Origin of the sequence: Thiospirochaeta perfilievii, assembly GCF_008329945.1 — a bacterium.
Classification (GTDB): domain Bacteria; phylum Spirochaetota; class Spirochaetia; order DSM-2461; family DSM-2461; genus Thiospirochaeta; species Thiospirochaeta perfilievii.
Genome location: NZ_CP035807.1, coordinates 230,686 through 288,356 on the forward strand (window position 1 = coordinate 230,686; position 57,671 = coordinate 288,356).

A 57,671-nucleotide genomic window follows, 5' to 3' on the forward strand; every position below is an offset into this window, starting at 1 on the left:
ACTTCATTTATATATTATCTCCCTGAATACAAATCTAAGGAGAAATAAGATGAATAGTTTAAACTCAGTATTATTAGAAGGGTTCCTTATTGGCGATCCAATTGAAGGAAGAACAGAGCAAGATGAAATGGAATGTACTTTCAATATTTCATCAGAACGATACTACAAAAAAGATGAAGAAATAGTAAAAGAAATGACAACTGTGAGTGTTAAAGTCTACTCGATTTTAGCAGATAGCTGTGCTAGGCATCTACAAAAAGGTAGAGGTGTAAGAGTGGTTGGTAGGCTTAAGCAAGTTTTTGATGAAGATGAGAGCAAAACATCTCAGGTATTAATCCAAGCAGAACACGTTGAGTTTAAACCCATTGTGGTTGCAGGATAAGGTTTATTGAAAAGCACCATAAAAAAATAGTTCATCTGTATGGGTGGATTATTTTTTATAATATCTGAAATATTATTAACAGTGTTGCTCAATTTATTGAATATTGAAAATAAGTTTTAACCCAAAATCAACTTCATGCATTGTTCTTGGTGGTAGAGTACTAACTTTTTCTATTAGCCTTCTTTTGTCTATTGTTGAGATTTGGGAAATATTAATTACTCCATTCTTAGGTAATCCAGATTCTTCAGGTTCTAAAAATATATTTCCAGGTGCATCTGCAAGATTAAGATTTGTAGTTACAGAAGATACTATTATTGTTTGAATATTACTTCTATTAAATGAATCATCTTGTATTATGACAACAGGTCTTTTAAATCCTGGTTCGCTTCCAAATGGAATTCCCAAGTCAGCCCACCAAACTTCACCACGAATCATATTCAGTTGCCTTTCTTAATGATTCAAGCCCTAATTCATTTGTATCTTCAATGTTATTTTCCTTAGAGAATAAGCAATTTAGCTTTTCTGTAATTCGATCTTTACTATGATGCTCAATAAATTCTTTTATTGCTAATACGTATAACTGGCTTCTGGCTAATCCAAGCTCTTTTGCAGTTATCTCAGCATCATTGTAAACGTTATCAGGTATTGAAATTGCAGTTTTCATATTTTAAGTATAACAATAGTATAACAATAAATCAATGTTCAACTAATCATAGCAGATAATTTAATGGATAAAGAGTAAAATTTGTTTAAGAAGACCAACTGTTATTTAACCTCTTAAACTATAGATAAATTTCCTGCTTAATTATTGTATAGACCGTCTGCATATAGCAGCTAAAAACTACAAAAAGACTCATTTAAATTGCTTTATAACTCCCTGAAACCTAGATAAAAGATATTTTACTTCTGTATTACTGATTTAAAACGAGCATACCAAATGGCCTGCCCAAGAACTATTCCGGATATATCCCGGTACAACTAAATTAATATACTAATACCTGAAAGAATCTTCTAAAATATAAAAATCTCTTACCCCATTAAACTATCTCTGTTTTTACTGTTAAGTAGTTTTCATAGTCCTCTAAATAGTCTTTTGCATCATAAAATTGATGAAAATAAGGGTTTAATTTCTAGTTTAGAACGATTTATTAGGTATTAGCTGGTATGTATCTCTTCTAGTCTTACAGCCCTTTTATAAAGTGTCATTAACTTTACTCTGAATCTAATGATATTTTAGCAATAGCAATATCTTCATACAGATCCATGGATTTTTGTATGTACTGATTATATACAAGTGTTTTGTAAGCCCAGTTGGGACTGTATAGCTTTAATGATTTAATTTTATTGGTAATGCTGTATAATTCTACAAGTAAGCTAGTGAGTTTTTCAGAGCCTAATTTTTTCTGGTATTCAAATTTAAGGATAATATCAAATGAACTGTTAATAGAAAACATAGAATGTATTAAGTGGAAATCTTCATGTCGTTTCATTTCATTTATTATTGTGCTGATATAGGTAAAGTTACTCATAGCTATAAAATTACAAACAATATCCAAGTTAAACGATCTTTCACACTCTTCAATCACCCTATACAAATAAATTTTATTTCTACCAGTAAAGAATTGGTAAGAAGCTTCAAACCTGGTAAATAAAGTTCTATCAATAAGATGTTTTTCTTGCATTGCTCTGTCTAATTCTAAATATACCATACAAGTCCTCTTTATTATGTGTTGACAGTTTTTTGTTCTAATAAGCCAATAAATTAATTAAACAGAGTTATTGGCTATTATCAGCTTTAAAAGGATTTAAATATGGTTTTCTTGCATCTAATCAGGAAATGATATTATACCCAGATAAAAAGCTTAATATGGGTTAATTATCCGCTATAAAAGTTAATATAATCGGTTACCGAAGATAAATTAGAGTAATTACCATAGACATAATATTTTATAGTGTAAAGTTGTTAAATACCAGTTAATTACAAGGAGAACACCAACTAAGTTTATGTATGATGTTAAATTATCAGTATTAAGTTTATTAAAACTAATACCAGGTAGTGTTACCCTACCCAGTGATTAAATTTGATTTATAAAACTATTTCTTGATATGTAAAAATACGATGTACTAAATAAGGATTATGAAATGAGTAAAGTCACCTTTAGAGTTTTCACGATTGTATATTATCATAGGTAAAAATGGATAGTTTGAATGATGATTTTGAAATAGGATGATAATTATGGTTTTTAGACCATAAAAGATTGTAGTTCTTTTAAGTACTCGGGTTATAGGGATAGTACTCGTTAAATCTATTGTTATGGAGCTTTGTACAATGTTTTTAGAGAGAGAAAAGAATGATATTGGTGATTATGGAATTAAGTATTAGTTTTTGTATAATGTGACCTTGGTATTGGATTAGAAGTTTAGGTCCATCTTTTCTAAAGGCAGTAGATGAGTAAGGAATATGTTAGTTATAGCTTTATTACTGGTCTTGATTACTGGTTAATAGAAAATACCTAAGCAGTGAACTGAAATAGATTCACTGCTTAGGTATTTATAATGATTTACTACTAGGTTGATAATTACATCTATTGCTGGTAGATAACATTGACTGATAAGAGAGTTGTTCAATAAGAGTTACTGGGATATTGAACAACTCTCTTATCAGTCAATATACTTCGTATAGGACTAACCACTGTTAGTTATATAAACTGTTGTCCTAACAGTGGTTAGTCCTGTTTCTACGTTATATTAATAAAAGAATATATTTATAGGCTCTTTACATTTTAGGCTGACTCTTAATATTTATAAGTTCCTGTGTGGACATGGAATTCTGATTACATTCTAGTAAAATATTATAAAGAAATGGATGCAGGAATTTACAAATTTCAGCATTAATTGGCCACAAAGAATGAGGCTTTAAAACCTCTTTTGTATAGTTGATAAGTAATGGTCTTATATGACTGCAAAATCCGACAGGAAGCTTGTCCAGGTCATTAATATGAATTTCTTTAATGTATTTCCTTTTTAATCTAAATTCAAACCTAGTGATTCTAATAGGACTGCCAATACGATCGCCTCTATCATAAATACAAATAAATGAATCCTGCTGGTCAGCTTTTTCTCCATTTTTTCGATAAGTAACATTATAATCTGTAGAATATATTGAATTCGGTTTATCCTTATAAAATTGTACATGTTTTAAACTACCATTAAAATTATCAATATAGTAAGGGAATTTAGGATGATAAGTATCAAAAGCTAATTCTACAAGCTTTAATTCTGAGTAAACCAAGATTTCATCATATGGTATTGACCTTGAGAAAAGAGGATATTTATCATACATATTTTCATTTATAGCATTAAAAATACTGTTAATAATGCTTATATCATATTTAATTGTAGTATCATGAAAATGGACTCTTTTATGTAAACCGCTTATAAATGTGATTTTATCGTGTGTCTCATAATATTTTATATTATCCCAATTAATCCATTCATTGGGAACCTTTAAAACAATTTGGTCTATAATACAAGGTTTTCTGGCTTCGATAATAAAATTTTTTCTACAAACTTCCCTTTCTTCATGTGTCATTTAAATCTTCCTTCTTACACCATTCGTAGCCAGTGAAACCACCAGTCTAAATATTAAAAACATTCAGGAAGACATTATCACTCCTGAATGTTTTTTATAATTATTTTGCAAAATTTTTTCTAATATTTGACAAATATTAGAAAATATTTACAAAAATCTCAAACATTTTGAATAAGTTTTATACTTATTCCACTCTCAGTATTCTTAGTAATAGTAAGGTCATAGTTTTCTAACATATTCTTACTTATTCCTACAGAAAATTTGTTTTCGACAATTTTCTGAGTTAACAACACAATAAACTCCTTATACTCATCATTAACTATCAGATTGTGATGGTAAAGTTTACTAAATAATTTTATATAGACTTCTAAAATATTCAAATCATTTATTTTATCATTTTTAAAAATTTGAAGTTGTAAATTATATGAATCTTCAAATTTACGTCGTTTTGTAAAACTCAAATTTTTGTAGCATTTATAAATGGACAAACAGCCCACCCTTACTTTATCCAGTTCTTCATTTTCAGCCATAACTAGAATTTTTTTTAAATATGAGAATTTCGATGAATTTAATTGTAGCTTCTCCTTTAGTTGGATCTGCTGAATTTTAGGTAAATTTATTATATTTTTACCATTTTTCTCAAAAAACTTATCTAAATATAAAATAATCTGTTGATCTGTCACTATTTCTCCTTTTTTAACATCAAAAAATACATCTACCCCTTACTGAGTAAGGGCTAGATGCACCATTTAGTAATATTTATTCATCAAATGTATATTTAGACTTAATTTCGCCACTAAATGAAGTGAGTCCATGGGTTAAGAAATCAACACCTTTAATCATTATGCCTGAATAACATGCTTCTTTTGTGTAAGAAATAGTGGTTTTATGAACAAATTCATGTTGTTCAGCTATTTCACTGAAACGTTTAAAAAACTTCATTTGAGTTACTTCTTCTTCGTACTTTAATAATCTCAAATATTCTAAAAAATAAAGATAAAGATCACGAGATTTCCATTTATAGAAAGAAGATTGAATAGAACTAACGATAATTTTATCCTTCCAAAACATTGAAATAGGATCTTTTTGTTGAAGTAAATATTTAGCAAAATCTTGCTTAAATTCATTATGAATTGGCATTTTTTTCTCAAAATAATTTTTGGCATATTTCATAGAATACGATAGTATAAAAGTAAAGATCTGATTAGCCGTAGTTTCTTCTTTTAATTTATTTAAAAAATTCAGATCTTGTTTGTCATTAGGAATAGGATTCATAAACTCCATAACTACAAATCTACTCAATTGACTATCATCCGTAGTATTTGACACTTTTGGCAAATAATTTGAAGAAACTACTATTTTACATTTTGGATGATAATAAATATTGTCTGAATGAGATTTCTTAAAAGATGCACCATCATTCCCTGTAAGTATTTTAAATATAGATGCGTCTAATACATCATGTGGGTCTGGTTCTGAAGAAATTAATAGTCTTTTTTTTCTTTGATCAACAAGTTCAGGTCTAACATTAGGATCACCAGTTCTTTTATACATCAAACCTTTTATGGGTAATATTCCATAATAGCTACCAAGAAGATATCCTAAAAATTCAAGAAATGTGGATTTAGATGTATTAGATTTTCCTAATAAGAAAAAGATATACTTCTGATATGTACAACCTGTGAATAAGTAGCCTAATATTTCCAAAAAGTTTTCTACTTTTGAATCTATATCTAATTCACTATTACCCCATACTGTAATATTTTGTTCTGTTATTTGATTTTTAATCCAATTTATAAATATTTCAGGTCTTTCATTATATCCGGGAATGAAATTGGCAGTTGTAATATTAAAAAAATAATCTTCCTTGGTTTGTTTTCTTATTTCACCAGTTATATAACAATAGATGCCATTTTTAGTATTAAGTTTAAACGGATCATTATCAAATAATTCCTCTTTGATTTCTTTTAAATTCAAAATATACTCTTTAACAACACTACTTAGCACTTGATGTTTAAAGTTTAACGATGTGGTAAATTGTTTAAAAAGCCCTTTCGAAAATTGGTTTGCAATACCTGATTTTAGAGCTAGATCAATTATTATACTGCATTCATTTTTTAATCTAGTCAGGTTTGCATCTAATACATAATGCTCACTAGTAAAATAAGCATATACACTACGCATTTCAGTTTCTTTTACAAGAACATAATATATCTTAGCTCTCAAAGAATCAGTTATAAAATCTACAAACTCCAGTGCTGTCATAATGTAAACTCCACACTAATAATCTTTCCAGATCCTTTTAGTAATTTATTTAAAGAGGTAATAACAATCATTAGTTTACCTCTTTTATAGATCTTGAGATTTGATTTATTGTATGAGTGGAGACTCTATTTTTTATAATAAAATCATCTAAATCGCTTTTTAAGAATAAGAGTTTACCAGTATGTTTTAATTTTGGAATTATCCCTTGACTGGAATATTTATAGATACAATGTATACTTAAGTTTCCTAAGTATTTTGCGGCTTCTTTTGCGTTTAATATATTATCTGTCATACATGACTCCTTGATGTCTTCAATATTTTTGCATTAACCTCAAGCCATTTCATTTGGGATATATTATCTTTTTGATATACCTTACAAATTGAATGAATTTTGAGATAATTGCTAAAAGAAGTAAACTTCTTTTAAATTATTGAATTACATCAAGATACCATCTTACATTCACTTACATATGAAACACTAAAACCTTAGTAGAAGTGTACGTTCACCAACTTGTCATTTCTTTGACTATGATGTTCGCCTAGATATAATGATACAATTAAAGAAACAATAAGTTATAATCCATAAACTTAAAGTTATTTTTTCTTAGTATACAATACTAAATATGGTGCTTTATTGTTTTCCTCCTTAAAAAGCTACCAGGATATTTTTTAATGGATTGAAAAAGAAAATTTGTTTTCTTATATTTTCTAGTTCACTATCTTTTTTTCAGTTACATAAACAGAAAATAATCGTTAATTAACGATTATAGAATAGCACGTTAAGTACTATAGAATGACCAATAAAGGACATTGCTTAATATAAAAAAAAAATAAAAGATTGTCTACTAAAATTTAAAATTTACAAATATACATCAATAATATCCTTGGATGCTTCTCTTAGAAGAAATTGCATACTCATGAGATAAATGTTATTTCATTTAGATTTATTATAGACTTTCTTGATTTAATATATTGTTGTCTCTACAAAACTATTAGAAAATTATATGTGCAAATTTATTAAACTACAAATTTGTTAAAGATTTTTTTTATTTCTGAACACTAAACCTATTCTAATTAGGACAACAGGTAATTTTTTTAGCTACTTTCATGAACAAAGAAAATATTTACACCTAGAAACTCACTGGAGAGATAGGAGATTAAAGCAAAAATTATATTTCAATTATAAGATCATCAATATATCCATTAGAATTCTCATGGGGATATCCACAGGGGTTACATAAAATTCTTGTTTTCCCTACATAACAATCAATGGCATCATGGACATGACCATGAACCCAAAGATTAGGTTCTTTATTAATAATTAAATCTTCTAGGTTTGAAGCAAATCCTGTTGATAGAAGGCTATCTTTAAATCTTGTGGCTATTGAATGAATAGTAGGAGCATGATGTGTTATTACAATATTTTTATCAGTTTTACTCTCTGTTAAACTCTTATTAAGCCATTTTTTTGTTTGATGATGTATCTGTCTTGTTATATCTGCTCTTAATTTAGAGGAGTTTGTATCTAACCTTATACAGTGGTAGTCATTCATACATCTCTCACACTCAAATTGGGCAATGCTTGAATTATTAAAAAGTTCAAAATCTGTCCATAGAGTTGCACAGTGAAAGGTAATATTATTAATTGTAATACTCTCATTCTCTAATACGTGTATATTAGATTCTTTTGCTATTTCCTTACATTTATCTAGAAGACTCGGAAAATAATTGTTATAATATTCATGATTACCCATTACGTATATTACAGGAATATTAGTTACTTTATTCTTAATCCATTCGACACCTTTAGTTCCTGAGTAAATATCTCCTGCAAGGATTAATAGATCACAATTTGAGAATTCATATTCCCTATAATCAAATTCTAGATGTAGGTCACTTAAGATTTGTATCTTCATTATTTTATTAATAACTCAGTATCTTTATTTGCTCCAGTATATATAAAACCAGACTCGTTATTTTTACTATAAATAGTTATACCTACAGCTTCCCCTTCATATGCAGTAACTTCAGCATCTTTTGGGAACTTTTTTAACTCTTTAATTAGCTCTTCTACAGTCATGATGAGTATTATAACATAAATAATTGAAAAAAGTATTGAATTGATCTGATAGATTGAAAGCTATATTATTTTTTGTATAATACTATACCAACCCTATCTATATGATCGATAAGCTCTTGATTTTTTAGGTCATTATATGATTGAAGATCAACACTATACAAAATATCGCTATCATCTAGGTCGAGTAATATTTTTGAAATAATATGCCTTGAAATTATTCCTTTTACTACGAGGTCAATATCACTCCTAGATGTATAGTTGCCCTTAGCTCTAGAACCGTATAATATAACATCATCAATTTCCGGATATTTTGAAAAAGCTTCTACTAATATATTAATCGTAGCAACGGATAGACCTGTATCTTTCATCAAAGAGTTTCTTCTAATAACCACATATAAAGTTTATCTAAAATTGTTAAATACTCTGATTGTGTAGTCATTATTATTTTTTCAAACTTATTTTCGTCATATGTATGACTCATTAGATTTCTATCTCCAATCATATTAAACCATACTTCAAGATTATCTATGTACTTAGATTCATAAGCTTTCCTAATAACTGCTTTTGGAGATATTATATCGAATATAATACCATCATATTCCATTCGATCTTTTAGAACTTTCCATGCTAATTCAAATGTGTATTCGAACCTTTGAATTACCCCTTCTTTTTCAAGCTGATTTAGTTTTGAGATATCCCCATCTAATGCATCTCTTAATAGTAAGAATGCTCTTTTAAAATTTGAAAACCTCTGTTTCCACCTTACATCTTCTTCCATATAAATATAATACATTTATAATAGTAATTTTTAAAGTAACTATTTTAGCTACGTTATTATAAACTTGGACTTTTACTAATTACGTATTGCTACAGGTGGAGGGTGAACTTGAATTGTGACCAAAATTGTGACCAAAAAAAATACAAAACCGTACAAAAGCAGATAAAACTAAATAAAACAAATTGTTTTAATTCCTTTCAATATATAAAGATATACAAAAGCTTACAAAACCGTACAAACAGAATAATCAGGTTCGATTCCCTCCACCTCCAAAAACAAGACTCTTGTAATTCTATATACAGAAAGGAATTACAGGAGTTTTTCTTTTTATAAATATTCTCATATAGCCAAAACGAATAGAATATGATTGCTGTAAAGGCATTTAAAGTACTCTTGAAGCCTATAAAAGATACTATTTCTTAATGTTACCCTCCACCCGTATTTAGTAGAAAATAGTAAAGAATTTACTCTAAAACAAATATTTCGTTCTTTACTTAATAAACAAATTATTTATCAAACGTTGAGAAATTATGTTATAAGTTCAAAGTAACTACCGTCTAAATCCATATTCTGGATTAATTGTATTATTCTTTAGTCCCATGGATTTTATTGGAGTATTGGGAAAGTCTTTTAACAAAGCGTTTAGCTTTTTAATAAATTCATCATACTCATCTAATGGTTTTAAAAGTTCTCCAATAATATCTAAGATTATAATTATTTTTTTCTTTGCTTAGTATCATATGTTTTTTGCATATTATTAGTAATTGAAGGCTTTATTGTTAAAGAAGAGTTCCAAAGTCTACCATGATGGGCACAAATATTTCGTACTGTAGTAATAGATTGAATCCAGGACTCTAATAAAAAAGGTTTTATTTCAAAGTAATTTGCAATGTCTTTTTTTATATCCTTATTTTCTAAAGATTTATATATTTTAGACCAACTCCCAAAAGAAATTATTTCAATTAACATCCACGATGCAGGTAATGTAGGTTCGGAATATTTGCGTAAATAACTTTTTATAAATATCTCATTACTTCTATTTATCTCCCTTTCAACATCTGAAAGAAATTTATCATGTTTGAATTGTGCATTAACATGTTTCTTAGATAATGGCCAATGAGAGTCTTTACTATTTAAAGACATGTGTAAGTTGAGTTGAGTCCTGAATGCTACTTCAATATGTGTTATAGCATCAAATAATATTGTTCTTAGTTTATCATCAAAGTTATATAGATCAACTACATTTTCAAAACTTGTTTCAGGTTTATATCTATGAGTTCTTTTTCTATTTTCAAATTTTTCAAAATGAAGAGCATAACCTACAAATCGATAATAGCTTACTTTGTTTAGAAAGTTTATAGCAAAAGATTTATCATGTATGATCATACCTCTAGATTCTAATATATTCAGTTGATCTTGTATGTTCGTTGGAGGGGAAGTATATTTAATTGTTGCCCTCCTAATTTAGATAGTTATAAAAAAAGAAGACCCGTTCTGGTCCGCATCGTAGAGAGGCGCAACGGGTACTGTTAATATAATCTTAATATGGTGTATTAAAAATAACAACTGTTTTGAGTAGATATTTTATATAATATGAAATTTAATCATTCTACAAACAATCATAAAATACATCTAATGTAGCCAATATTGTAGCAAAAATCATACAAACTGGTACAAAACCAAGATCACCTAACCTGCCACTGTGTATAAAGTTATACTAAAACAAGTGGAAATGGCAAGCAGTTTTACTCTGTTTGAGGTGCGGACTCTTTTTGAGACTATTATATTAAAAATATCCTAGATTTATCCTATTTTCAACTATACTGGATATAAAAAGAGTTAGGGATGCTAGAGCTAATTACTAATAACTAATTCTCCTGTGCTATTATGTAGTACATTGTTTCCTTGTAGACCAGTTTGATATCAGTTATAACACAAATGTAGGTGATAACTAGGGGGATAAAATGAATATGAGAATTGAGGAAGCCTATAGTTAATATTACACAAATACTATATGTTTTCATCAAAAATAGTAACATTTATCACAGATACACCTCTGCAAAAAATAGTATTGTTGAAGTATTCTTATATTACTAAGGGGATTGTATGTTTTATAAATCAATATCAAAAGTTTATGATGATATTTTTCCACAAAATAAGTCGCAACTAGATTTTATAAATAATCTGCAACCAATTTCAAAACATGAAGTTATACTGGATATTGGATGTGCAACTGGAAATTTAACAGATCTTATTTCAAAATGCACAAAAAATGTAATAGGAATAGATCTTGATTCAGACCTACTGAAAGTTGCTAAAAGCAAGTATCACAAACTTAGTTTTATAGAAGGAAATATGATGGATATTGACAAGATATTCACACACGAATATTTTGACAGAATTATTTCTTTTGGTAATACATTAGTACATCTACCCAACAGGAATAATGTTAAGTCTTTCTTCCACAGAGTTTATAATACTTTAAAAAAAGATGGATTATTTATAGTTCAGATAATAAATTATAATAGAATTATTAAAAATGGAATAAATGAACTTCCTATAATTGATAATGACTCAATAACCTTTATTAGAGATTATAGAATTCACAATGGTTGGATAGATTTTAATACAAAACTAAAAATTAAGGAAAATGGAGAAATATTAGAGAACTCAATTCCACTACTTCCATTAACGGAAGAAGAAATAAGAAATTTGATAGAAATAACAGGTTTCAGAAATCTTAAGTTTTATGGAAATCTAAAAGGTGATTCTTTAACAGATAATTCAATACCTTTGTTATTCAGTTGTATTAAGTAACTATTAGCTACAGAGAAAATATCCCCAATTAATATAATGTGTAAATAAGAATGACAAGAAATGTTAGAGGAATATTAAAAGAAGCCCCTCAAAACTTTTTAAATGTAACATAGAAATAATAGTAATATTTAGATTGGTTTATGGGTATCCGTCATTTTCTTGGGCAGTTAAAGCATAATCTTATTAACTTCTACCGAATCACAATTCCAAGGGGTGAGATGTTCCATCGATTCACCTTCTGAAAGTAAAACTACATTTTCAAAAAGCCACTTTAAATACGCGTATGGATTTAACCCATTAAGTTTAGCAGTTTCAATTATAGAGTAGAAAAAACATAGAGAGTCTGCAAAAATGAATAATTTATCAGTTATTGATTATTTTAATTATATCCTTAGAAAGATCCCATATTGTGAGATTAAGGAAGATTATCAAAAATTATTACCTTTTAATTTATCAGCAGAAGAATTGAAAGCTGTGTAGGTGGTATTAATAACCGTTTACATAAATCTGTACCTAGTTATTATGTTTACTTAACTCCTCTTCTATTAGAGAAGCTAGAGTATAGGTTTTAGACTCCTTACCAGAAAGTTTACTCCAGTAGGTTCTGTTGAGAATCTGATTTAAAACCTCCAGACAATCATTTAATAGTTCTCTTATGAAGCTTACCAATATTGTTCATATTTATATACTATGTCATAATTATAGCATAATAATGTAATGGAGATATAAAGTGCCACAAATAATACCAATTAAGGATCTTCGGAATACAACAGAAATTTCTCGTAAATGTCATGAAACCAATGAACCAATATTTGTAACAAAAAATGGATATGGAGATATGGTTCTAATGAGTATGGCAACATATGAAAGGGATATAGCTAGAACTGAATTATTATATAAAATTGCTGAAGGTGAAGAAGATCTTAAGAACGGAAATGTAATTGAAGCTGAATCAGCGCTAAAAGATCTTAGGAAAGAGTTCTTTGACTAACCAATATAAAATAAATCTTACTCAAAAAGCTTATGGAGATCTTAGAGATATTTATAGCTACATTAAAGAAGAGCTGCATACTAAGAGTTCCGCTTTGAAAGTTATAGATGAAATTGAGAATCGAATAATGCTTTTAAAGGATTATCCTGAAATAGGTACTTTTGTTAAAGATGAAGTTCTACTTAAAAAAGGATATAGAAAGCTAATTGTTAATAACTATATAGCACTTTATCTTATCGATGATAATAGAAAGATTGTTAACATAATTAGAGTTGTATATGGGAAAAGAGACTATCTAGAATTAGTCTAAAACTATAACTTGGGTCATAGGCTATGTTCCAATTTATATAAAAACAATAAAGCAAAGGTTTAAGTTTATATGTCTACCTACAAAACTTAATTAAATATCAATTATCAACTGTTCTTTAAATCCATTATCAATCTCATGGGGATAGCCATTAGGGTTACATAAGACCCTAGTTTTACCTACAACACAGTCAACAACATCATGCACATGACCATGAACCCATAAATCTGGGTTATAATTGTGTATAATATTTTCTAAGTTTGATGTGAACCCTGGTGTTATAGGACTCTCTTTATATCTAGGTGCAATTGATTTAAAAGTAGGTGCATGGTGAGTAACTATAATATTTTTATCTGTTTTGCTATTATTTAAGCTTTTAGCTAACCACTTAATTGATTGTATATGAATCTCTTTTGTTATTGCTGCTTTAAACTTTGCATAGTTCTCATCTAACCTTATTAAACGGGAGTCATTCATATTACGATCGCATTCAAACTGAGCTATTTCAGGGTTTCCAAATAGGTTAAAATCTGTCCACAATGTTGCACCATGAAAAGTTATGTTTTGGATTGTTATACTATCGTTCTCTAATAGATGAATGTTGGAACCCTTAGCTATACCCCTACACTTATTTAATAGACTTGGATAACAATAGCCATAATATTCATGATTACCCATGACATAGATAACAGGAATGTCTGATACTTGTTGTTGTATCCATTCTAGTCCCTTGGTTCCAGTATGGATATCTCCTGCAAGGATTAATAGGTCACATTTAGTGAAGTTATAATCTCTATAATCAAACTCTAAATGTAGATCACTTAATATTTGAATTTTCATAACTCTTTAATTAGCTCTTCTACAGTCATGATATTATTCTAGCACAAATAGTGATAAATAGAACTTAATTGACCTGTTAGATTGAAACATCTATTAATAAAAGATGAGATTAAAGGATACACCGCAGCAGTTTCGTGCAGATATTAGGTGTGCCATAGATTATCTTAACTCAATAGGCATTAGAGAAGTATATCTATTTGGTTCTAGAGCCAGAGGAACAAATAGAGATGATAGTGACTACGATATATTTATTCTAAAAAGCGGAATAGAAAATGAAAGAGTCGTAACAAGAGCTGTTAATAAAGCCTTATTTAGGGGTCATATTTATGATGAGATTGATTTAATCGCAGCAAATCCTGAAAAATTTGAAAAACATAAAGATAACAGATATTTAGTCTACAAAGATATAAACGATCAAGGTGTATCTATATATGGATGATAGTTTAGATCCTAAAGTCTGGATAAATAGAGCCAAAGGGAACCTACTCAGGGCTAAATTACCTATGGAAGATGGTATGTATTACGAAGACTTTTGCTTTGATTGCCAACAATGTGCTGAAAAAGCATTAAAAGGTTTAATTGTTCATTTAGGATTAACTCCACCCAAGACACATTACTTTGGTAAGTTATTTGAAGAGATATCCAAAAGATTAGTTCTTCCAGATTGGTGTGAGGATGTTTTTGAACTAAATGATTACGCAGTAATAACTAGATACCCTGATGATTTTGTAGAAGTAACTAAAGAAGAGTACATCAGAGCCTAAGAGATAGCTGTAAGAATATCCACATCACCGTACTAATCTATTATTTTTAATGCTTTTATTCGGTCCTTTATTAGTGCCTTAGCTTTTGTTTTCATTTCAACTGGCATAAAACTATTATCTACAATATTAATTATTTCATTTTCTTTCTTAAAATAATTTTCTAATATACTTTTTATTACTGGTTTCCTAAGTTCCACTCCCTGTTATGTGCTGTAAAAGACCAAGGTAAATAGTGATCTATGGAGATATTATTTTTATCTAACCTAAAAAATTATATGTTACATAGTCCTTAATTATCTTAATATATATTTTAATAACAATAAAGCGAAGCTTTAAACATTGGGATAAGGTGATGTAGAACTCATTTTAGTAAAGACAGCAGACTTTCCATCATTTGGAAAACTTGATCAGGATTATGTTGATACAGTTGATTATAGTAAGCCCGGCATCATATCAGGGGAATCCCCCCATTTAATTCATTGTTCATTTTCTTAGAGTTATTCCTTCTTACTTTACTGACCAAAATAAGAACTGAACAGGTAGAGAATAATTTCGCTACATCATTATCTTTTATCTTATAATTCGAAAACTATAAAAACTATGGGTTAGTTTCTAAGACCTCTTCTACAATTTTATATTTACTTATAATAATTGGATATTCTGAAGCTAATCTTTCTAAAACTAATCTTTTATTGTCCTTATATTTCGATTTGACTCTTGGATTTAAATAAGGATCTCCAGATGTATCCAAATATAAATCTCCAATATAATTTATTTTGCCGGCTTCAATTTTGAAATACTTCCTTTCTAAGTTTAATGTACGAGGAGGATAATATAAAGTATTATATGTATACTCTCCTTCTTCTAATGTCATCATAATAATATCCCAAGGATTTTTTATTTTTTTTATTATCCCAGAAGCAAATAAAGCATCTCTTTTAAAAATATTAATACCCCAACCAGGTTCATCAACATGAATACTACATATTAAAATACCTTTATTTTCCTCTAAAACAGTATCAGTTCTTACATAATTCACGGTTGTACATGAAAATAAAGATAAGATACTAACGATTATCAATAAATATTTCATTCAAACTCCTTAAAATACTAATCCAATTTTTATTCCTGCATCCATTAGTGGATATAAATCACCACCAATATTAAAAATTGGAAATCTAAAATATGGACTAATAAATATTTTATTTCCCAACTTTAAATTAAATCCAAGATCGATTGCCATATTAAATAAACTATCAATGGTAAACATCGAATCTAGACATAGATCGTATACAGGATAAAAAGATAAATATAAACCTGTAAAAGATTGTGAATAAAAATTAAAACCAACACTCATTCTAAGTGATATATTTTTGGTATCATTAACAGCCACTAATAAAGATTCAAAACTAAAACGATCTATTATTTTAATATCAATACCTAATGGAATTATATTTTTTGAGTCTATACTATTAAAAACAGATTCATCTTGTTGTATAGTTTTTGTTATATCAAAATATACATGTATTCGATCGTTAAGTCCTTCATCATATGTAATAGCGTTACTAATATTTATATTAAAAATTAGAAAAAAAATGGAGAAAGAGAGCTTGTTAAATAGTGCCAAGAAACTTGGCACTTTTTTATAGGTAAGGTATAGGTACAAGTCTAAATCCATTAATTGTAGGAACTACTCCAGCAGGAAGCCAGTTAAAAAGATAATAATACAAAGCATTACAGCTATTAACTAAACCACGAGCAATTGTTGATATTAGTTCTGGTGTAAAGACGACAGTAAAACCTGCAACACCAGCTGTAGTTCCAATAATTGTAGCCATTTTCTTACCAAAATCACTTATACCTGTATTCGAAAGTATTGTAGCGGGATTGCCTCCAGTCCCTTGTGCCTGTACAGAAGATACAAATTTTCCAAGTTCAGGGGTGTTAGAATACCAAATAACTAATTGTGCACACATATATGTGGTACCAACACCTGCAGTTATTAATCCCGCAACTCCAACCCATGGTGCATACCATTTAACCCACTTATATGCGGATAATCCAGCAATAGTTGTAGCACTTAAACCAATGTACCACTGTATAGTATTCCAGCTTAGATCTTTTGCAAGTGCTCCTCTAGAGCTAGCACCATAAGGTGTAGTACGTAATTTTATATCATAAATGGAACCAATGTTGCTGTTTTCAAGTCCTCTACCTGTACTAATTTCAGCATCTTCTAAAAATTCTGCTAAAGAATTTTCATAATCAGATGCCAAAGCAGGATCTATTTTTTCCATCACAGATATTACTTCACCAACTGTTCCTTCGTTTAGCATCAAGTTTACTAGTTCTAGTTTTGATTCTCCATTTTCTTCATCTAATAATAATCCTAAAGATTCTTCTGTATTATTAATAAAATAATGAACATTATTTGTATCAATATTCAAAATATTTGAATCTAAAGACCTACTTAGTCCTGTTGTGATATCATCAAATAAACCTAAATTATTTAGCTCATCTACCCTAGTGCTTATAGAACTTATAGTGCTATTCTTTTTAGTATTATCCATCTGTATAAATTCTACATTAGAACAACTAAATGAAATAAAAATTAGCAGGCTTACAATCAACATCTTACAATTTAAAATTTTCAATTTTTAAACTCTTTTTTTTTAATTTATCAATTTATTTAAATTATTTCAACAATTTTTTATAATATAATTATTCAAGTAAATTTTTGTGAATTTAACGATGCTATGATAGAAAGTGTAAAAGGTTGCGACTGGTGCTATAATTAAGTCAGTACTTCTTAAAAGAAGAACGGCCGATGGCTGTAAGCGGACTGGGACATATTATGAACCCGTTTTAACGATTAGCAGTCATCAGTCGCATTAACATGTTGAGGATGAGATTATATTTCTCATACCCCGTATAGACGTATGATTATTATACTCCTCTTCTTTTAGGAAAGAAAGATTTTTAGGAGGGATGAAATGGAATTCATGGGAATTGACCTTCATGTTCATCACCAAGTTTAGTAATTTCGAGAATCTCTATGGCACTACTTTCAAATAACCCAGGACTCTCTTTTGTAAAAATCTCAGCTTCAATATTTGATTCTCAAAATTCATTAAGATGCTGATTTAAAAGTCCTTCATTTGGTGTTATTAAAACTGTTTTATTAACTTTTAGTTTCCCACTGGAATAGTGGTTAAATTGCATAAGATTTATATGCATTAGTAAGGTTTTCCCACTACCAGTAGCATTATACAGTGCTATTTTGTTTAGATCTTTTTCAGAATACTTAGTAATTAGATTGACTTTATCCTTTGCTTTTTTCCCTTTGTTATGAGTAGTTATTTTATCATTAATAGTATCTAGTTCACTGTTTAAGTTTTTTAATAATTCATCTTTCTCATTAAAGTATTGATCCAAGTATATCTCTACAAATAAAAGGGATAGATACTGGAAATATTTCCATTTAATATCTCGTCCCATAGCTGCTGTATGACGTATAATATTATCGTCATATTCTGCTAGTTTATCGTTACTGATTTTCTTCTTAGTAGCTGTTATATTATTAATTAATCTATTATAAAAATAACTGTTACCATTTTCATCTGCTGCAAAGATAATTGAGTCATTAAACTACTTAGCAAGTTGTTAAAAACTTTCCATTCCCAACAAGGATAATATATAAGAGTTTATTACTAATTTTTCATTAAATTTCATATTCTTTCCTTTTACATAAACAACTAATCAAGCAATAATTAGTATGTAACTGCTTTAAAAGTCTATCTTATGGATAAAAAGCAACTTTTATACATAATTTATCAAACAACGGTCAAACAAATTATTTAGACCATGATGGAACATAGGTTCTTGCTCTTGTTCCAACACTTTCATCGTATATAGATATTTTATTTTCTTCTAAAGTCTCTTTTATTATCCTTGATACCATTGCAGTATTTTTAGCATCAATGCCAAATCGTTCTCTTAAGCTAGTATTAGTCATATAATTGCTTTGTAAATACCTTAAAACTGAGTGCATATATGTTGCTCTAATTTTATCCTGTCTATCCATTTCTTTAAGTTCTTTATGGGCAGATAGAATACTTATAGTATATTCATTTGTTGATCGAAATATTGGTGCTGGGAGTTGATAAATTTCAGTTTCAAATACAACCTTATCACCCTTCCTTCTACATTTTTCAATATCACGAATAGTATAGTGATATCTTACTATATTTTTTGTCCAATTGTTTATAAATTTCCAATTTTTTATCATTTGATAACTTACTTCTTCATGGTCAGTAAAGGAATATTCACCCAATATAATATCTTCAGGTTTCTGAAATGCAACAGTTGGTTTTCCAATATCATGAAGTAACCCAGCAACTATAAATTTATACTTTTTATCTTTAATAGCTCCAAATATTACTTTTAAGGTATGCCCAAGAACTCCATATCTATGGTGCTTATTTTGCTTTATTAGAAGTGTTTTCCAATACACCGATAAAAAAAACTATTTCTAGTCTGGTTCATTTACAAAACTCCTTTATTTTAAAAATGTTGATCAAATTCCCATTCTAATTAACAATTTAGCGCAATAATTGTCTGATAAGTTACTTAGGTGTGCCATAGATTATCTTAACTCAATAGGCATTAGAGAAGTATATCTATTTGGTTCTTTAGCTAGAAAAGAGACAACTACTTATTCTGATATAGATCTTACGGTTAGAGGAATTAAACCTGAAGATTTTTTTACAGTTTATGGTGAATTACTTATTAGAAAGACCAATTCAATAGATTTGATAGATCTAGATATACAATCAGATTTTGGAGAACAACTCACCAAAAGTGGTGAGCTAAAGAGGATTTATGTATGAACTTACCTAAAACCCAAGAGGGATTTAAAAATTAAGAAACACTCATCTAACTGGAGTGAAGAAGATCTTGTAGATTATATTCCTGATAGAATTATTGAAGCTATAAAACCTACTGATATAAATTGGATACGTGAACTCGATAGCTTATTAGATGATTGGAAATAGAAATAATTGAAATAATACTCTATAAACAGTATTATAAACATATGATTCAGGATAAGAAGTTAGAAAAAATTAGAGATATCATTATAGAGGCTGTTCATCCAGATAAAATTATACTATTTGGTTCTAGAGCCAGAGGAACAAATAGAGATGATAGTGACTACGATATATTTATTCTAAAAAGCGGAATAGAAAATGAAAGAGTCGTAACAAGAGCTGTTAATAAAGCCTTATTTAGGGGTCATATTTATGATGAGATTGATTTAATAGCAGCAAATCCTGAAAAATTTGAAAAACATAAAGATAACAGATATTTAGTCTACAAAGATATAAACGATCAAGGTGTAGCTATATATGGATGATAGTTTAGATCCTAAAGTCTGGATAAATAGAGCCAAAGGGAACCTACTCAGGGCTAAATTACCCATGGAAGATGGTATGTATTACGAAGACTTCTGCTTTGATTGCCAACAATGTGCTGAAAAGGCATTAAAAGGTTTAATTGTTCATTTAGGATTAACTCCACACAAGACACATTACTTTGGTAAGTTATTTGAAGAGATATCTAAAAGATTAATTCTACCAGATTGGTGTGAGGATGTTTTTGAACTAAATGATTACGCAGTAATAACTAGATACCCTGATGATTTTGTAGAAGTAACTAAAGAAGAGTACATCAGAGCCTTAGAGATAGCTGAAAGAGTTTATACATGGATCTCTGGAATTGTAAAATAGATATTTTACCTCAGATAATACTGATTCTTTAATTATAGACTTTAGAACTGACTTTACCACTAATTTAACAGGAGTATTAAGTTCTTCTGATAACTCCTGCTCTATTGCAACTAAATCCAAGAGATCTATCTTTACAGGTCTTGCTATCTCTATAAGAATATCAACATCACTATTTATTTATAGTGGTCTAATTAATCAAACAGCTATCTAGTATAATTAAATTCACATCCTGTCATTATGCTGCTATTAATTGTACTCTACCATAATAAATATTTTCAGGGAATTCATCATCTAAAGATTGATGTCCAAAGATCTCTCTTAATTCTTTATTTATTTTAAATATTCTTATATTTTATTTGTATACTCCCTTAGATATTTAAAAGGAAATGGTACTACTGTGCTTTTACCTAGGCTTACAAAATCTACATCCATTGTAGGAAGTAATTTGTCAAAGAATAGTTTTGATTTACCATCTGATTCTATTCTTCTAATTGAACATGTAGATATATTTCTTTCGTTAAGAGCACCTCTTTGGCCTACAAAATAGAGTGCGTGGTCATTATCTAATTCTGAATATTTTATTTCACCTTGGTTTATTAGTATTGATTTTAGACTCTCTTTTGAACGGGAAACCTTTAGTCGTAAACTATAATTCTCTAGTAGAAAATCCCTGATTGATTTTCCCTCCTTAGATTTTAAATTAATAGTTTTACTAATAGCTTTTTTACTTAGTTTATTTTGACCTAACAATCTAAACTCGTTAACTACACTATGATCATTACCTAGCATAGGAGTTAATTCATCTGCTAATTTAATGCCAGTAGCTATACTATCTGGTATTGGTGAATTTACCTCGTGTAACTGATTCTCAAGAAGTTCTAAGTCAGGAAGAACTATCTCTCCATAATTATTTATTATATTTATGTTATCATCCCATTTGATAATCCCTTCGACAAAATATCTATGTTCGTACATTTCAATAATATCTAATTGCTTACTAGATAGATCAAATGAGTTACTCTTAAAATGTTCAAACTTGAGATTCCCTTCTGTGTTTACTACTAGAATAGAGTAAATATATATTTTCCTTTTAGATTCTATTCTACTTTTTCTAGATATGAATGTTACATCGCTATTAAAACCAAGTACCTTCCAGTTAAATAGAGAGATGGAACCCTTTAATATATCGTTTTTTATTAATAGCTCTTTTAAGAGAGTCTTGACAATTATCTCTGGTTTTTTAGAGTTCTCTAGAGTATCTAAAACAATGTGCTGCGTCGCATTACCACTACTATCTTTTATATATGGGTCTTCTTTTTTATCTCTTAAATATTTATCTTTACTATATATTATTACAAAGTTAAGATCAGAATCGGCAACCCCTTTCTCTGTAACTATGATACTATTCTCAGTAATACTCTGGATTAAACCCTTTAATTTATTAGAGATCTTTTTAGATTCAGTATCAGTAATTGTATTGTAAATATTGATGCTTTTACCTATGAGTAATTTAGTTAAATCTTTGTTGTTTTTTAACACAGTATTTTTAAGTTCTAAACTAGATAAATCATCATACTTTGAAAACTCAATATTCATATAATCAGAAAGATTAGTTTTTATACTTTTAAGTACTCTATTATATATCCCCAGTCTACAATTCTGGAAATCTTCTACCGATTTAATGCTTAAACTATCTACATTTACTTTTGTACCATCTATACCTAATTTTATATATGATTTTGTATCTTTATCTTTATCAAAGTTTCTTCTTAATGAACCAGTAGAACCATCTACTAAATACTTTGGTTCTTTGAGGTATCTCTTATACTTTTCTTTTTTCAAATCGTTATAGTTATTATATTCCTTAAGAAAACCAAGGAACTCTCTATAGGTCGAAATATCTACAGTAATGCAGTTCTTACTGTTTAGTTTAACCTCCGCAATCTTTAAAGCACCTTTTCTATATCCTCGTTTCTCTTTATCTAAATATAGACAGAGTTTTCCTGTTATATTTGAAAAATGATATTGAGTAAATTTGGATTTAGATAATGCTAGATAGTTAAGTAGTAGATTAGCGATAATTCTAACAGATTTCATATCACTTAAATCATATTGATATTTTTCTATTGTAAAATCTACATTACTATTTGCTATGGTATATTTTAAATTATGACTATCGACATCACTATTAAACATGAGGTAAGCACTTTCCCACCCAGAATATAGTACAGCTTTAGCTTTGTAATTATCAGTTAAAAACTCATCTAACTCTTTTGCTCCAAACCAATTCTTTTTCTGATCACTTTTAGTAATAATAAAGAATTCAAAATCCCTATCTAAGTTCTTCTTTTTTAATTCAATAATTAATCTGTTTGAATAGAAACTCATAATCCAAAACCCTCCAAGATATATTCTGCTGCGACTTTATTTATATTCCCTTCTGTATCATAGAGATATGGAATAACAGAAATGTTATCAATCTGTTTTATATTTGATGGAGTATCATCGTCCATAAGGATATTTATAATATAGACACTTTTTGCACCAACTATAGAAGCCTTTGATTTAATTTTATCGATATATACACTTTCATCGATAAAATAGTCTCCTTTCCAATATTTAAAATCTACATAGATACCATCTATAGTTTTGAAGTCGAATTTCTCGTACTGTTCAATATCGAGTTCTTTAAGCTCAATTCCAAAGATCTCTCTAAAAATAAATGAGCCAGCAACTTCTCCCAAAGCACCCTTATATATGTTGTTAAAAACTGGAGGTGTCAACATATATTTATATTCTGCAAACTCCCTAGCATATGATTGTTCTTCAAAGTAATCTCTAAGCATAGGAATCTTTAGAAGATCCGTTAGTCTAGACTCTATCTCATTAACTTCTTTATATTGATTATTAGGTTTAAATGAGATATCTACATCTTTAAATTCATACTCTTCTTTATACCAATATTCACTACGACTCTTTTCTAGTTCTAAGAATAAATCCTTAAATTTACTATCAATAATACTTAGATCAACTACTCCTGGGTTACGTAATACTGTATTTCTCATCTCTTTCCACATTTCTATTGAATATATGCTCCAAGATTCTTGATTTATAAATCTAGTAATTAATATAGATGATCTGTTAGATTTTGTAGAAGCTCTATTTATGTACTCGATCTCTTTGTTATCTAAGTATTCATCAGCATCTAATGAATCTAATATGTATTCGTACTCTTTAACTGTAATTAGATCCTTGGGTAGCTTAGTTTTACTTAAGATATCCTTAAGTTCATAATCTATTAAGATATCTATAGTAGGGCTTTTTATATTTGATCTTGAAACTCGACCTAAAGCTTGTAGTATTATTTTAACTACTGCTCTGTTAAATACAGATGTATTATATAGGTTGGTACAGGTATAGTTATTTCTACTAAAAAGATTTTGTAACATATCGCTAAAATCTTTAGGGGATATTGCACCACTTTGTAAAATAAACTCCAACTGGAAAATATATTTATATAGGTCTTTATCATCTAATTCTGAATTGAAAACATTTATAAGAATATTTGTTGGTTTATCTAGGTAAATGCCATTTATATCGATCTCAGATCTTGCTTCAAAATCATTTATCTTTACATAGTCAGCACCTTTTGGAATAGGAAATTGCAAATTCTGTCCTGCTCCTACAGTCTGATAATTGGTCACAATAAACCTTCTTTTACCAAGACTAAGATCCTCGATAATTTTACTTTTTTTAACTTCGAAATTATTGCCACTCAATGTCACAATAGATTCACTTTCACCAAAAACCATCTCAGCAAAATTTTTAAAGAGAGCTAAATCAAACTTTTCATCATCAACTTTTAACTGTTTGTTAAAGAAACATATAAAGGAAGTTAGTTTTCTATTACCTATAAAGTGCTTATATGCTGTAAATAATCTAAAATACCTTTGAAGAACAAATTTATCACCACTAACTCTGAATTTAAAGTCATTAGCAGCTCCTTCATCTCCAAATAGATCAACAAAGCTACCTGAATGAATATAATCAACACTGACATCAATTTCTTTGTAGTATTTAGACCACTCGTCTGCTCTATTTTTTAAGCGATCAAACTCGCTATCACTAATTTTATAGAAATTATCCTGTAGATTACTTTTTAGATAATCTAGGTCATAGTTATTGAAGTTACTATTTATAGTTGCAGTTGCAGATATACCTATAACCATGGAGTTATTACAGATATCCTTAATAAACTTCTCTGGTGTATCTATAAAACTACATGATCTTATTTTTGATCTAGTTAAATGTTCTTTACTATTAACAATATCAAATATTGAGAAACCATTTTCATAAAAATCTCTATTGAGCAGGTAATCCGTCTTTGATGAAGAGAAAGTCTTATTTTCTAAAATATTCTCTGAAAGTATTTTTATATTATCACCATCTAAATGAAAATGGCTAAGCATTGTTTTAACACAGTTATCAAGACTCTCATTTTCGTCACAATAGTCATTGGCCCAATATTGAATGCTATTCTGGAAGCTTTGTATAAACCCATTTAGCCTACTTAATACAAAAGTTAACCTATTGAATTCATTGTTCTCTACTTTATCTGTAATTCAATTTCCATGTCTTTCTATATCCTGTACAAAATATAGTAACTGCCACCTATTGCTGGTAACGGTATGGTAGTAATAATCATATAAAAGGAAGTTTTTCGAGAAGTTATTTAAATCTTGGTGACTTTTAACTGGGGATTGTAGATTTAATTCATTATATAATTTAGATGAAATATCCTGTAACGTTATTAATTGCTCACTGTTTTTTTCCTTGTTTATTTCATATGGTAGTTCTCTTCCTCTGATTCCTTGATAGATGTTGTTAAATAGGCTTATTACAGATATTCGATGCCTTATACCAGTATCTATAATATTGTTAATTAGAGCATCTTTTGAACTATCAAATTCATCTATAAATACTAAATCATCTTTTATTATATCCTTGAACCCTATTGAACGACCCAAAAGGGATGTATTAGTTCTAATAAACTTATCTACCGAGAGGAAAATAATAGTGTTCTCTTCTATATATATTGATGGGTATAACTTACCTACCCAAAATAGATCTTGGTCGTCTTTTAATTTATTTAGTTTAGAAACACCAATACTTGTAAGATACTTTTTTAAAGCTATTCTAAATTGTGGTTCTAGCTCTTTAGATAGTTTTTCTTTTATCTCTTTTTTATATGATTCATCATAAACATTATTATACCTATTTATATACTGATCTAAGTTTCTGTATTCCTTATCCTTAAAATCATCTGGTATGTATGTCTTAATCTCACTCCAGTTATTTAATACTGAATCTACATTTGAATCTATAAATAGAACATATTTCTCAAAATCTTCATAATTATCATTATCAATAAACAGTTGTTTTAATTCTTCTAATGGTAAATTCTTTTTAAGATTAGTAATGAAATAGATCTTTCGTTTTTGAGAATTAAAACTACAATAATTATGAAACATGTATCTAATTACACTATATGTCTTACCGAAACCTGTAGGCATATTCAATAGCAATAAGCCATTCTTAAATTTGCAATACTTCTCTAATAATTCTTTCATACTTCAAAACAATAACACTAGAATGTTATATCTGTCAAATATTTAGACTTAAAGGGTTATCACAAATTGATTATCAGTCTATAGCATCTTCTTTATCTCAATGATATAATATTTTTAGGAGGGATAATGAGTAAAGAAATTCAGTGGGTTAAAAATAAGCGATTCGAATTTATTGAGGAGAGTCTCTACTGGAGAAGTACTATTAGACGAAAGGATATTATAGAAAATTTCAATATTTCTATAGCACAAGCCACTAGCGATTTATCTGAATATAAAAAACTACATTCTGAGAATCTAAATTATAATAGAAGTGATAAGTGCTACAAAGTTTCTGATAATTTTACACCCTATTATGCAAAACTAATATCTAACAATTATTTTGACTCTATTACAGTAAGAGAAGCAAATACATCATATTACACACCTGAGATCGCTGTTGTTCCTAAAGTAAATAGAGAAGTTAAACCAGAAATATTACAAAATATAGTTCACTGTATAAATAACAACTGTAGTATAAAAATAAAATACATTTCAATGAATAGTTCTAAAGAGACATGGAGATTAGTTACACCACACTCATTTGCTGATGATGGAAGTAGAAAGCATATTAGAGCGTTCTGTCACAACAATAAAGATTTTAGAGATTTTCAAATTGGTAGAATACTAGAAACTGGTGAATTAAATGATTTTCAGGTTGATAAATCATTGGATCTTTTATGGAGTAGTAAATTAATTATTCAAATAACTCCAAATCCTAAGTTAACTCTAGAGCAACAAAAAGGTATTGAGTTTGAGTACAATATGGTAAATGGATTAAGGGATATTGAGATAAAACCAGCATTTTTTAGGTATTTATGTAATAATCTCGATATTGAAAAACGTAAATCAAGAGAGCCGTACTTAGTAATAAACAACATGAAAGAGATTGCTAACAAAATAAAACTACTTGAGGAATTGACTAAAAATAATACTAAAAATATAAATATAACCTAATAGTATCATTTGTAGATAAAAAATAAAGCGCAGCTTTAAACCATAGATTAGGGATACGTAGGGTTGCTCTGCAAAACCGCAGGCAATGTGCATACATCTGGCGAATCGGAGCCCGGAATAGCCCGACCTGGCTTAGCCAGGGAATCCCCAAACTAATCTTCTAATACTTCAAACAACACTAATCCTCTGGTGCTATCTCACTCTTTTTAAGAGTTTAATAAAGTTCTGGGTAGATGCCTCAGCTTCTGCTGGCATAATCTGGGAAAAATCGTGTCTAACCCTATTGGTATTACTATGATCTATCTTTAGTTTTTTTATAAAGTTGTGATGTAAACCACTACCTGTTCTACGGGTAAATACCTTTAGTAGTTATACAAACTACCTGCAAAGTAATCACTCTACTCCCCTGTAGTATCTTTAATATAGGACTCTAAAAATGCAATGTGCATAGATCTTAACTAAAGCTTTATTTATTGGAATTAGTTTTCAATTTACATGTGATCTGACATTTTCTAATAAATATTTTATACATGTATCAAAATAACGATACTTTCCCCATAAGTGCATATTTCCAATTATAAATAACCTCTCCTTTGCTCTGCTAGCAGCTACATTCAATAGATTAGGTTTACTAGAAGCCCATGATTTTGCTCCTGGCTTTTCAGGATTACCGCCTAAAACAAGTATTACAACATCAGCTTCTTTTCCTTGAACAGTATGAATTGTTCCAGCATTAATGCCATTAAACTTTTTTGCAATTTTTTTTAGATTCCTAACAACATCTCTAAAAGGTGATATTAAAAATATTTGATTACTAGCAATATCTTTTTCAAGTAAGTATTGAATTAAGTGTTCTGTCTGTTTTCCTTCTTCCTTAATCCAATGACCCTGTGCGTCTTTTGATTGAACATCAATCCATTGACTAGGGGTAATAATATTATTACTTTGAATATTATTTTTCCCTGAAACCATCATTCCATCATATGCTATAGTATTACATATATTAAACATTGGATTATTACACCTTCTATGTACTTTTAAAGGAGAACCAATCCAAATTTTACTTTCATCAGTATCAATATATGTTCCCCAATTATTTACCCTATCTGCAAGCAACTGAACAGAACTTCTTGAAGGCATGAATATATCAGGGACATTAAACCGTTTTTTAATAGCGTTTTGCCAAGAAAATGGTATATTAACTATAGGCTCTAACTGAAACGGGTCACCAACAATTACTGAATGTTGTGATCTCCATATTGCACCAGCAGCATTTTGAGGAGCAGATTGGCCAGCTTCATCAATTAGTAACCAACCCAAACTTTCTTTTTTTAATCTTGAAAATAATCTAGAATATGAAGCAAATGAACTAGATAATACAGGTACAATCAAAAACAGTGTTCTCCAACAATTAAGAACAGATACCTCTTTAACCTCTTTTGGAAGGCTACCTGTAAGAACATCGTTGAATAGTGCATTTAAATTAGTTTTTACACTTCGAGCATTAATCATAATAAAAGCTTTATGTAACTTTAGTGAAGCGATAAAAAGTTCAGCTCTGACTTTATTCCACTCATCATCAGCCCATGGTGAAGACTTTTCAGTATAATCAAGATTCTTCTTCCATCTATTAATATCAGGGATAGTATGTTCTCCCCACTTCTCTTTAGAATCTAAAATTATTTTTTCAAGATTTTTTAAATTATCTCTATTAGAATCTAACTCTTTTTTACTTTCTATGAATATAAGATTATAGTGTTCATAATTACGGTCAATATCATTTTGTAACTTTCTTAATTCAGAAAGTTTTAAAACCAATTCTTTATCTAATTCTATGAATTCTAAATCTTTAATATTCCAAATTTTGAACTTTCTACCAAATGTAAATATTATCTCTAATAAACTAGGTTTAAACTCTTTATGTCTCAATCTATAATCATTATTAATTTCTATATTATCATTAATTGATCTTATCTCTTGTTGCAGTTTTTCTTTCTCTTTTTTCCAAATTTCTTTATTCTCAAAGTTTTTAGAATAAATCGCTTCATTCCGCAATATTACTTCTCTAATTTTATCTATATTAATAATAGCATTGAATACTTCTTGTCTCTTATTTCTTAATCTGTTTTCTAAACTGTGGAGTTTCTTAAATTTCAATAAGGACTTAGTCCATTCTTCTTTGCATAATACTGGATCAGTTTCAAAATATTTTAGTTCTTCTAAAAAATGTTTTACGTTACTATCATGCCTACCAAAATAGAAATCTGATGCAAACTTACTCCTATTTGATTTGTTCCCTAAACGTCCTGCGAACAGGCCCCATGATTCATTAGACATTACTTCATTACTTATTTCTTTAAAATAGTTAATATATTCCAGCCATGATTCATCAATGGCATTAATACCTGGTATCTCTAAAGTAACATTTTCTACAGCTCCATTATTATTAGAAGCTATTACCATCTCATAACCACAAATTTCTTCTTGGAGTTTTTTTATCTTCCTTTTATAACTTCCTGATTCCCATTCTAAAGAAGAATCTTCTATAAAACCATTGAATGGATCATCTAGTGAAGCAATTTTAATAGCTCTTTCTACTACAATATTCGCCATCAAATCTCTCAATAAAGTAGTTTTACCAGTTCCAGGAGGGCCATTGACAGAAAATAAATCTACATTACTATTAAATAAAGAGTTTAATGCAAATTGCTGGCTCAATACCAACGGAAAATGACCTTTACTAGGCCATCTACCTTTAGGATATTTATTAGGTGCAAGCATATTGTAAACAAACTTTAAATCCTTTCTACAATCTACTCTCTTATTAACGTTTGTATCATTATTGATTGTTAAATATTTAGATAATGGTACACCTAAGTCAGAATTAGTAGTAAAACTTGACAGTTTCTCCAGTTCATCTAAATAGAAACTATTTAAAAAATCAGATTCTGTATTAGAATCTTTAGATTCATAGATAGATACAGGCTTAATCCTTATCTCAAGATTGTTTATTAATTTTTCATACCCTAATCTATCAATTATAGTATTAAACATTATTTTTAAGTTTCTATAATTTGGTTCTAATGAATTTCTATCATTTCTACCAAATTGGTTAATATAATCATTAAAAAACTGTTTTATATCTTGAAATGACTCATCAAAACCCTTTAACCAATTTCTAGAATTAATATCATTTTCTAATGTATTATTTATTGCCCAAGAAGAAGAAGATAAAATAATCGAGTCTTCTATAGGTATACCCATTGCATCTAAGGTTATAAAAAATAAACAAGATTCTGAGAGTTCTCTTTCATTAAAAATATTTTCATCATGACCAAATTTTTCTGAAAGTATATTTTCTATAATATTCTGCTTGTAGACACCTATGTAAAGATGATATTGACGAGACTGCTTATATTCTAACTTTGGGTAATGCTGACCTGAAGGATTATTCCAAATGCAAGAATAATCATCCTCAAATAAAAAAACAGGGTCTTCTTTACTGTGATTATTTACAAATGGAATAGATTGAGGAGAGAAATATTCGATTGCTTTCCAATAACCTAAAATACTTGATTGTTTTTTGAACAAATAACTCTCTCCTATGTTTTAATTTTAAATATATTATCAGTCCATTTTATCTTTAACAACAACTTTTAAAAAGTATACCTCTTTTCAATATCAATCAATTCTATCTAACTCTGCACCCATTTGAGATCTTTTATATTTCCTAACGGTTGCCAGTATCCATTTGAAATAAATTCCTGAATCTTCACTTCATTACCTTTTGGAACCCAAAGACCGTAAAACTTTTCACTCATTATGATATACTTCCACCTACACCTTTAAATTTTTCTACAAAGAGTGATATTTTCTGGAAGACACTCTGTTTTTTTGTTAAATACCCCGGGTTCAGAGGACTCATCTTAGGTAGAATAGAAGTTAGCTCTGTACCGTTTTCACTTGCATATTCACGCTTTAAAGATGTTGTTATATATCTTTTGGCAGCTTCTACGTTTAAAGATTCCCCAGATATAAGCTCTTTAACTTCTCTTTTTTGTTCTTTTTGTGCAAACATAAAAAAGCTATCAATAATACTAGATTTATCCTGAACACTATCAAGGTCTGTCTGATTTATAAAATCTACTACAAGACTCTCTTTTGCCCTGTTTCCAATACTTGCACGGATAACACGTCGTATTTCGTCTATAAGATCATCTTTGTCTTTTACATTTTTATTGCTTTCAAAGATTAATTCCAGGATATAATCAAGGTTAATCTCCTGGGATTTTAAAAGATCAACTTCAAAAACAACTTCATCCCAATCAATAGTAGATTCTACCTGCTCGGCTCCAGTTCTATCTCTTCTTATCCAGTCACGGATGTCATTATATGTTGAACGGTAATCTTGTATAGTTCTCTCTGCTGGAACTGTAATTTGCTCCATGTTTTGAATGTCTTCTTCAGTTACATAATGAGTTGCCATAAATTCTTCTATAGCTTCAGGATCTTTTTTATCTAAAGTCTGTAGAACTTTTAATGTTGTAAACTCATCGTAGTTTTGTAGTAAGTTCTCTACTTTTAAATATTCACCAAAGAGTTTAGCAAACTCCTTTTTATCCTTCTCTTTAACGATTTCTTCAGGATTAGGGAATCTAGTATTTAACTCACTTACAATATCAATATAACCTCGTTTGGCTTCACCAGTGGCTATATCTGTAAAACCTTCTAGGTACTCTTTATAGCTCTTCTCTAAAACCATATTTTTAGTATTGCTATCACCAAAAAGAGTAATTGCATCAATTGTTGACTGTTCAAGGTCTCTAAAGGTAACAATATTTCCAAAGGTTTTAGTAGAATCATATATTCTGTTAGTCCTGGAGAATGCTTGCATTAAACCATGGTATCTAAGGTTTTTATCTACAAAGAGTGTATTAAGGGTAGGAGCATCAAAACCTGTTAAGAACATCCCAACAACAATAAGTAGATCAATTTCTTTACTTTTTACCCTTTTTGCAAGATCACGGTAGTAGTTTTGGAACTCTTTACTATCTACTCCAAAGCTAGTTTTAAACATTTTATTGTAGTCATCTATTGCTGAAACTAGAAACTCTTTTGCACTCTGATCCATAGCTGTAGGTTCAAATGTTTCATCGATTATATCACCAATAGCATTTTGTTCTTCATTTGCTGCAAAGGAGAAAATTGTTGCTATCTTAAGGGGTTTATCACTATCTTTCTGTAGGTTACTTATAGCCTCATAATAACATTTAGCAGCATCTACACTGCTAACAGCAAACATTGCATTAAAACCACCACCATTTCCATGTAAGCGGTGGGTCTTCTGTTTAAAGTTATTAAGAATGTAGGTGGATATCTCCTCTATTCTAGAAGGGTGTAGAAGAGCTTTTTTATTCTCTGCTGCACTTAATTTCTTCTCATCGGTTTCTGTTTCAAACTCTTTGAACTTTGGTCTAACATCATTATAGTCAACTTTGAATTTAAGAACCTTTTCATCTCTAATGGCATCTGTAATTACATAGGAGTGTAACTCTGAACCAAATACAGATGCTGTTGTCTCTGCACCTAAGGCATTCTCAGGGAATATTGGTGTACCAGTAAAACCGAATTGACAGAACTTCTTAAATTTCTTTGTAAGGTTCTTTTGAGCTTCTCCAAATTGAGATCTATGACACTCATCAAAAATAAATACAACATTCTTATGATATACAGGTAGGTGACTATCACCCTTAATAAGGTTGTTTAACTTCTGAATAGTTGTGACAATAATTTTATTATCATCCTTATCAATATTGCTTTTAAGCCCTTTTGTACTGTCTGATCCATTTACACTATCAGGGGAGAATCTTTGATACTCCTTCATGGTTTGAAAGTCTAAGTCTTTTCTATCTACAACAAAAAATACCTTATCTATAAAATCTAGTTCAGTTGTTAACCTTGCAGCTTTAAAACTTGTCAAAGTTTTTCCTGATCCAGTAGTATGCCAGATAAACCCACCACTATCAGGTGAAGATAACTTTTTAGTACCAAAGGAACTCTCAATTTTCCAAAGTATTCTTTCAGTAGCAGCTATTTGGTATGGTCTCATAATAAGTAGAGTGTCACTAATATCAAAAACAGAGTATGTTAATATAACTTTTAATAGAGTATTCTTTTGAAAGAAAGTCGCAGTAAAGTCTTTAATATCCTTAATTAGAGTATTATCTGACTTAGCCCAGTTCATACTGAAATCAAAACTGTTTTTATTCCTTTTTGTAGTATTAGCAAAGTACCTGGTATCTGTTCCATTAGATATTACAAACACCTGTAAGTATTTAAAAAGTGAGTTGTCACTATTAAAGCTTTCTTTACTATATCTATGAACTTGGTTAAAGGCTTCGCGGATTGCAACACCACGCTTTTTAAGTTCTACCTGTACCAATGGTAATCCATTAACAAGAATTGTTACATCATACCTATTGTGATGGGAACCAATCTGCTCAAACTGATTTATAACCTGAACTTTATTCCTAGAAACATTCTTTTTATCCACTAAATGAATATTCTTTAACCTACCATCATCCATGGTAAAGTCATAAACATGATTATCATGAATTTTGCGTGTTTTATCTACAATATTATCACTGGGATTATCAAGATACTCCTCTACAAAACGTATCCATTCCCCATCTAAAAATTTTATATCATTTAAATCTTCAAGTTGAACTCGAACATTGGCTAGCATAGTTTCTCTACATCTAAGATCAGGAACATATTCATACCCCTGATTCCTTAAATCCTGTATTAGTTCTCTTTCCAGGTCAGCTTCTGTCTGATATGACTCACATATATCCCACTCTTTAGTGTACTTATCTAATATTATGAAATTCTTTGTTTCTGTAATAGTTTTATAATTTGTCACCACTAATTCCTTATTTTAAATATTTTCTCTCTTCAAGGCGTTGTCGTACTTCAATTAGAGCATTATGCAGTTTCTCTTCTAAGATCTCTTTTGGAGGAAGGTTTGTCCAATATTTAGCAACCATAATATTATCTTTTTGCATATTTAATAGTTCTACTTGTTCAGAGCCCGCATCAGCACATAGTATAAGACCAATTGGGGCTTCCTCTCCCTCTTGTCTATCGTACTTATTTAACCAATTTAGATAGAGTTCCATCTGTCCTTTATAGGCTGCTTTAAAATGACCAATTTTTAACTCTACAGCAACCAATCGTTTTAGTTTTCGATGATAGAAAAGAAGATCCAGATAGAAATCCTCTCCATCAATTATCATTCGTTTTTGACGCTCAACAAATGTAAAACCGTTACCAAGTTCTAAAATAAAGAGTTCCAACTCTTTAATTAGTGCATTCTCCAGTTCGTTCTCCAAATAACCTTCCTGAAGTCCAAGGAAATCAAGAATATACGGGTCTTTAAAACTTCCTGAGAAACCACTATCTTTTGTTAGTTCATTCTGTGTATCTGCAATTTCTGATCGCTCGAATGCTTTCCGTTCAATCTGATTTCTTAGTTCACGTTTACTCCAGTGGGACTCACTGGCTGCCTGGGCATAAAACATCTGTGCTTCTGGAGATTTTAGAGGAATTAATGTGAGAAAGTGGGACCAGCTTAATTGTCGTGCCAATGGAACGACAATTTCAACATCCGGGAAGACTTCTGCAAACTGCATCATTCTTCGTAAATTCCTTACTTCAAAACTTTTTCCATGAATGGTAACAAGCTCCTTTGATAATTGTGAAACAACTTGTTTACCATACTCAGCCCTCTCCCCTTTAAGTATATCCTGATTAATCCGTTTACCTACATGCCAATAGGTAATAGATATAGCACTATTAACAGAAGCAATAACATCAGCCTTACCCCTGTCTATTAGAGTTCTTATATCAACTAAAAGATCACTAAAGAACTTATTCTCCATCAAACACTCTCCACCTTAGGAAAACTAAGCAACAGATCACGATAATACTCATACTGCTTCTTTCTTAACTCTATCTCCTTAGGTAAACCTTCACTAATAGATGTAGTAAGTGTATCAAATTTATCTAGGATGGATACTATTTTTTCTTGGGCTACTAGAGATGGTATAGGAATTTTAAACTCTTTAACTTTAGAGTCAGAAATAGCAGGATATGCTGAACCACTTTGGTTTTCTTCAACATAGTTCTTAAAATCTGAAGTTGTAATGAAATAGAATATCCATTTAGGTAGAACAAATTCTTTATTAGCTCTTAGAACGCAATATCCAGTACTAGCAACATCACCAGCAAAATTATCACTAATCAAACAAAGTCTTTGTTGGGTAGGTCTAGTTGTAGCAAATATTACATCGTCTTTTAAAACTAACTTCTTTGCTCTACTAGGTGCATTTTCTGAATTGATTTCAGTTACCTCTAATATAGAATTTGTCTCACGACATACTGATGATAAGTCAATATACTTATGATAACTATTAATCTCAGACCATTTTATGTTTTTAGTTGGTATCGTAACCTCCCCTAAAGTTTTCCACTCAACTTCATCATCATTAAATGTAAGTAATTTATCACGATAATAGGTATATTGTTTTTTTCGGTTAGTAAGTTCTGTAGTAAGTTCTGTAGTAAGCTCTGTAAAGGTGTCCAGGATACGAACAATCTCTTCTTGGACTTTTAAGGGAGGGATGGGGATTTCAACAGCTCCAATTTGTCCGAAAGTAATAGCAGGCATAGTAGAAGCCCCACCTTTAGAGTTTAAACTTTTGTATATTTTAGACTGAGATAAGTATGTGTACAAATATTTATTAGTTATTTTTTCTGATTTCAAGGTAATTTTAAACATATTATTTGCAATTGCACCATTGTTACAAATAAAAACTTTTCCTGCAGCTCTTGCTCCATAACGAATCATTACTAATTCACCTTCATTCTTTATATATCTTTGCCCAGGGTTTTCAATATAACGTGGTGGTTCATTATCATTTACAAAATCTACAATACGTAGAAAACGAACAAAACCATCTTTTTTCCCCAGAAATTGGCTTGAGATATCAACTTGAATCCCTTGAGAGAATGAAGCAAAATCCTTAAGTTTCTTCCATTCAACATCAACCCCTTCTAATAACTTTTCCATGTAATTATGACTAGGCATTTTCAATCTCCTGGATAATTGAGTCAATTGATGTTCGTAGAGAGTCTATTTTGGTAACAGTTTCAGATATCTCTCTGTTTAGCTCAGTGATATCAATTACTTCTCTAGTGTCCTTTGCTTCAACATAGGATGATACAGATAGGTTGTAATCATTTTCTTCTATTTTACTATTATCTATAGAAACTGCGACATAATCTTTGTTCTCTTTATTGTCAAAGATCGTCATGATCCCTTTGATATGATCATCAGTTAGTACATTGTTATTAGTCTCTTTCTTAAAGAATTCTTCTCCACTTGCATCTATAAACTGGGTTTTGTTTTCTGTTTTATGCTTTGATAGTACTAATATGTTTACTGCTATAGAAGTACCATAGAAAAGGTTTGGTGCTAGGGATATTACAGTCTCTACAAAGTTATTATCAATTAAGTATTTTCTAATCTTCTGTTCTGCTCCACCACGGTAGAAAATTCCAGGGAAACAAACTATTGCTGCTCGCCCTTTACTGGACAGGTAGCTTAAAGCATGAAGAACAAAGGCAAAGTCTGCCTTTGATTTAGGAGCTAACACACCAGCAGGAGCAAACCGTTCATCATTAATTAGAGTCGGATCATCTGTACCAATCCATTTAACAGAATAAGGAGGGTTAGAAACTATGGCATCGAAAGGTTTATCATCTCCGTGATGGGGTTCTAAGAGTGTATTACCGAGGGCAATATTAAACTTATCGTAGTTAATATTGTGTAAGAACATATTCATTCTAGCAAGATTGTAGGTAGTATGATTTATCTCCTGACCAAAAAATCCATCTTCTATAATATGGGAATCAAAGTGTTTTTTAGCTTGAAGAAGTAGAGAACCTGAACCGGCTGCAGGATCATATATCTTATTTACACTATCTTGCTTGTGCATTGCAAGCTGGGCAATTAGTTTTGAAACATGTTGGGGTGTAAAGAACTCTCCACCGGACTTTCCGGCATTAGCTGCATAGTTTGAGATTAGAAACTCATAGGCATCACCAAATAGATCAATATGATTATCTTCAAAGTCTCCAAAACTTAGACCTTCAACCCCTTTAATAACAGCAGCTAAACTGAGGTTTTTATCTTTAACTGTATTACCAAGCCTATTACTTGTTGTATCAAAGTCAGCAAACAACCCTTTAATATCAACTTCTGAAGGATAACCATTTGCAGAACTCTCTATTGCTGTGAAGATCTCTTTTAAATCGCTATTTAAGTTCTCGTTAGTGTTTGCACTCTTAGCTATATTTGTAAAAAGTTGACTAGGGTATATAAAGTAACCCTTGGTTTTTATTGCATCATCTTTAATTTCAGGTGTGATTACTGAATCAGGTAGACTTGCATAATTTACACTATCATCACCAGCTTCTATATAGTTTATGAAATTCTCACTAATAAACCTGTAGAATAGTGTTCCTAAAACAAACTGTTTAAAATCCCAACCATCTACAGATCCCCGAACATCGTTTGCTATTTTCCATATTTGAGCTTGTAACTCAGCTCTCTGTGTATTACTTGACATATATTTGATTCCTTTAATTAATTGATACTGTTTAAATCTAATAAACCATATGATATTATCATAAAATATAGCATTAGATAAACAAATAACTATATATAAAAATAGTCTTCTAGTGCGAAAGGTTGATTCCCTAATAAATCCTAAAAAGATAAATTATAAGATCTTTTTATTGAACTACTTAATAGTTGTTAAGCTGTGTGTTAAATATCACGATAAATGTCCTAAATATAACCAAAACAATAAACACGTCAAATATCACTATGATCTATAGTTCATACACTTGTGCTGATCCTCCTTCAAAAACAATAAAGCGCCAGCTCAGATGTATGCACATTGCCTTGGATTAGGGATACGCAGGGTTGCGAAGCAAAACCGCAGGTTCGAAGCGAAGCGTAGCCCGTAGCAGCCCGGTCTGGCATGCCAGAATCCCCCAAAAACACTATCTAAAATTACTAAACCTACCCCTAATCACCCCCCTCCTCTAACATACCAGTCCCCTCATCTTCTATATCCAATGTCCCAACATCCTTTAGTGTTTTTAAGGGTATCTATTGAGTTTGCTGCAGTGCTCATATGTTTATGTACCTTATCTAGGTACTCTTCAAACTTAACAAACTCTGTTTTAACAGCTTCTAGTACCTTCCATACCTCACTACTCTTTTTTTGAACTGCTAGGGTTCTAAATCCCATGTTTAGACTATTTAATAGTGCAGATAGGGTAGTTGGACCTGTAACAGTTATTTTGTACTTGTTTTGCAAGGTTTCAACTATACCTGGCTCCCTTAAAACCTCTGCATAGAGTCCCTCTACAGGTAGAAACATAATGGCAAAGTCTGTGGTGTGGGGAGGATCTAGATACTTAGTTGATATATCTTTAGCAAAACTCTCTATAGATTTTATTAGAGCCTTTCTAGATAACTCTACAGTAACACTATCACCATCATCATATGCGCTTAATAACCTCTCATAGTTCTCTATTGGGAATTTAGAGTCTATAGGCATCAAGACCTCATTAAAGCGTACTCTACATTTGCCTGACTACCCTTTTTAGTTGCTACATTTTGGGAGTACTGCTGGGGAGAGAGAATCTCTTCTAATATGTTACCTAGCTGATACTCACCTAAAACACCACGGGTTTTAACATTGGATAGAACCTTCTTTAAGTCCCCTACACCAGTTGCTATAGTCTGCATCTCACCTAGACCCTTGTGTACAAGTTCAAGCCTCTCACTAACCTGTTTAAAAGACTCACCTATCCTTTTCTCTAATGTAGTTTGCAGCTTCTCGTCTACAGTTTTTCTCATCTCGTTAATCTGTTTACTGATATCTTCTCTTAGTAGATTAAGGTGCTTCTCAACAGACTCTTTAATCTCTTTTAATCTTAGTTCAGAATCTTTATTAGCTAGGCTATTCTGATTGTTAAGTAATGTGAAGTTTTTCTCCAGCAAATTACCTCACTCTTTTGTATTAATTTTAAACTCATCTTGAAACGAAGTAATTGTTTTAGATTGTGACTCTTTAAAAGAGTTTAAGGTTGATGCTTGCTCCTCCCTACTTTTTTTAGCCTGATCGTTAATCTCTTCTCTGTTAGTTCTAAAATCCTCTTTAATATCTTTGTTAGTTTTATCTAATAAGGTATCGAACTTAGTAATCTGATCCTCTAAATCCCTTAGTTGAGGTTTAACATCGATATTAACCTTTCTTGTAAGGGTGAGTATTATATTTGTTATAACCACTACAATTAAAACTATTAATAATATGTTTGTCATTTTGCCACCTTTTTGTACTGATAATTGAATTTTACTTAGGTTGTGCGAAAGGTTGGTTCGGGGAAAACGTTGATAAAGGTTAAATATATTAATAATATTATTTATCACTAAACAGATATTAAGTAAATGTGATCAATTACCCTTCAACCCTCTCTAAAAATATCTTATCCTTAAATGATCCTCTTTGTTCTCTTTTAGTGTTAACTATTTTGTAAAACTTTTCTTTTGATATATTTCTGTAGTCTAGTATGGAGTTTATTACTTCCTGTAAGTCTGCTAACTCCTCTATATCATTTACCTCTTTGTACTCATTTAACTCTTCCTGGAGTTTGTTAGTAAGTTCTTTATTATACTCATTATCAGTTAATATTCTTGCAATTGGATTTTTACCAGCTTCAATTATAATCTCGGGGATTCTGTCCCTAACTAATTTATTGTACGTTATACTTTTATTATCCATTGTAGACCCATCCTGTTTCAAATCCCTGGTTTTTAGCCATAGAAAATAAAGGTTTATATATTCTATTATATTTTGCTTCTAGATTATCTAAAGTAAGGTTGCTCTTGGCTATATTTAGATCGATATGGTAGTTCTCTATATATTTATCACCCTTATTTATTTCATGGTATTCATTAAGTGCTATATGTTGTATTTTTAAGAACTGGCTGTAATATCTTCTATCAGGAAGCTTGTTACTTTTAGAAGAGTTAACCTCTTTAGATGTTGGAATTAAGTTCCACTCCCTGTTATGTGCAGTAAAAGACCAGGGTAAATAGTGATCTATGGAGATATTATTTTTATTTAACCTATCTCCACTGTAAATGCATCGAACACTACTATGATCAACTAGAGATAACCAGAAGTTTTTTGATTATGTTAGGTTTCGACTCTCATTAGAAGGAGGAAAGAGTTTTGTCGAGAGATTTAACACATTAGGATTCCGCTTCTCCATATAACCTAAAAAATTATATGTTGCATAATCCTTAATTATCTTAAAGTTATCTTTTATATATCGAAGCCATGGTTCACTAAGAATTATTGAGTTCTCTTTTTTACTCTCCTTAGACTGTTTAAAATAGTAGAGGGATGAAGGGCTATCTTTCAGACTATTTGCCCAGTTAATAACCTCTTTATTACTGGTTTTATTTATATCTTTGTTATTTACAAAAACAGATAAGAGTCTATAAGGAACCATATCTAACAAAGTAGATTTTAATGGATCTATTTTAGACTTAATGTAACTCTTTATATCTCTATTAGTGCTATTTTTTATATCAATATCACCTATTAGGTCTATAGTATTACCTAACTTATCATTCAGACCAAATGATAATTTATAATAGGTATGAGGGAACCAGCCTAAATAGATCATTTCCACTTCAATATCAATATATGAGAACTCTCTCTTATTGGGATTTTCATGTATAAGATTCAAAATGGATAAGAAAAAAATATACTTATAACTTGCACTAGTATTATTAAATATTGATGAGAGAGAACTTATATTTAAGTTACCATATTGTGGGAAATCATAGCTCATGAAATATCTTATTATATATTTTAATAACAATAAAGCGAAGCTTTACACCTAGCGTTAGGGATACGTAAGGTGGCTTTAGCCAAACCGAAGGTTCGAAACGAAGCGTAGCCTGAAGAAGCCCGACCTGGGTTCCCAGGTAACGCCCAAAATCTCCTCTATTAAATTACTTCTATCTCCAATGTCCCAACATCCTTTGTTTTTTTTAACATTACATTTGTTCTGGTATTTTTAAGGACTGTAAATTGAGTTTTATCATCAGTTTTAAAATCATTAATGGATAAGTCTTTGATAAAGTCCTGTGTTTATTACATAGAGTGTAATATATCATTAAGATAAACTATATAATCTTTATTAACAAATACTGAACCTCTGATAATATTGACTTATCAATAACTGGTTTTAGTGTGGATTTCAGAACTAGGTCTACTGGAGTATTTAACTCCTTAGCTAACTCTATTAAAATATCAACATCGCTCTCAGAAGTCTCTTCACCTCTTATTTATGAACCCAATATACCTATCTATACAATTCCAGACTCTCGTAATTTGTGTTTCTTAATGAAACATAACTACTTTTAAGGTCTAACTCATCCGGACAGGTTCAAATATATGTTATCTTAGAGATAACTTACGATTCTATTTTACTTTCTTTTTCAAAGAAAACTTTTAAATAATGATCACCATAAACTTCTCCTATATTATCATAACCCATTGCTGTTAGAAAAAATTCTATAGGTCCATAAAATTTGGATGAAGTAAAAGTTCTTAACGTAATAATAATTATTATTCTGATAAAGTCAGGAATAAATACAATTTTAGTTTTTTTATTACATGCCTTTAATGCTAATTCTCCAATTTCTTTTTGGGTTAGAATTTCAGGGCCACCTATAGAGAGTTCTTTGGTGGATTTTCTATTGAATCAATACAGGCTCTCGCAAGATCATTACCATGAATAGGGTTTAGTTTTTTACTCCCATTTCCCAATAAATAGACCTGGTGATTAGTTTAATGCTAAATTTTATCAATTGATAATCTACAGTTTTATATATATTATAGTGATATGAGACTTGATGAAACTCCAATTAACTTCCAAAAAGACCTACACAATGCTGTCGGTTATTTAAACTCAATAGGAATAGAAGAAATATACCTGTTTGGATCTATAGCAAGAAATGAAGCAAATGATAAGTCTGATATTGATATTGCTGTTAGAGGTATAAAACCTGAAGATTTTTTCCAAGTCTATGGAGAACTTCTTATGAAAGTTAATCACCCATTTGATTTAGTTGATCTGAACCTTCAAGAAGAATTTGGTGATAGGCTAATTAAAGATAAACAACTAGAAAGACTCTATCTATGAAATTACATAAGTTAATAGATGCTGAATTTGCAAGTATCAACAAAGAACTTGATGTATTAGAACTTCTAAATAAAAAACTTCAGACAAATTTATCCCTAGATGAAATAGAGGTAAGAGCTGCAGCAATGACTCTAGTATCCATTTACAACGGGATAGAGAAAGTACTTGAAAGAATAGTAAAAGATAGAAATCTAAAACTAGACGGTTCTAACTGGCATACAAACCTATTAAATACATCTCTTGAAAACAATATTATTCCTGAAGCTGTATTTAATGATTTAAAAGGATTTCTTGCATTTAGACATTTTGTTAGACATGCATACAGCTTTCAAATAAAAATAGAAGCGATAACCTCTATAATAAAAAAAGTCCCTACTATGACTATCAAACTTATAAATAACCTTAAATACTAATATAAATCCATGATGACATAAACTTATTAGTATAACTCTGCAAAAAGCAAAACTAAAAAGAGTAAATTACTAAATACGTTTCACTACAGGAATATTATTATCTGAAATTGAGAAGATATTAAACTAATTCACATATTGAAGTAATTAACTTTGGAATTGTTCTAGTAACAGTCGTCCATATTATTTCATAATCTACGACATCATACCCATGAATTAATCTATCCCTTATTCCAGCCATAGCTTTCCATGGAATAGAGCTATTAGATTCTCTAAAATCATCTGGGATTCGCTTTGATGCTTCACCAATTATTTCTAAGCATCTAATAACTGCAAATTGAGTTTTATCATCAGATTTAAAATCTTCTATAGATAATCCTTTAGTGAATTCCTGAGTATACTGCATAGAATTAATTATATCTTTAAGATATACGTTAAAATCCTTTTTCACAGGTACTGAACCTCAGATAGAATAGAATCCTCTATTATAGGTTTTAATGTTGATTTTAGAACAAGATCTACTTTAGTATCAAGATCTTCAGAAAGTTCCTGCTCAAGAGTTATAAGATCAAATAAATCTAATTGTGTTGGTCTTGATAAATCTATTAGAATATCAACATCACTATTTATTTTTTGTTCTCCTCTTACATAAGATCCAAAGATACCAATTTCACTAATTCCTGAATTTAATAATCTTTTTTTCTTTTTTAGTAGTGTATCTTTTATAATATGTAGCTCAGTCATGTAACCCTCTTACTAATATTATACTACTGCTAAAGTTATTTAAATAGAAGTTAAATTAATTTTATATATCCTAGAATCTTAAAATTGATATTCATAATTTTATTATAATCTAACATTTATTCATCTAATGTAGCCAATATTGTAACCTTTGAGAAGCTTTCACATTACTGCTTGAAACATCTGACTAAGGATCGAGAAGTAAGAGTTGTTGGAAGGTTAAAACAGGAAAAATTAAATGTTAATGCCATTGAACCTGATTCAAGAATAGTTATTGTTGCAGAGCATGTAGAATTTAAACCAGTTCTAAACATGCAAAGTGATACTGATAGAAAAGTGGTATAAACTTATAGGGTTCATCTTTATGGTGAACCCTATTTTTTATGTAAGTCTATCAAGCCAATAGAATGGTTTTCTATGTGTATTAGCAATTGCTGCAATGATTATTTTATTATCATCAAGAAAATATACAACTTTGTATGGAAATGTTTTTAATAAAATTCTATGAGTTGATTCAGTTTCCTTTTTCCAGGCTTCTGGGTATTAGATAACCCTCTCTAGAGATAAATCAACCTCTTCCTTAAATCTGTTTCCCAACCCCGTTTCCATTAGATCATAGTATTCTATAGCATCTTTATATTCATCATAAGCGATCTCTAAAAATTCTATCGTCATTAACTTAATTTAAATCCTGTATACGGAACTGTTTTCAGTTTTCCACTTTTATATGCCGCTACTCTTTTTTCAATTTCTGTTTCCCAAATAGAGTCTAAACTTAAATCTGGTTTATCAAGACTAGTTAGTAATCCATCTATCAAAAGAGCTTTCTCTTTTGGAGGCATATTTAACGCTTCTTTAAATAATTCTTGTGTATTCATATGCTTATTGTATATTTCTATAGAATAACTGTAAAGGTTCCGGGATTAAGAGTTTATACTAAAGTCTGGAACTCAAATCATCAATATCATCTTCAATTCTTTTAAGTAGTTATTTTGAAAATATCTTGATTACATCGTTACTATGCTTACTTGACAATTCACAAGTAGTACGTAATAAATGTACAAATAATGATTATGTAATTTTGATATTCACCAAATAATCTAAAAATAATTATTAAAATATTGGAGATCTTATGAAAAAAATTAAAAGTTATAACTTTTATGGTTATTATCCTGTCTATTACTTCATGTTCTTTACTGGATAAAATATCTTTAAATTTCCTTCCTAGTGGAGTTGGTTTGATGTCTAAGTGGGGACAAGATCATTAATACCTCACTATAAATAATAAAGATACGGTGGAATCAAATCCTTTTATTTTATCAGCTTACTATCCTGAAGAAAGACCCGTTCTGGTCCGCATTATAGAGAGGCGTAACAGGTACTGTTAAATTTTTTTTTAATATGGGATATAAAAAATAACAACTACTTTGAACTGTTATTTTATATTATATGAATTCTTATATATTCTACATTAACTTCATAATTCCTTCATAATTAGGATCTATATTTAAATCATATTATTTTATTGAGGAGAATTTCATGAAGCAAGGAATTATTGTATTAGTATTATTAGTAGGAACTATTTTTGTTGTATCAGCAAATGGGTATGGAAGAGATGAAACTGAACGACAAGGGCGAAATGTTGTAGCTCCAGAGGATTGTACACTTGATGAACCTGGTACAGGGTACTTAGATGAAAATAAAAGAGGTTATCAAAATCAACCCAACCCTAAAGGTCGAGGTAGAAACAGAAGTTAGTTTAATTAGGGTTTTCTTTCCAGTTTCATATTTAACTAAATACTTTAAGAGTAGTAATAAATTTTACGACCATATATAAAAAGCTATATATATAAAAATAAAAATATCATTGTGTTTATATTTAATATAACTAACAATAATAAAAGAGGTTAAATATGAAAAAGTTGTTATATATTCTAATATTTTTTTCTTTATTAGAAATCAATGCTTTAGATTTTGAAACTGTTTTAAAAAATGTAAATAATACATTTGAAATTAAAAATAGTGTACTAGAGATTACTAAGTTAGAAAAAGAACTAATAGAAATAAAAAATCCTGATGATTTAATAATTAATCTTACTCCATCTATTAAATTGATAAATCCTGAAGATAGTACATTTATAGATGATGCAGAGATTACAGGAACGATTTCTACAAACATTTCTACTGGTCTAACTAAATTGGAAAAAGAGAAAGTTCTTTTTGCTAATAATAATTTAAGATTATCAAAAATGAAACTTGAAGAAATTAAGTTTACAACATATATAAAAGTTTTTGAGTTATATAAAAAATTATGGTTATTACAAGCAGAAGAAAAGGTAATTAGATTAGAATTAGAAGCTGCATTAGAGTATGAAGAATTGTTAACTAATAGTTTTGAATCTGGAACATCTACATTATTTAATTTATATAGTTCTGTAGAGCGTAAAGAAAATACCGAGATATCTTTAAATCAAAATATTTTAGAACAAAGGGTATCTATGTATGAACTTATGTTCACTATTGGACAAAATATGAAGCCAGAACAGTTAGAAAATATAAATATTAAGGTTACAGAACTACCTGATTCAAAAACTTTATATAATTGGTTATTAGAAAATAGTAATTTAATTAAAATAGAAAAAATTAAGTTATCAGAACTTATAGAAACAACAAATAGATTGGATGATTTTGATGTTGATATGAGTATTAGACCATTTTATAGTTCACCTGGCAATGCCTATTCTGCATCTGCGAATTACAACTTTACATCAAAAGAGCTAACACCTACACTATCTTTTAACATATCAAATAATTCAGATACATGGAGTACTGGTATTTCTATGAATTTATCCGTAGGATCCAATAAAAGTGATAACTTAGAAAGTGATTCTTTAGAGGTAGAATATGACATTGCACAAGCTAAACTTAATCTTTTAATTGAAACTCTCAATCTAAACTTAAAAAAAACTTATCAAAAATATATTCAAAATAGAGAACTCCTCTATCAAGCTGAAGGAAACTATAAAAATGCAAAATTAGGAAATGATTTAGTTAAAACTAAAATAGAACTTGGACAATTATCTAAATATGAACTGTTAGAATCAAATGCAAATCTTTTAAGATCACAATGGAAAGTTGAATCAGCAAGGGTTAATTATCAATTATCTTGGTTAAGTGTTCTTGAAAGTTCTAGTTGGTATAGTAAGACTGTTATTGAATATGAACTAAATGATTAAAAAGGAAAAAGTATGAGTGAAGATAAAACTATTTTAAGTAAAATAGCATCTAAAAGTATAGATAACTATAGAATTGTCTATTTAGGTATGCTGTTATTAACATTATTAGGAATATATTTTTATCAGATTCTTCCTAGAGAATCAAAACCAGAAGTGGTATTCCCAAAAGTTAAAATTAATACAAATTATTTGGGAGCTTCTCCAAGTGATGTAGAGTTACTGATAACAAATAAACTTGAAGCGACATTTTCTGGTATTGATGATATTGAGTTCATGACATCTTCGTCATTAGCTGGTAGATCAGAAATACAGATAGATTTTTTTCCTGAAGTTGATATAAATGAAAAACTAAATGAAATAAATCAAGCAGTTGCTTCTATTAAAGACCTACCAGAAGAAGCTGAAGATCCATTAGTAAAAGTTTCTACTACAGCTAATAGACCATTTGTTGTATTAAGTTTAAGTGGAGATTTAACTCCTGTTGAGTTAAAAGAAGCCTCTGATCTGATTACAAATGATCTATTAGCGATAAAGGGTGTAAATGAAGTTAGGGTTTCAGGTGCTCAGACTCCAGAGATAAGAATAACCGTTGATCCTGCAAGACTTGCTCAATTTAATTTAACTATAACAGATCTTACTGGCGCTATAAATTCTCATCATAAAAATACTCCTGCTGGTGATGCTATTATGGATGGAAGACATTATTTTATTAGAGTTTTAGGAGCATATAAAAGTATAGACGAAATTGGAAAAACATTAATATCTCTACCTAATGGTGAAACTAGATTTTTAAAAGATCTTGCAACAATTGAAGATAGTTATAAACCACAAACAAATTATTCTAGAAGAGCAATTAATTTAGGAAGTGATAATCCTTCTATGAAAACAGCGATAACACTATCTCTTTATAGGGATGGAGGAACAGATATCATTGGTCCAAGTAATAAGGTTAAAGAAATTTTATCAAAAATAGATAATGGACGTTTTCCTGATGGCTTAGATGTGATGGTTATTCAAGATGATGCAATTACAGTTCAACAGGATCTCGATGATGTAATTGGAAATGCAATTTCTGGATTATTAATTGTAGTTTTGGTTTTATTTCTATTTTTAGGATTAAGCGAGGCTTTAATAACATCACTTGTAATCCCATTTTCACTTTTTATATCTTTTATTGCTTTAAATAGCATGGGAATGACATTTAATACAATGACTCTTTTAGCAATGATTATTGCTTTAGGTCTTTTAGTAGATAATGCAATTGTTGTAATGGAAAATGTTGTACTTTATAGAGAAAAAGGTCTTTCTAGGTTACAAGCAGCTAAAAAAGGGACTGCAGAGGTTGCCCCATCAATTTTAGCTGCGACATTAACTACAATTGCGGCATTTATACCTATAGCTTTTATGGGTGGTAGGATTGGACTTATAATTAGTGTAATTCCAATAACAATTATATTTATAATACTTGCATCTTTAATAGTATCTTTAACTATTTCCCCAATGCTTAGTTCTAGATTACTACCTAAAAAAACAGGCCCTAAAAAAAGTCGGGAGTTTTCTATTGTTAAAGAAGTTATTGAGGCTCTATTAGTAATAGGTCTTTTTATGATGGCTTTCTCTACAAATGGTAAACCAGGGCTATTATCCCTAATAATGGCATTAGTAATGTCTTTAATATTTGTTGTAAGAGTCTATTCAAGATATAAAAAGATTAATGCATTTGAAAAGATCTCTTTAGGATATGAAAAACAGTTAAAAAAATTGATTAATAAAAGAAGAAATAGGATTTTAGTACCATTAATTACTTTTATACTTTTTATAGGTGTTTTATCCACACTACCTCTTGGTTTATTAAAGATTGAATTATTTCCAATCAAGGATGAATCCTCACTCTATATAGTTATCTCAACACCTGAATTTAGTACTCTTGAAAACACAGATGAAGTTACTAAACAGATTGAAAATATCATTCTTGATTTAAATGGAATAGATACTATTTATACTGAAGTTGGTGTTACGTCGGCTAGAGACTCTGAAATTGTTTTGAATTTAAAACCAGAATCTGAAAGGAGTTGGACTACAAAAGAGATTATGCCTACCCTGCTAAAGGAATTTTATACTATTCCAGGAATTAAAGTTAGTATTGGTACATCTGCAGGGGGAAAATCTACAAATAGTCCAATACAACTAAGGCTAATAGGTAATGACCTCGAACAATTAGCAACCTACTCTTCTGATTTTGTTAAGGAGTTATCTTTAATAGACGGTGTTGGCAAACCGGTAACAGATTTAGAAAAAGGATATCCTGAAATACAAGTAATAATTAAGCCAATAATAGCATCAGATTTGGGTCTCGATTCAACTATTATTGGTAACATTGTCAAAACTGTTATCAGCGGGCAATATAGTGGAACATTATTAAATAATGATGGAGATGTTCCAATTAGGTTTACTACAAATGATCTAAAGGTTGATTCTATACATGATATGGAAAAGATAATGATAAAGCTAAAAGATGGAAGTTGGATTCCTTTAACACAAGTAGCATATATTGCAGAAACACTTGGTTTAGGAACAATTAGGCACAATGACGGAGTGCGAACTGTTATGGTATACGCACAACTTATGCCAAACGCAAACCTTAAAGATATAGTAAATAATTTTGATAGGGTTTTAACATCATTAGGAACTCCCAAAGGTATAACTTACGAATGGACAGGTGATGCTGCAGATTTAGATTCATCATTTAATGAAATGTCTATTAATTTAGCATTAGCAATGTTAGTTGTATTTTTAATATTAGCAATGCAGTTTAACTCTCTGTCCCAGCCAATGGTTATTTTACTTTCAGTTCCAATGGCAATTATAGGAGTTTTCTTAGGACTAATATTAACAAATAATAACTTTGGGTTATACGCTTTTATGGGTGTAATAGCCCTTGTAGGAATAGCAGTTAATGATGCAATAGTTTTAGTTGATACTATTAACAGAAATAAGAAAAATGGTATGAGTCTAAAAGAAGCTTTAACTGATGCTGGACATAGCCGTTTTGGACCAGTCCTTGCAACTTCTTTAACTACAATTGGTGGTATATTACCTTTAGCTTTTAAAGATGAAAATTTTGCACAATTAAGTATTTCACTAATTTTTGGACTTATAACATCAACTATTCTTACATTAATTGTATTACCAATTATATACCATATAGTAGAAGAGACTAAAATTAAGTTTAAAAAAAGAATACCTATATTCATTGATGAGGAGAAAGTTTTATGAAAATCACAAAAAGATTATCAACTAGTTTAATAATAATATTACTATTTATAGGTTGTACAAAAACTATAGATTCTGAAGATTTAGATAATAATAAGATTACTATGGATCTAACAACACCACCTCCAGGTTCTAATGCAACACAAGAAAAATGGGATTCCTTTGACAATCAAAAAAGACAAGATTCATGGAATAAATATATTTTAGAGAATACTCCTGGAGACAATGTTGCAGCTATAGAAGATATTGATGAGACTCCTGTCCGTGGTAGTGGTGGTGGCGCTGGTGGATCTTCTACAGTTGCTGTTATTGTAGGTGAGCTTACAAAAGCTCCTATAAATGTGAACTATTATGGATTAGGTGAACTTATTGCAGGTGAAGAAATTAAAGTAAATCTAAGTTCTAGTGGAACAGTTCAAGGATTATACGTAACAGAAGGAGATTTTGTTGAAGTAGGAGACTTGCTCTATTCATTAGATAGTAGTGATGTTATTAAGGATATAGAGAGATCTAGTGATAAATGGGATAATGAACTTGAATTAGCTGGAATAAAGTTAAGTGAGGTCCAAGAAATATATGAAACTAATAGTAGTTTATTTGCTAAAGAGCTAATATCAAAATCTGAATTTGATAAAGCAAAACAAGCTTTAAAAGAATCAGAGCTTAATTTTGAGAAGATAAAACTTGCAAAAACTAGCGAAATTGAAAATTTACAGAAGAGTCTAGAAACAACATTAGCAATAAGCCCTTCAAGAGGATATATTTCCGATATTACATTTAATAAAAATGAGTTTATAACTTCATCAGATTTTATTGAAATTATTAATATTGAAAAGGTTGAAGCTATAATACAAGTACCGGAAAATATTATAACAAGAGTTAAATTAGGACTTAATGTTGTAGCAAAAAAAGCTTCCGCAAACGATTATATCTTAAACGGTGTAATTACATCCATAGGATTCAAATCAAATAGTAATAGAACTTATAGTATTACTGCTGAATTTGATAATCCTAACCAAAAATTACTACCTGGTATGCTAATGGAAACAGAGATAGAGCTATTACAATTGACATCTAATTTTATAGTTCCAAAAGCTAGTATAATTACAGAAGGTGAAAATCATTTTATATATCTAATTGAAAATTCAATTGCAAAAAAAGTACCTGTAGAATTAGGTCGATCTAGAGATTCTCTAATACAAATTAATGGTAAAATAAGTAGTGGCGATATATTTGTACTGGTAGGCCAAACATATTTACAAAAAGATTCTGCTGTAAACATCATTGAAAAAAAAACATACCTACCAGAAAGTAAAACATTTTAGTTTTAAATGATTTCTATAAATAGATAGTATCCGTCTGTATTTAAGGCGGGTAATAATATTTTACTCCAAAATCAATTGTAGATATTTGAGATATATTAATTATTCCATTTTTAGGTAATCTAGATTCTTCTAATGTTGTAAAAATTTTCAGGAACCTCATAAATACTCTTCATGTAAACATATTAACTTTTTTTCCAAAACTTCACAGTGAATTGGAGAGAGCCACTTGAATATTTAATGTGTGTTAATTTGTGTCGTATAATCTATACGGAAGACATTGATGAAGAACCCGGATGGAGGACCCGGGTTCATATAAGCTAAAAATATTTTAAATAATCTATTAAATTAAGATATTCATTTTTTAGTATAGTAAAAAGATTATTATGGGCCTGTTGTAATGCTAACTCTGCAGCTAATAATTCCAGTTCAGAATATTCACCTGCGTCGTATAAGATTTCCGCTTCTGATAATAGAATCTTTGTTTGCTCATACTCATATCTTGTAATTTCTGACTCAAGACTACTACTCTCAACTAAATCCTTTGACATTTCAAAATCGAGCTTAGCTGCATTTAGTTTTAATTCTTTATCTTTTACTGATAAAAGATACTCCTCCTTAGCACTATCTTTTTCAGATTTATTTATATTATCTAATCCTAAAGTGAAACCTACAGAAGCAGTAAAGCTATCTTCAACTACACCGTTCTCAGTTATTCCTAATTTTGCACTAAAAGAAACATCAGGATCATATACCCAAATAGCATTATAGTTTAACATTGCTTTCTCTTCATTAATTACAGACTGTAGATAGTTACTGTTTTTAAAATAGTCTCCACTACCATTTTCAACCATAGTTTTTAACTGCTCAATTAAAACTTGCAACTCTTCTATTTCTAAAATTTCAATAACTACATCTTCTTTTGTGGCGCCTAACTGAGAATACAAACTGCTTTCAAGAGTATAAAAACTCTGTTTTTGATCTAAAAGTTTCTTTCTGGCATTTGACCAGTTAATTAAAGAGTCCTGTAATTCATCTAAAGTTATAGAACCATTTTCATATCTATCTTTATTATCACTGTACAAAGACTCATATCTGTAAGCTTCTTTTTCTAGAAGATCGAGACTCTTTTTTCCAACCATCCAACTAAGAGCTTTATCAATAGTATTTTTAGAAGTACTATCTATAGAATTCTTATAGTTTAAAAGGGCTAAATCATACTCTACTTCAGAAAGAGTTACATTTTTATTATGAGATAGAGGGTTAATTGATACTCCTATCTCTCCATTTAAATTATTATCAAAACTACCGTTAACAGATAACTGATCTATAACAGGAATATTTAAAGATGAAATAAAACTATTTGTACCATCCTCTTTAAAAGAACTATTAAATGATACTTTTGTTTCATCTAATTTAATATAAGATTCTACATTATCTTCACTATTTTCCAGTGTTATTTTACTTCTAATTGAATCACTACTGTTTTCAAGGGAGAAGTTAACAATCTCGTCAATTGTTGTTAATGATGTTTGAGCAAAAAGAGAAGCTGTAGTTAATATTAGAACTACTAAAACTTTAACTTTCATTTAAGCCTCCCTTAAAACATCAGAAATATCGCCTTTTACAGCGCTAAATGAAGGTAAAACACCTAACAATCCACCACACATTAAAGCTAATCCAACACCTGATAAAACTGCAAAGGGTTTAACAGAAGTATTAACAATAGATGCTCCAGTTAACTCAGAAATTAATGGAGACATAGTTCCTAAGACAGTAGAAGATAGAGCTACTGATAAAATTATTCCTATAATCGCTCCAACAAAACTTAGCATAACAGACCACAACCAGAACTCTTTAATAACCTGGATTCGTGAAGCTCCTAAAGCTCTCTCAATTGCAATCTCTCTTCTTCTTCCTAAAGCTTCAACAACCATGATACTAAAGATCCCTAATGAACTTGTTAAAAGCAATACAATACCTAAAATCTTTACTGATATAGAGAAAATAGAGACTGTTTGTCTTAACTCTTCCATATATGTAGATTCTCCTCTTGGATTACCTTCCCATACTGTTACATTTATATCATCACCATAATTAGTTGCTACAACGTTATTTATATCTGCGGTAACTTTTTCTATAGAAGTTGACTCACTTTTAATAACAAGGTTTCCAGCCATAAAATCTAACATATTTTTACCACCACTGTTTGATGGCATCATAGAAGTTACAGGAAATATTACATCAGCTATTGAGTATGCTCTTCTTGCAACTTCAGATGGAGTTTCATAAACACCTTCTACACTGTAATAAGATACTGCATAGTCATCCTGATCCCGACCTCTTCGAAATGCAGGAGGAGAGATTTTCTGACCTAAAGCATTATCTGCAGAGCCAAAAAGTGTTTCGGCTGTCTCTTCTGATATCCAAACCTTTTTTAAACCAGTGTTATAATCCTCATCTGTCATTTCCAGCCCGGCAACAATATCTAAAGAGTATACATTCAGGTACGATGTATCAGTACCTAATGAGTTCCTAACTTGGTAAGAAATACCGTTTATTGTTAAATAATCAATAGGCATATTTAGAATTAATGCGGCATTTGTAACTGTAGAACTATCTGAAACTAACTTTTCAACTATAGTTCTATCCCATTGTGTAGGTCTCTCCTGCTCAATCTGGCCATCATCACCCCACTCTCCATTTGCAACTTGTAATACAATTCCATCACTACTCATAATCGAATTAATTTCATTCTCAATAATAGATCCAGCACTAAAAGATAGTATAAGGATTCCAGTTCCAAGAGCTACAGCAAGAATAGTTAATGATATTTTTACCGGGGTTTTAGTCCAGTGTCTTAAAAGCATTGTTATTAGTTTTTTCATATATCCTCCCTTAACCTGCTGATCTCATAGCTTCTGCAGCTTCTATATTCATACTCTGTCTTGCAGGTAAGACTGAAAATAACAGAGTTAACATTGATGATAAAACTACACCTAAAATTATATAGAACCAGGACACTTCACCTAATCCTAAAGACTCTTCCATAGTCATAGACAGAGGTAGCGCTAAGAATGTTCCTAGAATCGATCCTATTACTGTTATTAAAACTGCTTCTTTTACAAAAAGCATCATAATACTGTTCTTAGAAGCTCCTAAAGCTTTTAAAATACCAACATGTTTTTTCATTCTTAATGATCTACTCATTAAGATGTTTGATACATTAACAGATGCAATAAATAGTCCCGCTAAACTTAAGAAAAGTATTAAGAAACTTATTCCACTGTTTCTAGATACAACTTTTGTAGCTTCATTCCTGGGGTTTGAAACAATAACCTGACCTTCTCCATACTGGCTTTCAAACCATGTTTCAAGTTGCGATACAGTACTATCTAAAAGTGTTACATCATCAACATAAAATCGTAATTGTGTGTCACCAAACATTCTCATAAAAGCATTATTTGAAACAGATTTTTTAGGGGTTAAGAACCTATTATCATACTTTGTTCCAGTTTCAGCTAAAACTCCTACAACAGTGTATACATTTCCCCAACTTGCAATTTTTTTCCCTGTTAAATCATCTAAATTATTAGTGTTAATTTTTTTTGCAAGCTCTGAACCTAAAATAATTGGATTACCATTAGATGAGTAATCTGAATCAGCAAATAGGCTACCTGTTTCTGCTTCAAACTCCCATGCCAGGAAGAATTGAGAAGTTACCTGGGCGCCATTTAACTCTTCCTCTTCGGATAGTAAATAGTCAGGATTATCCTTCATCTTCTGTAGAGTTTCATCCATCTGTTCTCTGAAGTCTCCACCTGGACCCTCTGGAGGGGCTTGCTGATCTCCAGGACTATCTTGAGCAGGTTGTTCTACTCCCCCATCAGTAGTAGGCTTTTGTATATCCGTGTTATTTGTCGAAGTTTCCTGACCGTTACTTCGACCCTCAGGTCCACCGAAGTTTCCTGTAGAACTGTCTTCAGTAATTAATTTTATTCTTGATGAAGATACAACATAGGAAAAAAGAACATCGTCTATTAAATCCCCTGCTTCCAGGTCTGAAACTGTTAAAACAGTTGTATTTGGAGTTTTCTCAATAACAGGGTAATCCATATCCTCTAAATTAGCTCTTGTTGTAACAACAACCTCTTTGTATGTTGCAGAGTTTAGAAGGTCTTCACTATAATCTTTAGTATGAAACATTAAAGAGAGACCTGAAGCTGCGGCTCCTACACCTAAAGCAACTGCAATAATTAGTAGACCTGATTCAAGTATTCTACTAATGAACCGTCTTTTCATAATTAAATTAGTCTCATTAGACACTCTTGCCTCCTTTATTATCTACATCACTATGTAATAGCCCATCTTTAATATTTATAATTCTTTTTGCCCTTAACCCTTGGTCTGGACTGTGGGTTACCATAGCAATAGTAACTCCATTTTTATTAAGCTTTTCTAGAATATCCATAATCTCATGACCTCTATCCGAAGGTAAGTTTCCTGTAGGCTCATCGGCTAAAATTAAATCAGGATCATTCGCTAAAGCTCTTGCTACCGCAACCCTCTGCTGCTCTCCACCACTCATCATAGTTGGTAAGTGTTGCATTCTGTGTTCTAAACCGACTTCATCAAGTAACTCTTTTGCTCTGGCCTTTCTTTTCCCATATGTAACTCCTGCATAACCTAAAGGTAACATTACATTTTCTAAGGCACTTAATTCTGGGAACAAATTAAAACTCTGGAAAATAAAGCCAAAATGTTTGTTTCTAATTCTTGCCAACTCTTTATCTGGAAGAGCTGTAATATCATAATCCTCAAGTAGGTACTGGCCGGAACTAGGGGTATCTAAAATACCCATAATATGCATTAGAGTAGACTTTCCAGAACCGGAAGGACCCATTATAGAAACATAATCACCTCTATTTATTGTTAAATTAATTCCTTTTAAAGCGTTAACTTTAACCTCTCCCAAGTCGTATAATTTGTTTATATTTTTTAATGTAATCATGTTATCTCCTATTTCTCTAATTTAATCTCTTCTTGGTCTATAAAGTTCTGGTAACTACTAATAATGACCTGATCACCAGCTTCTACACCGCTTAAAATCTCAACCTTATCTCCACTAATTGTTCCATACGTAACTTTTGTTTTTACAGCTACATCACCTTCTACCACATATAGATAAGCCTGATTTCCTGATGTTAAATATGACCCTCTTGGAAGAAGTAAAGCGTTCTCTTTTGTTCCTAATGGAATCTCTGCTGCTGCAGAAGCTCCTACTGTTAAATCAACATCTCCTACAGGTTTTGCTCTAACTTCAATTGTTGCGGACAGAGAGTCTGAGGAAACAGATGCCACAGAGCCTATTTGAATAATTTCTGCTTCTATAACAGTAGAACTAATAACAACTTCCATCTTATTTCCAACCTCTAAAACAGATCTGTACTGCTCATAAACCTCTAAATCGATATATACATCATCTGTATTAGCAACAGTAAATAACTCTGTGCTTTGGCTAATTAAACTTCCAGGAACTGATAGTTTCTCAGATATATTTAAAACAGATCCATTTATAGGACTTGTAATTTTTGAGTCCTCAATATCTTCATTTAATCTTTCTAGATTTAACTCATTCTGCCTGATCTGTGTCTCTTTAGACCTTACGTTTAACTCACCCTCTTTTTTTGCTTTTTCAAGATTTAATTCAAGGTCTTCTCTCTGTTCTTCTAAAGCTGTAAGTTTATCAAAAGCATCTTCATAATCAGACTCTCTTGAGCTTTTTAAACTCATTAAACTTTTCGCTTTTTCCAAATCTTCTTTTGCATCTATAATATCTGCTTCAACTCTTTTAATAGAAATTTCAAGTTCTTTAATAGTGTATTTGTTAGAGACTAAAACCTGTTCTAAAGCTATTTCCTGGGTTTCAAGACTATTTTCTAAATCAACTTTGTCTTTCTCTAAATCAGGAACATCAAGTTCTGCTAATACAGTATCTGTTGTTACACTGTCTCCTACTGAGACATTTAACTTATCTGCATATCCTTCGGACATATTTACTATTGAAACCTGAGTAGGAAGAACAACTGTTCCACTTGCTTCTG

62 protein-coding genes (1 of these 62 running past the window's edge) are annotated in these 57,671 nt (G+C 30.1%); 17 read left to right on the plus strand and 45 right to left on the minus strand.

Annotation, left to right across the window (positions count from 1 at the left end; genetic code table 11):
* Positions 1-49: 49 nt before the first annotated feature.
* Positions 50-382: a single-stranded DNA-binding protein gene (locus EW093_RS01015; protein ID WP_149566603.1), complete on the plus strand. Its 333-nt coding sequence runs from the start codon at positions 50-52 to the stop codon at positions 380-382.
* A gap of 93 nt (positions 383-475) precedes the next feature.
* Here the strand turns inward: EW093_RS01015 and EW093_RS01020 are convergent, their stop codons facing one another.
* The 12 genes from EW093_RS01020 to EW093_RS01070 all read right to left on the minus strand — a co-directional run bounded on the left by EW093_RS01020 (position 476) and on the right by EW093_RS01070 (position 10,483).
* A complete protein-coding gene (locus tag EW093_RS01020; protein WP_149566604.1) occupies positions 476-817 on the minus strand; it encodes a type II toxin-antitoxin system PemK/MazF family toxin in 342 nt (113 codons plus the stop codon).
* Positions 804-1,046: a ChpI protein gene (locus tag EW093_RS01025; protein WP_149566605.1), complete on the minus strand. Its 243-nt coding sequence runs from the start codon at positions 1,044-1,046 to the stop codon at positions 804-806. Before EW093_RS01025 ends, EW093_RS01020 begins: the two co-directional genes overlap by 14 nt.
* A gap of 547 nt (positions 1,047-1,593) precedes the next feature.
* A complete protein-coding gene (locus EW093_RS01030) occupies positions 1,594-2,091 on the minus strand; it encodes a hypothetical protein (RefSeq protein ID WP_149566606.1) in 498 nt (165 codons plus the stop codon).
* A gap of 1,067 nt (positions 2,092-3,158) precedes the next feature.
* Complete coding sequence (locus tag EW093_RS01035; protein ID WP_149566607.1) at positions 3,159-3,974, minus strand: hypothetical protein; 816 nt, start codon at positions 3,972-3,974, stop codon at positions 3,159-3,161.
* 158 nt (positions 3,975-4,132) lie between these two features.
* A complete protein-coding gene (locus EW093_RS01040) occupies positions 4,133-4,657 on the minus strand; it encodes a hypothetical protein (RefSeq protein ID WP_149566608.1) in 525 nt (174 codons plus the stop codon).
* 76 nt (positions 4,658-4,733) lie between these two features.
* Positions 4,734-6,239: a hypothetical protein gene (locus EW093_RS01045; protein WP_149566609.1), complete on the minus strand. Its 1,506-nt coding sequence runs from the start codon at positions 6,237-6,239 to the stop codon at positions 4,734-4,736.
* A gap of 70 nt (positions 6,240-6,309) precedes the next feature.
* Complete coding sequence (locus EW093_RS01050; RefSeq protein ID WP_149566610.1) at positions 6,310-6,531, minus strand: helix-turn-helix domain-containing protein; 222 nt, start codon at positions 6,529-6,531, stop codon at positions 6,310-6,312.
* A gap of 877 nt (positions 6,532-7,408) precedes the next feature.
* Entirely contained in the window at positions 7,409-8,155 is a 747-nt protein-coding gene (locus EW093_RS01055) for a metallophosphoesterase (protein WP_149566611.1), read from the minus strand.
* A complete protein-coding gene (locus EW093_RS17210; protein WP_187759770.1) occupies positions 8,155-8,319 on the minus strand; it encodes a hypothetical protein in 165 nt (54 codons plus the stop codon). The genes EW093_RS01055 and EW093_RS17210 overlap by 1 nt, the downstream gene beginning before the upstream one ends.
* Before the next feature lie 65 nt (positions 8,320-8,384).
* Entirely contained in the window at positions 8,385-8,687 is a 303-nt protein-coding gene (locus EW093_RS01060) for a nucleotidyltransferase domain-containing protein (protein ID WP_149569548.1), read from the minus strand.
* Complete coding sequence (locus EW093_RS01065; RefSeq protein WP_223111629.1) at positions 8,687-9,112, minus strand: nucleotidyltransferase substrate binding protein; 426 nt, start codon at positions 9,110-9,112, stop codon at positions 8,687-8,689. The genes EW093_RS01060 and EW093_RS01065 overlap by 1 nt, the downstream gene beginning before the upstream one ends.
* Before the next feature lie 699 nt (positions 9,113-9,811).
* On the minus strand, positions 9,812-10,483 hold the full coding sequence (locus tag EW093_RS01070) for an Abi family protein (protein WP_149566612.1): 672 nt from the start codon (positions 10,481-10,483) through the stop codon (positions 9,812-9,814).
* A gap of 720 nt (positions 10,484-11,203) precedes the next feature.
* Between EW093_RS01070 and EW093_RS01075 the strand changes: the two genes are divergently transcribed.
* Complete coding sequence (locus tag EW093_RS01075; RefSeq protein WP_149566613.1) at positions 11,204-11,914, plus strand: class I SAM-dependent methyltransferase; 711 nt, start codon at positions 11,204-11,206, stop codon at positions 11,912-11,914.
* A gap of 167 nt (positions 11,915-12,081) precedes the next feature.
* Here EW093_RS01075 and EW093_RS17985 read toward each other — a convergent pair whose 3' ends face one another.
* A complete protein-coding gene (locus tag EW093_RS17985) occupies positions 12,082-12,285 on the minus strand; it encodes a transposase domain-containing protein (RefSeq protein WP_149569550.1) in 204 nt (67 codons plus the stop codon).
* A gap of 359 nt (positions 12,286-12,644) precedes the next feature.
* On the opposite strand from EW093_RS17985, the gene EW093_RS01090 reads away from it, so the two are divergent.
* Positions 12,645-12,905: a type II toxin-antitoxin system Phd/YefM family antitoxin gene (locus EW093_RS01090; RefSeq protein WP_149566615.1), complete on the plus strand. Its 261-nt coding sequence runs from the start codon at positions 12,645-12,647 to the stop codon at positions 12,903-12,905.
* Positions 12,898-13,215 carry a type II toxin-antitoxin system RelE/ParE family toxin gene (locus tag EW093_RS01095; RefSeq protein WP_187759771.1) on the plus strand — a complete coding sequence of 106 codons (318 nt, stop codon included), beginning with the start codon at positions 12,898-12,900 and terminating at the stop codon, positions 13,213-13,215. Before EW093_RS01090 ends, EW093_RS01095 begins: the two co-directional genes overlap by 8 nt.
* A gap of 90 nt (positions 13,216-13,305) precedes the next feature.
* On the opposite strand, the gene EW093_RS01100 is transcribed toward EW093_RS01095, so the two are convergent.
* The gene (locus EW093_RS01100; RefSeq protein WP_149566617.1) at positions 13,306-14,052 is read right to left on the minus strand and encodes a metallophosphoesterase; all 747 of its coding nucleotides are present in this window, start codon (positions 14,050-14,052) and stop codon (positions 13,306-13,308) included.
* 103 nt (positions 14,053-14,155) lie between these two features.
* Here EW093_RS01100 and EW093_RS01105 point away from each other — a divergent pair, with 103 nt between their 5' ends.
* Positions 14,156-14,491: a nucleotidyltransferase domain-containing protein gene (locus EW093_RS01105; RefSeq protein WP_149566618.1), complete on the plus strand. Its 336-nt coding sequence runs from the start codon at positions 14,156-14,158 to the stop codon at positions 14,489-14,491.
* Positions 14,484-14,816: a HEPN domain-containing protein gene (locus EW093_RS01110; protein WP_149566619.1), complete on the plus strand. Its 333-nt coding sequence runs from the start codon at positions 14,484-14,486 to the stop codon at positions 14,814-14,816. The genes EW093_RS01105 and EW093_RS01110 overlap by 8 nt, the downstream gene beginning before the upstream one ends.
* A gap of 32 nt (positions 14,817-14,848) precedes the next feature.
* On the opposite strand, the gene EW093_RS17215 is transcribed toward EW093_RS01110, so the two are convergent.
* The 7 genes from EW093_RS17215 to EW093_RS17220 all read right to left on the minus strand — a co-directional run bounded on the left by EW093_RS17215 (position 14,849) and on the right by EW093_RS17220 (position 19,329).
* Entirely contained in the window at positions 14,849-15,013 is a 165-nt protein-coding gene (locus EW093_RS17215; protein ID WP_187759772.1) for a hypothetical protein, read from the minus strand.
* Entirely contained in the window at positions 14,992-15,063 is a 72-nt protein-coding gene (locus EW093_RS17990) for a hypothetical protein (RefSeq protein ID WP_425473393.1), read from the minus strand. Before EW093_RS17990 ends, EW093_RS17215 begins: the two co-directional genes overlap by 22 nt.
* A 351-nt stretch (positions 15,064-15,414) precedes the next feature.
* Complete coding sequence (locus EW093_RS01115; protein WP_149566620.1) at positions 15,415-15,909, minus strand: hypothetical protein; 495 nt, start codon at positions 15,907-15,909, stop codon at positions 15,415-15,417.
* A 9-nt stretch (positions 15,910-15,918) separates the two neighbouring features.
* Positions 15,919-16,494 (minus strand): hypothetical protein, encoded by a 576-nt coding sequence (locus EW093_RS01120; protein WP_149566621.1) that lies wholly within the window; start codon positions 16,492-16,494, stop codon positions 15,919-15,921.
* Positions 16,460-17,470, minus strand: coding sequence for a hypothetical protein (locus tag EW093_RS01125; protein ID WP_149566622.1), 1,011 nt, complete (start codon positions 17,468-17,470; stop codon positions 16,460-16,462). Before EW093_RS01125 ends, EW093_RS01120 begins: the two co-directional genes overlap by 35 nt.
* 466 nt (positions 17,471-17,936) lie before the next feature.
* Positions 17,937-18,314: a DEAD/DEAH box helicase family protein gene (locus EW093_RS01130; RefSeq protein ID WP_149566623.1), complete on the minus strand. Its 378-nt coding sequence runs from the start codon at positions 18,312-18,314 to the stop codon at positions 17,937-17,939.
* A 355-nt stretch (positions 18,315-18,669) separates the two neighbouring features.
* Entirely contained in the window at positions 18,670-19,329 is a 660-nt protein-coding gene (locus tag EW093_RS17220) for an HD domain-containing protein (RefSeq protein WP_187759773.1), read from the minus strand.
* Positions 19,330-19,429: 100 nt separating this feature from the next.
* Between EW093_RS17220 and EW093_RS01140 the strand changes: the two genes are divergently transcribed.
* From EW093_RS01140 to EW093_RS01150, 3 genes are all read left to right on the plus strand, one after another.
* Positions 19,430-19,705: a nucleotidyltransferase family protein gene (locus EW093_RS01140; RefSeq protein WP_149566624.1), complete on the plus strand. Its 276-nt coding sequence runs from the start codon at positions 19,430-19,432 to the stop codon at positions 19,703-19,705.
* Between the two features lie 206 nt (positions 19,706-19,911).
* Positions 19,912-20,229: a nucleotidyltransferase domain-containing protein gene (locus EW093_RS01145; protein WP_149566625.1), complete on the plus strand. Its 318-nt coding sequence runs from the start codon at positions 19,912-19,914 to the stop codon at positions 20,227-20,229.
* Positions 20,222-20,602: a HEPN domain-containing protein gene (locus tag EW093_RS01150; protein ID WP_149566626.1), complete on the plus strand. Its 381-nt coding sequence runs from the start codon at positions 20,222-20,224 to the stop codon at positions 20,600-20,602. Before EW093_RS01145 ends, EW093_RS01150 begins: the two co-directional genes overlap by 8 nt.
* Here EW093_RS01150 and EW093_RS17995 read toward each other — a convergent pair.
* The 4 genes from EW093_RS17995 to EW093_RS01165 all read right to left on the minus strand — a co-directional run bounded on the left by EW093_RS17995 (position 20,552) and on the right by EW093_RS01165 (position 26,232).
* Entirely contained in the window at positions 20,552-20,779 is a 228-nt protein-coding gene (locus tag EW093_RS17995; protein ID WP_425473394.1) for a nucleotidyltransferase family protein, read from the minus strand. The two genes, EW093_RS01150 and EW093_RS17995, sit on opposite strands and share 51 nt — an antisense overlap.
* A 168-nt stretch (positions 20,780-20,947) precedes the next feature.
* A complete protein-coding gene (locus EW093_RS01155) occupies positions 20,948-22,990 on the minus strand; it encodes a hypothetical protein (RefSeq protein ID WP_149566627.1) in 2,043 nt (680 codons plus the stop codon).
* A complete protein-coding gene (locus EW093_RS01160) occupies positions 22,987-25,071 on the minus strand; it encodes a hypothetical protein (protein ID WP_149566628.1) in 2,085 nt (694 codons plus the stop codon). The genes EW093_RS01155 and EW093_RS01160 overlap by 4 nt, the downstream gene beginning before the upstream one ends.
* A 153-nt stretch (positions 25,072-25,224) precedes the next feature.
* A complete protein-coding gene (locus EW093_RS01165; RefSeq protein WP_149566629.1) occupies positions 25,225-26,232 on the minus strand; it encodes a DEAD/DEAH box helicase family protein in 1,008 nt (335 codons plus the stop codon).
* Positions 26,233-26,358: 126 nt separating this feature from the next.
* Between EW093_RS01165 and EW093_RS01170 the strand changes: the two genes are divergently transcribed.
* Positions 26,359-27,225 carry a BrxR family helix-turn-helix transcriptional regulator gene (locus tag EW093_RS01170; RefSeq protein ID WP_149566630.1) on the plus strand — a complete coding sequence of 289 codons (867 nt, stop codon included), beginning with the start codon at positions 26,359-26,361 and terminating at the stop codon, positions 27,223-27,225.
* Positions 27,226-27,711: 486 nt separating this feature from the next.
* Here the strand turns inward: EW093_RS01170 and EW093_RS01175 are convergent, their stop codons facing one another.
* The 11 genes from EW093_RS01175 to EW093_RS01220 all read right to left on the minus strand — a co-directional run bounded on the left by EW093_RS01175 (position 27,712) and on the right by EW093_RS01220 (position 41,226).
* Positions 27,712-30,816 (minus strand): DEAD/DEAH box helicase, encoded by a 3,105-nt coding sequence (locus EW093_RS01175; RefSeq protein ID WP_149566631.1) that lies wholly within the window; start codon positions 30,814-30,816, stop codon positions 27,712-27,714.
* 229 nt (positions 30,817-31,045) lie between these two features.
* On the minus strand, positions 31,046-34,147 hold the full coding sequence (locus EW093_RS01180) for a type I restriction endonuclease subunit R (RefSeq protein WP_149566632.1): 3,102 nt from the start codon (positions 34,145-34,147) through the stop codon (positions 31,046-31,048).
* Between the two features lie 10 nt (positions 34,148-34,157).
* Complete coding sequence (locus EW093_RS01185; protein WP_149566633.1) at positions 34,158-35,165, minus strand: PDDEXK nuclease domain-containing protein; 1,008 nt, start codon at positions 35,163-35,165, stop codon at positions 34,158-34,160.
* Positions 35,165-36,373, minus strand: a complete 1,209-nt coding sequence (locus EW093_RS01190; protein ID WP_149566634.1) for a restriction endonuclease subunit S — start codon at positions 36,371-36,373, stop codon at positions 35,165-35,167. The genes EW093_RS01185 and EW093_RS01190 overlap by 1 nt, the downstream gene beginning before the upstream one ends.
* Positions 36,366-37,916: a type I restriction-modification system subunit M gene (locus tag EW093_RS01195; RefSeq protein WP_149566635.1), complete on the minus strand. Its 1,551-nt coding sequence runs from the start codon at positions 37,914-37,916 to the stop codon at positions 36,366-36,368. The genes EW093_RS01190 and EW093_RS01195 overlap by 8 nt, the downstream gene beginning before the upstream one ends.
* A 498-nt stretch (positions 37,917-38,414) precedes the next feature.
* Entirely contained in the window at positions 38,415-38,918 is a 504-nt protein-coding gene (locus EW093_RS17770; protein WP_223111630.1) for a DNA recombination protein RmuC, read from the minus strand.
* The gene (gene rmuC / locus EW093_RS17775) at positions 38,918-39,364 is read right to left on the minus strand and encodes a DNA recombination protein RmuC (RefSeq protein WP_223111631.1); all 447 of its coding nucleotides are present in this window, start codon (positions 39,362-39,364) and stop codon (positions 38,918-38,920) included. The genes EW093_RS17770 and rmuC overlap by 1 nt, the downstream gene beginning before the upstream one ends.
* A gap of 6 nt (positions 39,365-39,370) precedes the next feature.
* Complete coding sequence (locus tag EW093_RS01205; protein ID WP_149566636.1) at positions 39,371-39,685, minus strand: hypothetical protein; 315 nt, start codon at positions 39,683-39,685, stop codon at positions 39,371-39,373.
* A gap of 136 nt (positions 39,686-39,821) precedes the next feature.
* The gene (locus EW093_RS01210) at positions 39,822-40,145 is read right to left on the minus strand and encodes a nucleoside triphosphate pyrophosphohydrolase (RefSeq protein WP_149566637.1); all 324 of its coding nucleotides are present in this window, start codon (positions 40,143-40,145) and stop codon (positions 39,822-39,824) included.
* The gene (locus tag EW093_RS18000; protein WP_149569551.1) at positions 40,138-40,509 is read right to left on the minus strand and encodes an HNH endonuclease domain-containing protein; all 372 of its coding nucleotides are present in this window, start codon (positions 40,507-40,509) and stop codon (positions 40,138-40,140) included. Before EW093_RS18000 ends, EW093_RS01210 begins: the two co-directional genes overlap by 8 nt.
* 48 nt (positions 40,510-40,557) lie before the next feature.
* A complete protein-coding gene (locus EW093_RS01220; protein ID WP_149566638.1) occupies positions 40,558-41,226 on the minus strand; it encodes a hypothetical protein in 669 nt (222 codons plus the stop codon).
* 1,059 nt (positions 41,227-42,285) lie between these two features.
* Here EW093_RS01220 and EW093_RS01230 point away from each other — a divergent pair.
* Complete coding sequence (locus EW093_RS01230) at positions 42,286-42,585, plus strand: nucleotidyltransferase family protein (protein WP_149566639.1); 300 nt, start codon at positions 42,286-42,288, stop codon at positions 42,583-42,585.
* Positions 42,582-42,998: a ribonuclease toxin HepT-like protein gene (locus tag EW093_RS01235; RefSeq protein ID WP_149566640.1), complete on the plus strand. Its 417-nt coding sequence runs from the start codon at positions 42,582-42,584 to the stop codon at positions 42,996-42,998. The genes EW093_RS01230 and EW093_RS01235 overlap by 4 nt, the downstream gene beginning before the upstream one ends.
* Positions 42,999-43,116: 118 nt before the next feature.
* Here EW093_RS01235 and EW093_RS01240 read toward each other — a convergent pair whose 3' ends face one another.
* Together EW093_RS01240 and EW093_RS01245 are read right to left on the minus strand one after the other, a co-directional pair.
* Positions 43,117-43,401 carry a HepT-like ribonuclease domain-containing protein gene (locus EW093_RS01240; RefSeq protein WP_149566641.1) on the minus strand — a complete coding sequence of 95 codons (285 nt, stop codon included), beginning with the start codon at positions 43,399-43,401 and terminating at the stop codon, positions 43,117-43,119.
* 41 nt (positions 43,402-43,442) lie between these two features.
* On the minus strand, positions 43,443-43,739 hold the full coding sequence (locus EW093_RS01245; RefSeq protein ID WP_149566642.1) for a nucleotidyltransferase family protein: 297 nt from the start codon (positions 43,737-43,739) through the stop codon (positions 43,443-43,445).
* Between the two features lie 171 nt (positions 43,740-43,910).
* Between EW093_RS01245 and EW093_RS01250 the strand changes: the two genes are divergently transcribed.
* The gene (locus EW093_RS01250) at positions 43,911-44,081 is read left to right on the plus strand and encodes a hypothetical protein (RefSeq protein WP_246745058.1); all 171 of its coding nucleotides are present in this window, start codon (positions 43,911-43,913) and stop codon (positions 44,079-44,081) included.
* A 198-nt stretch (positions 44,082-44,279) separates the two neighbouring features.
* Here EW093_RS01250 and EW093_RS17780 read toward each other — a convergent pair whose 3' ends face one another.
* Together EW093_RS17780 and EW093_RS01255 are read right to left on the minus strand one after the other, a co-directional pair.
* Positions 44,280-44,411 carry a hypothetical protein gene (locus EW093_RS17780; RefSeq protein ID WP_281283461.1) on the minus strand — a complete coding sequence of 44 codons (132 nt, stop codon included), beginning with the start codon at positions 44,409-44,411 and terminating at the stop codon, positions 44,280-44,282.
* Complete coding sequence (locus EW093_RS01255; RefSeq protein ID WP_149566644.1) at positions 44,411-44,614, minus strand: addiction module protein; 204 nt, start codon at positions 44,612-44,614, stop codon at positions 44,411-44,413. The genes EW093_RS17780 and EW093_RS01255 overlap by 1 nt, the downstream gene beginning before the upstream one ends.
* A 661-nt stretch (positions 44,615-45,275) precedes the next feature.
* On the opposite strand from EW093_RS01255, the gene EW093_RS01260 reads away from it, so the two are divergent.
* From EW093_RS01260 to EW093_RS01275, 4 genes are all read left to right on the plus strand, one after another.
* Positions 45,276-45,494, plus strand: a complete 219-nt coding sequence (locus tag EW093_RS01260; RefSeq protein ID WP_149566645.1) for a hypothetical protein — start codon at positions 45,276-45,278, stop codon at positions 45,492-45,494.
* A 155-nt stretch (positions 45,495-45,649) separates the two neighbouring features.
* Positions 45,650-46,972 (plus strand): TolC family protein, encoded by a 1,323-nt coding sequence (locus EW093_RS01265; RefSeq protein WP_149566646.1) that lies wholly within the window; start codon positions 45,650-45,652, stop codon positions 46,970-46,972.
* Between the two features lie 12 nt (positions 46,973-46,984).
* Positions 46,985-50,248, plus strand: a complete 3,264-nt coding sequence (locus EW093_RS01270; RefSeq protein ID WP_149566647.1) for an efflux RND transporter permease subunit — start codon at positions 46,985-46,987, stop codon at positions 50,246-50,248.
* Positions 50,245-51,570, plus strand: coding sequence for an efflux RND transporter periplasmic adaptor subunit (locus EW093_RS01275; protein ID WP_149566648.1), 1,326 nt, complete (start codon positions 50,245-50,247; stop codon positions 51,568-51,570). The genes EW093_RS01270 and EW093_RS01275 overlap by 4 nt, the downstream gene beginning before the upstream one ends.
* 317 nt (positions 51,571-51,887) lie before the next feature.
* Here EW093_RS01275 and EW093_RS01280 read toward each other — a convergent pair whose 3' ends face one another.
* The 5 genes in view from EW093_RS01280 to EW093_RS01300 are tightly spaced (at most 10 nt apart) and all read right to left on the minus strand, a layout consistent with a single transcriptional unit that may run on beyond the window.
* Positions 51,888-53,156 (minus strand): TolC family protein, encoded by a 1,269-nt coding sequence (locus EW093_RS01280; RefSeq protein ID WP_149566649.1) that lies wholly within the window; start codon positions 53,154-53,156, stop codon positions 51,888-51,890.
* Positions 53,157-54,455: an ABC transporter permease gene (locus EW093_RS01285; protein WP_149566650.1), complete on the minus strand. Its 1,299-nt coding sequence runs from the start codon at positions 54,453-54,455 to the stop codon at positions 53,157-53,159. It lies immediately after the preceding gene.
* A 10-nt stretch (positions 54,456-54,465) separates the two neighbouring features.
* Entirely contained in the window at positions 54,466-55,893 is a 1,428-nt protein-coding gene (locus tag EW093_RS01290; RefSeq protein ID WP_149566651.1) for an ABC transporter permease, read from the minus strand.
* Positions 55,886-56,578 carry an ABC transporter ATP-binding protein gene (locus tag EW093_RS01295; RefSeq protein ID WP_149566652.1) on the minus strand — a complete coding sequence of 231 codons (693 nt, stop codon included), beginning with the start codon at positions 56,576-56,578 and terminating at the stop codon, positions 55,886-55,888. The genes EW093_RS01290 and EW093_RS01295 overlap by 8 nt, the downstream gene beginning before the upstream one ends.
* A gap of 8 nt (positions 56,579-56,586) precedes the next feature.
* A protein-coding gene (locus EW093_RS01300; RefSeq protein WP_187759774.1) for an efflux RND transporter periplasmic adaptor subunit crosses the window boundary here: on the minus strand, positions 56,587-57,671 show its 3' portion. 208 nt of this gene lie beyond the right edge of the window; 1,085 of the gene's 1,293 nt are visible here — the last part of the coding sequence; its start codon lies beyond the right edge, outside the window; it ends in the stop codon at positions 56,587-56,589.

Excerpts from the sequence above, each read along its gene's own strand:
- EW093_RS01015 (WP_149566603.1), top strand. The coding sequence starts at position 50 with ATGAATAGTTTAAACTCAGTATTATTAGAAGGGTTCCTTATTGGCGAT.
- EW093_RS01020 (WP_149566604.1), bottom strand. The coding sequence starts at position 817 with ATGATTCGTGGTGAAGTTTGGTGGGCTGACTTGGGAATTCCATTTGGA.
- EW093_RS01025 (WP_149566605.1), bottom strand. The coding sequence starts at position 1,046 with ATGAAAACTGCAATTTCAATACCTGATAACGTTTACAATGATGCTGAG.
- EW093_RS01030 (WP_149566606.1), bottom strand. The coding sequence starts at position 2,091 with ATGGTATATTTAGAATTAGACAGAGCAATGCAAGAAAAACATCTTATT.
- EW093_RS01035 (WP_149566607.1), bottom strand. The coding sequence starts at position 3,974 with ATGACACATGAAGAAAGGGAAGTTTGTAGAAAAAATTTTATTATCGAA.
- EW093_RS01045 (WP_149566609.1), bottom strand. The coding sequence starts at position 6,239 with ATGACAGCACTGGAGTTTGTAGATTTTATAACTGATTCTTTGAGAGCT.
- EW093_RS01050 (WP_149566610.1), bottom strand. The coding sequence starts at position 6,531 with ATGACAGATAATATATTAAACGCAAAAGAAGCCGCAAAATACTTAGGA.
- EW093_RS01055 (WP_149566611.1), bottom strand. The coding sequence starts at position 8,155 with ATGAAGATACAAATCTTAAGTGACCTACATCTAGAATTTGATTATAGG.
- EW093_RS17210 (WP_187759770.1), bottom strand. The coding sequence starts at position 8,319 with ATGACTGTAGAAGAGCTAATTAAAGAGTTAAAAAAGTTCCCAAAAGAT.
- EW093_RS01060 (WP_149569548.1), bottom strand. The coding sequence starts at position 8,687 with ATGAAAGATACAGGTCTATCCGTTGCTACGATTAATATATTAGTAGAA.
- EW093_RS01065 (WP_223111629.1), bottom strand. The coding sequence starts at position 9,112 with ATGTATTATATTTATATGGAAGAAGATGTAAGGTGGAAACAGAGGTTT.
- EW093_RS01070 (WP_149566612.1), bottom strand. The coding sequence starts at position 10,483 with ATGATCATACATGATAAATCTTTTGCTATAAACTTTCTAAACAAAGTA.
- EW093_RS01075 (WP_149566613.1), top strand. The coding sequence starts at position 11,204 with ATGTTTTATAAATCAATATCAAAAGTTTATGATGATATTTTTCCACAA.
- EW093_RS01100 (WP_149566617.1), bottom strand. The coding sequence starts at position 14,052 with ATGAAAATTCAAATATTAAGTGATCTACATTTAGAGTTTGATTATAGA.
- EW093_RS01105 (WP_149566618.1), top strand. The coding sequence starts at position 14,156 with ATGAGATTAAAGGATACACCGCAGCAGTTTCGTGCAGATATTAGGTGT.
- EW093_RS01110 (WP_149566619.1), top strand. The coding sequence starts at position 14,484 with ATGGATGATAGTTTAGATCCTAAAGTCTGGATAAATAGAGCCAAAGGG.
- EW093_RS01115 (WP_149566620.1), bottom strand. The coding sequence starts at position 15,909 with ATGAAATATTTATTGATAATCGTTAGTATCTTATCTTTATTTTCATGT.
- EW093_RS01120 (WP_149566621.1), bottom strand. The coding sequence starts at position 16,494 with ATGGATTTAGACTTGTACCTATACCTTACCTATAAAAAAGTGCCAAGT.
- EW093_RS01130 (WP_149566623.1), bottom strand. The coding sequence starts at position 18,314 with ATGGGACGAGATATTAAATGGAAATATTTCCAGTATCTATCCCTTTTA.
- EW093_RS01145 (WP_149566625.1), top strand. The coding sequence starts at position 19,912 with ATGATTCAGGATAAGAAGTTAGAAAAAATTAGAGATATCATTATAGAG.
- EW093_RS01150 (WP_149566626.1), top strand. The coding sequence starts at position 20,222 with ATGGATGATAGTTTAGATCCTAAAGTCTGGATAAATAGAGCCAAAGGG.
- EW093_RS01155 (WP_149566627.1), bottom strand. The coding sequence starts at position 22,990 with ATGAGTTTCTATTCAAACAGATTAATTATTGAATTAAAAAAGAAGAAC.
- EW093_RS01160 (WP_149566628.1), bottom strand. The coding sequence starts at position 25,071 with ATGCTTAGCCATTTTCATTTAGATGGTGATAATATAAAAATACTTTCA.
- EW093_RS01165 (WP_149566629.1), bottom strand. The coding sequence starts at position 26,232 with ATGAAAGAATTATTAGAGAAGTATTGCAAATTTAAGAATGGCTTATTG.
- EW093_RS01170 (WP_149566630.1), top strand. The coding sequence starts at position 26,359 with ATGAGTAAAGAAATTCAGTGGGTTAAAAATAAGCGATTCGAATTTATT.
- EW093_RS01185 (WP_149566633.1), bottom strand. The coding sequence starts at position 35,165 with ATGGAGAATAAGTTCTTTAGTGATCTTTTAGTTGATATAAGAACTCTA.
- EW093_RS01190 (WP_149566634.1), bottom strand. The coding sequence starts at position 36,373 with ATGCCTAGTCATAATTACATGGAAAAGTTATTAGAAGGGGTTGATGTT.
- EW093_RS01195 (WP_149566635.1), bottom strand. The coding sequence starts at position 37,916 with ATGTCAAGTAATACACAGAGAGCTGAGTTACAAGCTCAAATATGGAAA.
- EW093_RS17770 (WP_223111630.1), bottom strand. The coding sequence starts at position 38,918 with ATGCCTATAGACTCTAAATTCCCAATAGAGAACTATGAGAGGTTATTA.
- EW093_RS01205 (WP_149566636.1), bottom strand. The coding sequence starts at position 39,685 with ATGACAAACATATTATTAATAGTTTTAATTGTAGTGGTTATAACAAAT.
- EW093_RS01210 (WP_149566637.1), bottom strand. The coding sequence starts at position 40,145 with ATGGATAATAAAAGTATAACGTACAATAAATTAGTTAGGGACAGAATC.
- EW093_RS01220 (WP_149566638.1), bottom strand. The coding sequence starts at position 41,226 with ATGAGCTATGATTTCCCACAATATGGTAACTTAAATATAAGTTCTCTC.
- EW093_RS01230 (WP_149566639.1), top strand. The coding sequence starts at position 42,286 with ATGAGACTTGATGAAACTCCAATTAACTTCCAAAAAGACCTACACAAT.
- EW093_RS01235 (WP_149566640.1), top strand. The coding sequence starts at position 42,582 with ATGAAATTACATAAGTTAATAGATGCTGAATTTGCAAGTATCAACAAA.
- EW093_RS01240 (WP_149566641.1), bottom strand. The coding sequence starts at position 43,401 with ATGCAGTATACTCAGGAATTCACTAAAGGATTATCTATAGAAGATTTT.
- EW093_RS01245 (WP_149566642.1), bottom strand. The coding sequence starts at position 43,739 with ATGACTGAGCTACATATTATAAAAGATACACTACTAAAAAAGAAAAAA.
- EW093_RS17780 (WP_281283461.1), bottom strand. The coding sequence starts at position 44,411 with ATGACGATAGAATTTTTAGAGATCGCTTATGATGAATATAAAGATGCT.
- EW093_RS01255 (WP_149566644.1), bottom strand. The coding sequence starts at position 44,614 with ATGAATACACAAGAATTATTTAAAGAAGCGTTAAATATGCCTCCAAAA.
- EW093_RS01260 (WP_149566645.1), top strand. The coding sequence starts at position 45,276 with ATGAAGCAAGGAATTATTGTATTAGTATTATTAGTAGGAACTATTTTT.
- EW093_RS01265 (WP_149566646.1), top strand. The coding sequence starts at position 45,650 with ATGAAAAAGTTGTTATATATTCTAATATTTTTTTCTTTATTAGAAATC.
- EW093_RS01270 (WP_149566647.1), top strand. The coding sequence starts at position 46,985 with ATGAGTGAAGATAAAACTATTTTAAGTAAAATAGCATCTAAAAGTATA.
- EW093_RS01275 (WP_149566648.1), top strand. The coding sequence starts at position 50,245 with ATGAAAATCACAAAAAGATTATCAACTAGTTTAATAATAATATTACTA.
- EW093_RS01280 (WP_149566649.1), bottom strand. The coding sequence starts at position 53,156 with ATGAAAGTTAAAGTTTTAGTAGTTCTAATATTAACTACAGCTTCTCTT.
- EW093_RS01285 (WP_149566650.1), bottom strand. The coding sequence starts at position 54,455 with ATGAAAAAACTAATAACAATGCTTTTAAGACACTGGACTAAAACCCCG.
- EW093_RS01295 (WP_149566652.1), bottom strand. The coding sequence starts at position 56,578 with ATGATTACATTAAAAAATATAAACAAATTATACGACTTGGGAGAGGTT.